Here is a 57,671-nt window from a genome sequence, read left to right as displayed (position 1 = left end):
TATGATCGTCAATGGCAGCAAAGTCGCGGAAATTGCCGATACCCTTTCGGTGAGTCCGAAGACGGTTAACAGTTACCGCTACCGGATTTTCGACAAGCTCGGCATCCACAGTGACGTGGAATTGACTTTACTGGCGGTAAAGCATCAGATACTGGATCCTGAGGCCGCCTTGTAAATTTCCGTATCCGATTGGCGGGGCTGTGCTCCACGTTAGCGCCCAGCGGCGTTAGCGTGGTAGCAATCGATGCGGCGGATCCGCCATCTTCAGTTGATTTTTGATGTTCGACAGCAAGCGTTTTCTGCAAACCGTTACCCGAAAACCTGGCGTCTACCAGATGTTTGATGCCGACGGCTGCATTCTTTATGTAGGTAAGGCAAAAAATCTTCGCAACCGTCTGTCAAGCTATTTTCGCGCCTCAGGTCTTACCGCCAAGACAATGGCGCTTGTTCAGCGCATCGATAGCATCGAGGTGACGGTTACCCGCAGTGAAACCGAGGCCCTGGTGCTGGAGCAGAGCCTGATTAAATCCCAGCGCCCGCCTTACAATGTCATGCTGAAAGATGACAAAGGCTATCCCTATATATTTCTCTCCAGCCGTGACACCTTTCCGCGCATCGCCTTTCACCGCGGGGCGAAGAGAAAAAAAGGGCAGTATTTCGGACCGTTTCCCAATGCATCGTCAGTGCGCGACAGCTTGAACTTTCTACAGAAAACCTTCCGTATCCGCTCCTGCGAGGACAGTGTTTTTCGCAACCGCTCGCGCCCTTGTTTGCAGTACCAAATCCAGCGCTGTACAGCGCCCTGTGTCGGCTTGGTCAGTGAAGAGGAATACCGTCGGGACGTCCGCCATGCGGAGATGTTCCTGGCCGGTAAAAGCGACAAAATTCTCCGCGAATTGGCGGATGAGATGGATGCTGCCGCCAGGGCATTGGAGTTCGAAAAAGCGGCGCGCCTGCGGGATCAAATCTCAGCTCTGCGTCGTCTGCAGGCAGACCAGGTCGCAGAACGGTCCCACGGCGATGTGGATGTTCTGGGTGTGGCGAGTCAGGGCGGCTCCTGTTGCGTACATATTTTATTTGTCCGCCAGGGCCGCATACTGGGAAGCCGCAGTTATTTTCCCGAGGAGCGCCTGGGCCTGTCGAACTCCGAGTTGTTGTCCGCCTTTATCCCTCAGTTCTATCTTGGCAGTCAGCGCGAGGTGCCTCGGGAAATTCTCGTCCCGGAGCCCCTGGAGGATGAGGGGGTATTGCAAGAAGCGCTGAAGTCGCAAAGCGGTCGGGATGTAAGTATTGTGTATCGCCTGCGCGGCAGTCGGGCCACCTGGGTCGCCATGGCCGGCCAGGCGGCGGAGCAGAATTTGAGTAGCCGTACAGCGGCACAGCAGAAATTGCAAAGTCGATTTGAGGCGTTGCAAGACGCCTTGGGCCTCGAACAGTTGCCGGAACGGCTGGAGTGCTTCGACATCAGCCACTCCAGCGGCGAAGCCACCGTTGCATCCTGTGTGGTTTTTGATACTGGGGGAGCGGTGAAGTCAGATTACCGCCGATTCAACATTGAAAATATCCGCCCAGGGGACGATTACGCGGCCATGGGGCAAGCCCTGAAGAGGCGCTACACGCGTTTGTCGAGTGGAGAGGGTAAGTTCCCCAATATTCTTTTGATCGACGGCGGCAAGGGCCAAGTGCGGCAGGCGGTGGAAGTATTGAATCAGCTAGGTATTGTCGGTGTACAGATTGTCGGTGTCGCTAAGGGAACGACCCGCAAGGCCGGTTTTGAAACGCTGCATGTGGTTTCCAGCAATAAGGAAATGGTATTGTCCGCCGATTCGCCGGCACTCCATTTGATCCAGCAGGTGCGTGATGAAGCACACCGCTTTGCCATCACTGGTCATCGTCAACGCCGCGACAAGAAACGCAGGGAGTCACCGCTAGAAGGAATTTCCGGCGTCGGCCCAGCGCGGCGCCGGGCTCTTTTACGCCACTTTGGCGGCTTACAAGAAATCCGCCGTGCCTCAGTCGATGAAATCGCTGGCGTGGAGGGAATCAGCTGCAAACTGGCCCAAGAAATTTACTCCGCCTTGCATAATGAGTAGGGGGGAATTACTCGCCCCAGTGAGCGGGAGTAGGGCTATAATGTTCGAATTCGCGACGGTGCTTGCCGGGTCCAGCACCGACGCAATTCAACAGTCAAAGTGGAGGCCGCTGCTCCATAATAGGTCAAATCGCGCTGCCTATCGCACATCTAGTTTAAAGTCAAACTCCTCGCGCCTTCTTCCGGCCGCCTGGAGCCTTACCGCGACTATTGAATTTAGCGTGATCAGGCTCTAAGTTACGCCTCAGTTTTTAGGAGCCTGTTTACAGGTGAAATAAAGGACCAGCAGTTAGCATGACACTCGCCAATCAACTGACACTCCTTCGCGTCGCGCTTATACCTGTATTTGTGCTGGTCTTCTATCTGCCGTATAAGTGGAGCTACCTCGCGTCCGCCATCATTTTTGCCGCTGCCGCGGCCACCGACTGGCTTGATGGTTACCTGGCGCGCAAAATGAATCAGAGCACCCCGTTTGGTGCTTTCCTCGATCCGGTTGCCGATAAGCTGATGGTTGCCACCGCCTTGGTTTTATTGGTTGGGTTGCACAAGAGTCCGTGGTTCACCATTGCCGCCGCTGTCATTATTGGCCGGGAAATTGCCGTGTCTGGTCTAAGAGAGTGGATGGCGGAGCTGGGTAAGCGCAGTAGTGTGGCCGTTTCCTATATCGGGAAGGTAAAGACAACCGCGCAGATTGCGGCGATTATCGTTCTGCTTGCCTTTGATGTGCGTGAATACCCCCTGATGGAAATCCTGGGGTATGTGCTCCTCTATGTGGCCGCCGCACTTACTCTGTGGAGCATGATGCTCTATTTGCGTGCGGCCTGGCCTGCGCTGACAAGTGAAGGGAGTGGCGACCAATCCTGATTTCCGGTTCGCCAAATGCATTGCGACAGTGTGCCGCGCGTATCGTCCAGAGGCCAAGCGGTGAATTCGTGGGGCGTGGCTTGCTACTGAATGCCCTCGATTCTCACTGGATACATTTTGCCGCCGCACTCGCCAACAGCGCAGTGGAATAGGTTTTCCCCTCTATCAAAGTCTTCCCGTAATTGGCGGATCAGCGCCCTCGCCGAGATGTCGTCTCTGGCATCGATGGGTTTGCGGCTCTCCGTGCCGCATTCCAGGCATGCCCAGGTGATTGTCGCCATAGCGCGATGCTCCCTTTACTGCATCCGGCCTGTACTTTAGACCGCTATTTTCAGTATAGGAGGTCGTAGTTCCGCCATTTCACGGTGCGTGGAAAGTTGGTGGTTTGGGCGTGCCGGTCTAGGGATTGAATTGGGTACAATACACGCTTCTGAAAGGATTTTTGGTGCCCGGGGCCGGACTTGAACCGGCACGGCCGTGAGGCCGGGAGATTTTAAGTCTCCTGTGTCTACCGATTCCACCACCCGGGCGGGCAGCTGGGTGAGGTAGTGTGTATCTATTGCCTCACCATTTACAGACTCCACAGGGGTAAGCCTGCAAAAAGAAAATGGAGGCTAGGGTCGGAATCGAACCGGCGTACACGGAGTTGCAGTCCGCTGCATAACCACTCTGCCACCTAGCCATTGTGTCAAAATTCGAGCTATTCCTCTGCCGGTTTGATACGACCGGCGCATTATTTGCGCTCCGGATGCGAATTGCACTTCGCAGCGCACTTCGGTACCGGCGACCGGGAAGGCCCCTCCCGGAGCGGAAAACGCTGCGGATTTTATCGGATTGAAACCAAAAATCCTAGCATTTTCTTATACTTACGCGCCGCTGGCGGGTAAGAAGGCGCTATTCTAGGGGCTGGTTTGGATTAGTCAAGCAGAGCTTGAGTAATTCGGCTTTTCCATAGGCTGATATTCCGCCGGATACAGCCCCACAGCTTGAGGAAGCCGTGGAGCGGGGTGGTGAGTGGTGATTTTTTATGCAGGGCGTCTACTTAATAACGATTTGTTTTAGATGGCGGGCAGCTATTTCCAATTGTTCTAAATTTCTTTAAGACAGTGCTGGCAATTTATCAGCCTTGATCGATACTTGAATTTAACTGGCTAGCACGATTCCCCCCAAGCGTGCGCGGTAATGCCGGTAGGGCGCTCTGCTAGGTACTCGCCCGCTGTGTAGTAAGGATGAAATCCTCCAAGTTTCACTCCTAATGGTCTTGGCCCTGACGCTCTCCCCCCCCCCGTCGTCAGGGCTTTTTTTTGTCTGTCTGCTGGCTTAGGAATTGCGCTCGCCCAAATTTTCAATGTTCAGGGCTTCAACGGGATGTCCGGCAACTTCCTCGGCCAGTTTCTGTAGTCGTTGGAGTGTCACTTTGCCTCGTTTTTCCGCCAAGCGCCGGGCGATGTCGTCAATACAGGCCTTGCCATCAGTCGCTGCACGAATTTCCTGATCAAGCTGGCGCATAACACCGACGGCGCGCGCGGTGATCGGGCCGGAGGAACGCTTGACCAGCAGGCTGGGTGCTTGTTGGCCCCACTTGGCCAGTTTGTCCATAGCCTCATCGTAACGGCGCTGGCCGATACCGTTGGTTCGGCGCAGGATTTCCACCGCGTAGAATTCCGCTAAACCTTCGACAATCCAGTCGCTTTGGTCATCTCCGGCGCTGATCCCCGTCGCCACGTGCACCAGTTCATGAATGGTGCTGCTGGTGCGGTTGCCGCTGATCAAGGGTCTGTCGGCGTGCATAAACAGTGAGCGGGTGCCAGACAGGCCGCCGCGCCACATTGGGTTGCCTGCACTGACGATCAACAAGCGATCCGGGAACTGGGGAAATACCTCTTTCAAGGCCGGCAGGGTCCAATTGAGGAACGCCAGGGTATCCTGACGGCGAACCTTTTGCTCCTTAGGGGCGGCCACTTTTGTATAGACACCGGCGATGGTGTCCTGGCGGCTGCCGATCTCACCGATAATCATCCACCCCTTGGGGCGCACAAAGCGGCGCCCTGGGTCTTTTAGCTGGTAGTGATGTGTGCTGATTTTTTCGTAGGGAAGTTCCGATGACCACCCTTCGGGCAGCACCAGCTGTAGCTCCGCCTTGGACTGCCCGCCACCGGTGACCGCCATTGAGGGGATCAGCTTATCGGAGCGGAGTATGGCCCACTGGTCGGTCATCAGGGAGTCGTAGCTGCCGCTGCCTTTGCGGTTGTCGACCGTAAATTTGTAGCTCAGTTTGGCTCTGGTGCCCTGTGGGCGCCAGATGGCTCTGTTCTTTTGCAGTTCCAGTGGGGATTCGCTTTCAAGGGCTGAATAGCGGCCTGAGGAAATATTGAGAGACAGTTCACGGGGCAGCTTATCTCCGTCGAGGTGGATGTCCACTGCAGCCATACCGGAATCGGGGTTGAATTCTGCACGATAGAGAATGCTGTAGCTATCAGCAATTGCCCCTGTGGGCAGTAAAAATAGAAGGTAGACAACTAATCGCAATGACATAGATACGCCTATCTGGAAACCTGAGTCAGATTTGACAACGGGCAAGCGTAACGGTGCCCTGGACAAGGGTTCAAGCTCAGTGGAAGGGGATTTCGATGCCCGATGGGCGCTGTGTATGAGCGGTATAAGCGTAAGCGTGCGCCATAAGAAGCTGATAGGGCGAAGCTCGGGGAAAACGTAGGGAAGGCTATTGGCTGATATGAAGTTGGTCGGTGAGAGAGGATTCGAACCTCCGACCCCTTCCTCCCGAAGGAAGTGCGCTACCAGGCTGCGCTACTCACCGACATTTGAAGTGCTTCATCAGTGAAGCGGGGCGCATTATAGCAGCGATTTCCCCGCTGTAAACCATTGATTTACTTTTTAATTTGCCGAATCAGACCCTCCTGGGCCGTAGAGGCGACCAAAACGCCCTCGCGAGTGAAAATTTGGCCTCGGCAAAAGCCCCGCGCACCACTTGCTGACGGGCTGTCGGTCACATAGAGAAGCCAGTTATCAGCCCGAAACTTCCGGTGGAACCACATGGCGTGATCGAGGCTGGCCGGCATCAGATGCGGATCGAATAGGGACATAGGGTGGGGCTGCAGACTAGTGCCGAGCAGGGCGATATCAGAGGCGTAGCTGAGCGCGCAGCGGTGTTCCAACGGATCGTCGGACATTTCGCCCTCGACTCGAAACCAGAACATGCAGCGCGCCTCTCGAGCCTCCGAGTTGAAGTAACTGTGGGGGTCCACGGGCCGAAAATCGACCATATACCGGCGCTGGTCATGTTGGACAGTGGGAAGGCCAGCTTCTGCGGCCAATTGCTGTGTGTTCTTAAGCCGCTCAGGTTCAGGAATGTCGCCACTGGGCATGGCTGCCTGGTGATCGAAGCCGGGCTCCTCAATTTGGAAGGAGGCGGACATATTAAAGATGGCGCGGCCCCTTTGCTTGGCCACCACGCGCCGGGTAGTAAAGCTGCCGCCATCCCGAATAGGGTCGACATCATAGATGACCGGTAATTCACTACTTCCAGGACGCAAGAAGTAAGCGTGCAGCGAGTGGGGCAGTCGCTCCTTTACAGTGCGGCTCGCCGCCATTAAGGCTTGCCCCAGCACCTGTCCCCCGAAGAGGATCTTGCGATAGTTTTCCACGTGATGACGGCTGCGGAACAGGTTGTGGTCCAGCTCTTCGACATCGAGTAATTTGCTCAGCTTGTCCAGCATGGTGGTACTGCCTTTTTTTGAAATGTTGCTAGTCAGCATGAGGAAGCGCGCAGGCTTGCCCTTTGGCTGGGGATAATAGCAATAGTTGGTGCTTTGGCCATTGCGGAATTGATCAAGGGGCATGTCCTTGTGGGCTTTCAAGCGGCCCAGTTGCCAGATGTGGGATGTCCGCACGCCCGCTCAGGGCAGCCTTGACCGGGCTTACCTCCAAATGAATCTCTCACAGGAGCGGCGGCGTTAAACCGACACTATTTTTGGGCTCTGCTTTCCCAAGCTGCGCGAATTGCCTATCATTCATGAATGAATAGTCAATTTCAGTCTCCAAGTTTAGGTATGCGGACAGGTAAGGTCGGAAGTATGGACAAGGCAAAAGAGAAAGTGCAGCGTTTTCGCGCCCGCGAGCAGCGCATTCTGGATGCAGCGCTGGAACTCCTGTTGGAGCACGGTGAAGAGAAGGTCACCGTGGAGCAGATCGCCGAACGCGTGGATATCGGCAAGGGTACGATCTACAAGCATTTCATTTCAAAAACAGAGATTTACATGCGTTTGTTAATGGACTATGAGAAGTCCTTGACCGAGCGCCTCAAGACCGCGCTGGCGGCGGCGGAACAGGGTGATATCACAGCGCCCGCCCGGGCATACTTCGAATCGCGTATGGCTGACCCTTCCAAGGACCGCCTGTTCCAGCGTCTCGAGGAGAAAATTATTGCATTGAATCTGGCGCCGGAGATGATCGAAGAATTGCACGCGATTCGCAATTCCAATGCCTCTGCTCTGAACCGGGTCTTCGAGCGGCGTATGGAGCAGGGTGTGCTGAAAAAAGTCCCAGCCTACTACTACTATTCCACCTACTGGGCGCTGGTGCAGGGTGCGGTTGAGTTGTACCACTCTAAATCCTTTGCCAATGTCATCGAGGATCGAGAAGGGTTGATGGAGTTCATCATGGATGTCGGCGTGCATATCGGCGATATCTCCGGCCGCCGTCCCGCTGGCGAGGCGGCAGATAATTTGAACCGGTGAGGGCCTGTCTTGGCTGAGAGTCTGTTTGAAACGCTGCAGCGCATGCAACGGGAGTTTTCCGGCCATCCTCCGGTACACAAGTGGAATCCGGACTTTTGCGGCGATATGGATTTGGTCATTCGACGCGATGGGCGCTGGATCCATGAGGGGGTCGAGATTCGGCGTCAGCCCCTAGTCAAGTTGTTCGCCAGCGTTCTCAAGCGGGAAGGTGATGACTACTTTTTGGTCACTCCGGTAGAGAAGCTACGTATTCGTGTTGAAGATGTGCCCTTTATTGCCACACAGGTGGCAAAGGGGGTGGAAGCCGGGCGCGAGTGTCTGCTTTTTACTTCAAATACCGGGGACATAGTACCGCTGGAATCCGGTCGCGGCTGGCAACTGAAACCCTACGGTGATCCCCCCTTGCAGATTCCCTACATAGAGGTGCGTCAAGGCCTAGAGGCGCGGATTTCCCGTCAAGTTTATTATCAGCTGGTGGATTGGGCCGAGGACAGGGCGGGCGAGAACTGCCGTCAGCTGTGGTTACACAGTGATGGTGAACAATTTCTGCTCGGTAGTTACTAGGGAACTTCTGATTCATTCACTTTCTGGTGGCAGAGATTCTTCGCGGGCAGATGAGAAGCTCTGGTGAGAGGATGGATATTTCGAAACCGTCGGATACAGGGATGTATCCGACGGAGCTACAGGGAAGTACTCGTGCGTTTTCGAAATATCCGTCCTATTGGCTGAGCGCCCCAAAACCTACCATAGTATTCACGCGGATTAATCAGAGGTTCCCTAGGTAACCTATGACGAATGCAGGTGGGGGAGTGGGCTTTGGGGTGGTCACTTCATCACCTGAGTTTCTTGTTTGGCGCCAAAGCAACCTTTCCGTCATGAAACGACATCGTCAGAGACTCCCCCGGTTTCTCACTTTGTCGCGACAAATCACTATTGGGTGAACTGGCCCGCGGGTGAGCGCTGCGCATGAATCAGTGGCTCTCTTGGGGTAGGCCGCACTTGGTCAGCGCGCGGGATATACTCTATCACTTTACCAACTGCCGCCCGGCATCCGCTGGTAATTTTCCCTTTTGATTCGACAAGTACCCCTGGACGCGATGTCATTTCGGTTTACTGTAATAATAACTGGAAAATTGATTGCCGCGACTACCTGCAAATTTGTCCGATATTTGTACTTCTGAAACCTTATTGCAATAAAAATGTCATTTGTTTATTGAGATGAAAATATATTACAGGTTTTTTGAAAAAAAACTCCAAGAGTAACATTTTCGCAACATTCCCTTCCTAAACTCCCCCGCGTCCGAATCGCTCTGGCGAATAAAACAAGTCACAGTTTCAGGGCAGCCTGAAGATCGGAACCCAAATTCAGGACGCACAGCTGAGTTAGAAAAACAGGTTTTCAGCTGCCAAAAATTGCAACACTTCCTGTAGGGGGAAATATGAAGCGAGTAAACAATAAACTTCTGCTGGCAGCCGCAATTTCCGCGTTGTTGGCTGGTTGTGATAGTGGTGGTATCGATATTAATCCTACTACTGTCGACAATTCCGTTGACAACTCCACAAGTGGTGGCGGTAGCAGCGACAGCTCAGACAATCCCTGTGCATCTTATGAAAAGAGCGGTCAAGTCAAACAGGGAAGCTTTGATGGCACACACTGCACATACTCTGCTAGCTTCGTAGATTCCGGTAACCCGTTGACTGTCGACCTGTATATTCCGGCTCTGGACAATAGTGGTGTGCATATTTTCGAAGGAAGCCTGTTCGTCGGTAACAACTATGATGACGATGCTACTATGGCTGCGGCTGGTATCACTGAAGGTGGCGATGGCGCCAAACTCACCATCGAGGCGGGTTCGACCATCGCTTTCCCCGACAGTTCCAAATTTATCGTAATCAATCGCGGATCTCAGATCTTCGCAGTCGGTACCGCTACGGACCCGATCACTTTTACTTCCACATCTGATGCCATAGACGGAACTGTTGCCTTTGATGATGTGCAGCAGTGGGGCGGTATGGTGATCAATGGCTTCGGTATTACCAATAAATGCGCCTATGATGGCAACCTGAAAACTTCCGAGTGTCACGTGCTGGCAGAAGGTGCCGCCGGCAAGGATCAATCCAACTACGGCGGTGACAATAATGAAGACAATTCCGGCCAGCTCGAATATGTCCGTGTTAAGCACACCGGTGCCGAAGTAGCCAATGGTGACGAGCTGAACGGTATCACTTTCAGCGCCGTGGGTAGTGGAACTATCGTCAAAAACCTGCAGGTTTATTCCACTTATGACGACGGCATTGAAATGTTCGGTGGTGCGGTAAGTTTTGACAACTATGTGGCTCTGTATGTACGTGACGACGCCATCGATATCGACGAAGGCTGGCAGGGCTCTATCACCAATGCGCTGGTGATTCAGGCTGAAGCCGACGGCAACCACTGTATCGAGGCGGATGGCATTGGCAGCTACAGTGACAGTAATGACTACTCAGCTCTGATTGCCGCCGGCTTGAACAGTCGCCCGACAATCAACGGACTAACCTGCATTATTTCCGCCCAGGCTGGTGGTACACACGATCCGGGTGCCGGCTGGCGTTTCCGCGAAGGTATCTTCCCGAAAATTACCAATTCCATGGTGGTGGCCTCTTTCACCGCTGATGAGAATGGGGCGGAAGGCAGCAATTACTGTCTGCGTGTAGAGAGTACCGAAACGCTGGCCGAAGCCGAGTCGGGCTCAGAAGTGCAGATCGAGTCCAATATCTTCGCCTGTGAAGATAAGACCAAAGGCGGTCCTGTCGGTGCAGACTCTCTGGAAGACTGGGCTGTTGCCAACAACAACGTCTTCGCCGATGTAACTGGCGCTGTGGATGCAACAGCTATGAACAGCACGGAGCTGCAACTGCTTGAGGGCACACCGGCTGTTTACTCTATCGATACCGCCAATATGCGTGTCAACGATGCCGCTGTTGCGATTTCCCCAATTTCCCGCGCTTACTTTGGCGCTCTGAGCCAGGGTGGTACCGATTGGACTCAAGGCTGGACATATGGCTTGCATGAAGGCAGCCGCGCGCAGGCACTGTGGTTCGAGCAATAAGAAATATAAGTTGTAGAAATGGTTGGGGACTCGCTCCCTGATCCCACGGGGCGCCACTTTCTCAGCGGGAGTCGGCGCCCCGTTTGATTCTACCGCAGTGTTAACAGGAACGATTAAGAGGCCTGTGTAATGGTTAAAATCGATAAATATCAGAGAGCGCCGTTGGTACTGGCTATCGCCACGGCCTCAGCAGTTGCCCCCAACACATGGGCGCAGGTGGAAATGGACAATGTGCTGAGCCCGCAAGCCCAGCAGATCGAAGAAGTGATGGTGCAGGGGCGTCTGCGTGACTCGGCTGAATTGCTGATCAATGAACGCCTGGAAGAAGAAGTCGTGACGGATATTCTCGGTTCCGAGATGATCGGTCGTGTGGGCGATTCCACAGTGGCCGCAGCGCTGCGCAGGGTATCCGGCTTGTCTTTGGTGAACGACAAATTTGTCTATGTGCGCGGCCTAGGAGAGCGCTACTCCAGTACGACACTGAATGGCGCTGCCGTGCCATCGCCGGATCTCACACGCAACGTGATTCCCCTGGATATATTTCCCACTTCTGTCGTGGACTCCCTGGCGGTGCAGAAGTCCTATTCCGCCGATCAGGCCGCGAGTTTTGGTGGCGGTAACGTGGATATCCGTACCAAGGGCATCCCGGATGCTTTGACCTATTCCCTTGAACTGGGTACCGGGTTCAATACGGAAACGGAAGGCGATGTACTGACCTATGATGGCGGTGACGACGATGTATTCGGGACGGATGATGGAACCCGGGCACTGCCGTCAGAACTGGCAACAGCTTTGCAGCGCTTTAAGGGGAGTCTGGGCGTCAGCGAAATCCGCACCACGCTCGAATCTGAAGGTAACGAGTACGGCTCGCCTCAAGAGGCCATTGCTGCCGCACAGGCGCTGAACCGTGAACTGGCCCTGAGTCTAAATCGCGATATCGCGATCGAGGAAGAGTCTAGTAGCCCCGATAGCGATGTAAAAGCCAGTGTTGGTAATCGGTTTTACATCGGGGACAGCTGGGAGCTGGGTTTCCTGGCCGGCGGCTCCTACAAGAGCAGGTGGAGAGAGGAAGAGCGTATCAAGCGCAGCTACGGTTTTCCGGAAGAACGTATAGACACTCAGAACAAGTCTACATACTCGGTGGACCTCAGCGGCAACTTAAACCTTGGGTTGCGTTACGCGGATGAGCATGAGGTTTCCACAACCAGTCTCTACCTGCGCAATACTGACGACGAGACCGCGATTCGCGATTACTTCAACGAAAACCGTGAAGTTTCCGATGGGCGGGGCTTCCGCGAGTACACCATTAAGTATGAAGAGCGCGATTTGCTTTTACATCAAGCGAAGGGGCGCCACTCATTGGGCCCTGAAACCAAGGCACTGTTCGGCTCTTACCTGGACTGGGTGCCCGAGGAGTTGGTGCTGGAATGGTTTTATTCGGACGCCACGGCCGAGACAAGTATCCCCAATGAGGTTAGCGTAAGCGCTGATACCATTACCAAGGAAAATGGCGAAGCGATAAGTTCAACCGTCAGTGTCGGTGTAAACAGCTCAGGGTTCCGCTTTACAGAATTGGAAGATGAAGTAACGAGCTACGGTTGGTCCGCGATGGTGCCTATGGAATTCTCCAGCTCGACTCTTGAGTTGAGTGGTGGTTTTTCTCGCACTGAGAAAGGGCGGACTTACAAGGAAACCGAGTTCCGTCTCGGAGCGTTGAGCGTAGCGGATCCGGATTCTTTGAGCGGATCCCTGGATCAGGTTTTCAGTGACAAGCAAATTACTGATCCAAATAACAACTATGTTTTCGACCGGGCTGGCACAAATAATCAGAGCTATATTGCCGCTACCACCACCGACGCTGCTTTCGGTAAAGTGGACTGGACGCTTAATGAAACCTGGCGTATTGCCGCCGGAGCCCGTTGGGAAGACTACAGTCAAGTCGCTCTAGACTGGAACCCCTACGGCTACAGCATCGACGACCCACAGATTACTATGGACGTTGAGGCGCTGAAAAATGCCACCTTTACCGAAGACGCAGTTTATCCTTCGCTCTCTTTGACTTATATGGGTTCCTTGTGGGCGGAAACCTTCCAGCTGCGTTTCGCTGCCAGTAAGACCGCGGTGCGGCCGGACTTGCGCGAAATCACTGATGCGATTTATATCGATCCGATTACCGATGAGCAGGTGAAGGGTAATCCGAATGTTCGGCCATCTGAAATCAATAACTACGATGTACGTGCAGAGTGGTTCTTTGATAACGGCGACAACCTCACAGTATCCGTTTATTACAAGGATATTGCGGACCCGATCGAATTTTTCGAATTGGCTTCCAGTGATACCAACGTGGCCCGCGAAATAATTAATGCTGAGTCCGGAGAAATCACGGGTGTCGAAATTGAGGGCCTGAAGACGCTGGAATTCCTCGGCGGAATCATGGATAGCTTCTTCGTGCAGGGCAATATCACCTTGCAGGATTCTGAACTGGTCGCCGGCTCTGAAGCGGATGCGCCTACCAATCCGGTAAGAGAGATGACGGGCGCCTCGGAGTATGTTGTCAATATGCTGGTGGGCTTCGATTCTCCGGACGGCGCCCATGCGGCCACCCTGGGCTACAATGTCTTCGGTGAACGGCTGTACCTGGCCGGCCGTAACGGTGCTCCGGATGCGTTCGAGCAGCCATTCCACTCTCTTGACCTGACGTATTCCTGGTACCCCACCCAGGAAATCACTGTCAAGGCCAAGATTCAGAACCTGTTGGATGAAGCCGTAGAAATCGAGCGCAGCGACGTGATTGTCTTCGAGGAGAAACCGGGGCAATCGTTTATGCTGAGTGCCCAGTATAAGTTCTAAGCAGCCAAATTTAGCAACGACTAAATCCAATAACAAGGAGAAGTTCACAGGGAATAAACCGGTTGCGGATAGCAACCGTTGGATATGCGCAATGGAAGGCACATTAAAACCGGATGCTGTTTGGGCATTCGGTTTTTTTATGCTCCGTTTGTGCGTAACATAAACAAAAAAAGCGCCCATTGGGCGCTTTTTGAATAGGTCGCTTACATATTTGGGTAGTTGGGGCCGCCGCCTCCCTCAGGAGCCACCCAAACGATGTTCTGGGTTGGATCTTTAATGTCACAAGTTTTGCAGTGCACACAGTTCTGGGCATTGATCTGAAAGCGCTGTTTACCCGCTTCCTCGACGACCTCGTAAACTCCGGCGGGGCAGTAGCGCTGGGCCGGCTCGTCATAGATGGGTAAATTGTGATTCAAGGGAATTTCGTCATCCTTTAACGTCAGGTGACAAGGCTGATCTTCCTCGTGGTTGGTATTGGAAATAAATACCGATGACAGCTTGTCGAAGCTGAGTACCCCATCGGGCTTCGGATAGTCGATTTTCTTACAATCCGCAGCCGGTTTTAGTTGGGCGTGATCCGCCTTGGAGTCACTCAGCGTCCAAGGCAGTTTGCCCTGGAAAATGTTGATATCGATAAAGGCGTAGGCGGAGCCGAGGATATTGCCCCACTTGTGCTGTGCCGGACCGAAATTGCGCTGTTTGTAGAGCTCCTTCCAGGCCCAGCTGTCGCGGTACCTGTCGGTGTATTCATTCAGCTCGTCGTTGGTGCGCCCCGCTTTAAGTGCTTCGACAATCACTTCGGCAGCGATCATACCGGATTTCATCGCGGTATGGTTGCCTTTGATCTTGGCGAAGTTGAGGGTACCGGCGTTGTCACCGATCAGCAGGCCGCCGGGAAATGTCATTTTGGGCTGAGACTGGAGGCCGCCTTTAGTGATAGCGCGGGCACCATAGGCAACGCGCTGACCGCCTTCCAGGTACTGTTTGATCACGGGGTGATGTTTGTAGCGCTGGAATTCGTCGAAGGGGCTGACATGGGGATTGCTATAGGCTAGGTCAGTGATCAAGCCCACCACCACTTGGTTGTCCTCCAGGTGATAGAGGAAGCCCCCGCCGTGGGAGTTACTTTCATCCAGCGGCCAACCGGCGGTGTGCACAACCAGGCCGGGCTTGTGCTTGTCGTCGGCAACCTTCCAGATTTCCTTGATACCGATGCCGTAGTGCTGTGGGTCTTTACCATCAGCGAGTTTGAAGCGCTCGATCAATTGTTTGCCAAGGTGGCCGCGACAGCCCTCGGCGAAGAGCGTGTATTTGGCATGCAACTCCATGCCGGGCATGTAGGAATCCTTGTGAGAGCCGTCGGCGGCTACGCCCATATCACCAGTGGCGATGCCTTTCACAGAGCCGTCTTCGTTGTAGAGCACTTCTGCGGCGGCGAAGCCGGGGAAAATTTCCACACCCAGGGCCTCGGCTTGTTCCGCCAGCCAGCGGCACAGGTTGCCGAGGCTGATGATATAGTTGCCCTCGTTGTGCATGGTGTTGGGTACAAAGAAGCTGGGTACCCGCATCGCCTTGTCGGCGCTGCGCATAACGTAGATGTCGTCACCTTTTACCTCGGTATTGAGGGGGGCGCCGCGCTCTTTCCAGTCCGGGAATAGTTCGTTAAGGGCTGTGGGCTCAAAGACTGCCCCGGAGAGGATATGGGCACCGACTTCGGAACCTTTCTCCACTACACACACGGAGATATCTTCATTGAGCTGGCGCAGTTTGCAGGCCGCCGCCAAGCCGGAGGGGCCGGCACCGACTATCACTACGTCGTATTCCATTGATTCGCGTTCCACGGCGCTCTCCTCTGTTTATTCTATGGGTTCTGGGAGCCCACTTGGGCTACTTCAGGTGCGGGGGCATGCCGCAAGGCTTCCCGGCCCCTCCAACAGCGGGTATTCACAAAGGCAATAAGTTATCGGTGTGAATCCTGGCTATCATTGGCCGCGAAGTATATAGCGATTCAAACAGCCCTACCAATTGCAGGACTATTCAATTAGTGTGGCAAATACGCCGCATTTCAATGGCTTAGGTGGCTGAATTGCCCCTTTTTATACACAGAAATAGATTTGCTGAATGACGGTGAGGCTCTCTATTTGGCTATTGATTTTGAGGTATAGAAGGGCCACCATACACGCCGTTCAAACAGTTGTTTGACCGCTAGACCCTATCCGTTCGCGATTGTGAACAATCAGTCGCGGCTCCCAAAAGGCTTATTGAAGACGGGATTTCCATGAAAGTTCTAGTAGCTGTGAAACGCGTTGTGGACTACAACGTCAAGGTCCGCCCGAAGGCGGATGGCTCTGACGTCGACACCGCCAACGTAAAAATGTCTATCAACCCCTTCTGCGAAATTGCTGTAGAAGAGGCGGTCCGCTTGAAAGAGAAGGGCGTTGTCAGCGAGATAGTCGCCGTTTCCATGGGCCCCAAACAGTGTCAGGAGCAAATTCGCACTGCCTTGGCACTGGGTGCCGACCGGGGCATCCTGGTAGAGACCGACGCTGAATTGCAGCCGCTGGCAGTGGCCAAGTGCCTGAAGGCCATCGTAGAGAAAGAGGAGCCGCAGCTGGTGATTCTGGGTAAGCAGTCGATTGACGGTGACAACAATCAGACTGGCCAAATGCTCGGGGCCCTTACCGGCATGGGGCAGGGCACTTTTGCCTCTGAGGTCACCGTTGAGGGTGAGAAGGTTAAAGTAACCCGTGAAATCGATGGCGGCCTACAGACGCTGGAATTGAAGCTGCCGGCCATTGTCACCACCGACCTGCGTTTGAATGAGCCGCGTTATGCCTCTCTGCCCAATATCATGAAGGCGAAGAAGAAGCCGCTTGATACCACGACTCCGGATGAGCTCGGGGTGGATATCGCTCCGCGCACCAAGACACTTAAGGTTGAGCCGCCTGCTGAGCGTAAGGCTGGTGTCAAAGTGGAGAGCGTGGACGAACTGGTAGATAAACTGAAAAACGAGGCGAAGGTAATCTGATGAGCATTCTGGTTATTGCGGAACACGACAACGCCGAGATCAAGGGCGCTACGCTCAATACCATCGCCGCGGCCAAGGCGATTGGTGACGATATCCACCTTTTGGTTGCAGGTGCGAACTGCGCTGCCGCCAGCGAAGCCGCCGCCAAAATCGAGGGTGTGAGCAAAGTGTTGGTTGCGGACAATGCCGCCTACGAGCATCAACTGGCGGAAAACGTGGCCAAACTGGTTGCAGATCTGGGCAAAGACTACAGCCATATCCTGGCGCCAGCTACCACCACTGGTAAGAATATGCTACCGCGCGCAGCGGCCCTGCTGGACGTGCAGCCTATTTCCGACATCATCGCCGTGGAGGCCGCTGATACCTTTAAGCGCCCGATCTACGCCGGAAATGTGATCGCAACTGTACAAAGCTCAGACACCATCAAGGTGGTCACTGTGCGTGCAACTGCATTTGATCCGGTGGCGGCTGAAGGCGGTAGTGCGGCGGTCGAAAGCGTCACTATCGTTGAGGATGCCGGTGTTTCCACCTTCGTTGGTGAAGAGCTTGCTGCCTCCGACCGTCCGGAGCTGACTTCCGCCCGCGTGATCGTCTCCGGCGGCCGGGGTATGCAGAGCGGTGAGAACTTCGAAATGCTCTACAAACTGGCAGACAAGCTCGGAGCCGCAGTGGGCGCTTCCCGCGCTGCGGTGGATGCCGGTTTTGTGCCCAATGATATGCAGGTGGGGCAGACGGGTAAGATTGTCGCGCCGGACCTCTATATCGCCGTGGGTATTTCCGGTGCTATCCAGCACTTGGCGGGCATGAAGGACTCCAAAGTGATTGTGGCGATCAACAAGGATGAGGAGGCGCCGATTTTCTCGGTTGCCGACTACGGCCTGGTTGATGATCTTTTCAAAGTGATACCTGAGTTTGAAACAAAGTTGTAATCATCGATTAATATACTGAACTGCAGCTGGAAGGGCGGCATTGAGCCGCCCTTTCTTTTGGTTCAGGTCGTGTACGGCCCGAGCACCTGTGGCGCCTAAATTTTCTTTCGATCCAATAATTGCCGTAGGAAGAGGCGTGAAGCGAAGTGCGGCTAGGAATGTGTGATTTCTATGCAGTATCATCCAAAGCTTCCAGAACGTTGCCTTTCGTTAAATGACGAAAGAGAATAGGCGTCAATAATCAATAAATTCAGTCAATCGTTGCGCTGATATACAGGTTTGTTCATGTCCGCAGTAAAGCGAGCCGTTGGGGTCATCGGTGCCAGATTTGCGTCGCGAGAGCAGCGCAAACCCTTGCCGCGTAGCGCCGTTGTTTCCGTAGCTGTGATCGCCGGCTGGCTGTTGGTCAATTTGATGGCCTATGGCTCGCTGCTGATGCCCGCTGAACAGGCGGAGTCACTGCTGGTCGAGCGCAGTAGCCGTACCGCGCGAATCCAGCGGGCAGCCTCAATCCCAGATACTCCGTTCTTCGGCGTGGCCTCTGTAGAGAAGGCGCCACAGCTGGACTTGGACCTGTCGAACATCCCTATCACTCAGCTCAATCTAGTGCTGTCTGGCGTACTGGACAGCAGTGTAAAGGAAAGGGCCAGCGCCCTGGTGGCGGAAAAGGGCAAGCCGGCGCAACGTGTTTATATTGGCGACAGACTTCCGGGTGGCGCGGAACTCTATTCTGTGGCTGTTGACCATATTGTTCTGCGCCGTAACGGCAAAATGGAAAAGCTGACTTATCCAGACGAGGATGGTCGCCCCAGCGTCCCGTTGCGCAATTATTCTAATTATATTCGCCAAGCGGCTGAAATTAGCGCGGCCACCGGGGCCAATCGCTCGGAGAAGCAGCAATCTATCCGCGAACGCTTGGAAGAGTTGCGCGCCCAAGCGCGGAAGCACCGTGCTGAACGCAGAAATTAATTGAATTTTTTTGCCAAGACCATTTTAAAAAAATCAGAAGAGCCAGATACATAATGAAGAGGATGTTCTGTCAGCGGCTGCTTGCTGTCGGCCTGGGATTGTTGATATCTATCGCAGTACTGGCTCAGCCTCCGGAAAGAGTTACCCTATCTCTGGACAATGCCGACATTCGCGACCTGATCAACTGGGCCGCCGATTTCACCGGCAAAAATATCATTGTGCACCCGAATGTGAAGGGCAAAGTCACCGTGGTCGCCGGCGACCCGATGACTCATGAGGAGGCCTTTGAGGTCTTTATGTCCGTGCTGCAGGTCAATGGCTTCAGCCTGGTGGAGCAGGGTAGTACATGGAAGGTGGTACCAGACGCGCTGGCCAAGCAGCAGGCCATTCCGGTGACAGACGACGGGGTGCGTGTTCCAGGGGAGTCTCTGGTGGTGCGTACCGTGCGTGTCGAGAATATTTCCGCAGCACAACTGATCGCCATGCTGCGCCCCCTCATCCCCCAGACTGGCCACTTGGCGGCCTATGCCGACACAAATACACTGATCATTGCCGATCGGGCTGCGAACATCGACCAGATAGTGCGTCTGGTAAAACAGTTGGATCGCGCGGGAGCCATCGACATAGAACTGGTGCCTCTGCAGTTTGCTTCTGCCAAGGAAATAAAGCAGGTGTTGACTGAACTGCTGCAATCCGGAGGCAAGGCCGGCAACGAAGTGCAGCCTCTGCGTATTGCTGTTGATGAGCGCTCCAACAGTGTGCTGCTGACCGGCGACCCCGTCACCCGCCAGCAGCTTAAGAACGTGATTCACCGTCTCGACCAACCGCTGACGGGCGAAGGTAATACTGCGGTCGTTTACGTGCAATATGCCAACGCCGCGGATCTGAAACCGATCCTCGAAGGAATGAGCGGAAGTATCCAGAAGACTGAGAAGGATCAGCAGGCCGCGGATGTCGAGGTCAGTATTCAGGTCAACGAATCCCTCAACTCACTGGTACTTACCGCGCCGCCGTCCCTGCTGCAAACCATGAAAGAGGTTATTGCCAAGCTGGATGTGCGCCGTGCCCAAGTGCTGATCGAAGCGATTATTGTCGAAGTGTCTGAGGGCACCACAAGTGAGCTCGGTATTAAATGGATCGCCGGTGCCGACGACGACGTTTTTGCGGGCTTTAATAATGATGCCTCTGATGTGCCTTTAGAAGATGACGACGGCAACGAAATTCTGCCCTTTAACCCATTTTCTCTCAGTCCCGCTTCGCTCATCGGCAGCGGTTTGAACCTGGGTTATATCAGCGGCACCGATATCCGTGTGGCAATTAATGCGCTCGCAACGGAAAACAACGCGAATATTCTGTCTACCCCTACGATTATGGCGCTCGACAATGAGGAAGCGGAAATCCTAGTGGGTCAGAATGTGCCATTTATTACCGGCGAACAGCTGCTTTCCGGGAGTACCAGCGATCCATTCACCACCATCCAGCGCCAGGATGTGGGCACTACCTTGAAAGTAACGCCCAGGGTCAATAACAACAACTCCGTTACGCTGGAGATAGAACAGACAGTAGAGAATGTCCTGCCTGTAACGGCTGAAGCGGCCACCGGGGCTTCCGACATCATCACCAGCAAGCGGGAAATTAGGACCAAGGTTTTAATCGATGACGGCGCCATACTGGTGCTCGGCGGCCTGATTGAAGATACAGTTACTGAGACCAAGTCCAAGGTGCCGCTGCTGGGAGATATTCCCGGGATCGGACGTCTTTTCAGAACGAGCAACAAAGACGTAACCAAAACCAACCTGATGGTGTTTTTGCGCCCCAGAATCCTCAGTACCCAAGTGGCGGGATATGAAGAGACCCGCAGGCGTTATCTCGACCTTCAGCAAAAACAGATGAATTTGAAAGACAGGACCAGCTTGATTTGGGACTGGCATAGGGGTGACGTGCTGCCGGATCTGTTGCCACCCAGTGGCAGTTATGACGATGGCGATCAGGAGGCGCCGGTCGAAGTGCTGGAGGCGGAAGTCGGGAAATGACGTCGGAAGCTGTAGACACAATAAGTGCGGTGCGGCGTCTCCCCTATGCCTTCGCCAAGCGCCATCGGGTGTTGCTGGGTGACAGCAACGGCTGCCCGAGTTGCCGTTATGTTGAGCCGTTGGACCCCACGGTGCTGGCGGAGGTACAGCGCCTGTGCGGATGTGCGGTGGACTTGGAAGCTGTGGAAGAGGAAGCCTTTCAGGCCGAACTTCAGCGCCAGTACGAGAACCGCGAAGGTGGCAATCTGTCCGAGGTGGAAGGGCTTGGTGAAGAGCTGGATCTGGCCGCGGTGGTGGACTCCCTGCCGGAGGCGGAAGATCTGCTGGAGCAGGAAGACGACGCCCCTATCGTCAAGCTGATCAACGCAATCTTTGCCGAGTCCCTCAAACAGGGGGCCTCGGATATTCATATCGAGACGTTTGAGAAGCGCCTGGTGGTCCGCTTCCGGGTGGACGGCGTCCTGCGCGAGGTGCTACAGCCGCGGCGGGCTCTGGCGCCGCTACTGGTATCCCGTATCAAAGTAATGGCGAAACTGGATATCGCGGAGAAGCGTGTTCCCCAGGACGGTCGCATCTCTTTGTTGATGGCGGGGCGTGAAGTGGATGTGCGGGTTTCCACCATGCCGTCTTCCGCCGGTGAGCGTGTGGTGATGCGCCTTCTCGACAAGCAGGCGGGCCGTATGGACCTGACCAAGCTGGGTATGTCTGACCGGGACCTCAAGGTCATGACGGACTTATTGTCACGTCCCCACGGAATTCTGCTGGTCACCGGACCGACCGGCTCTGGTAAAACCACCACGCTCTATGCCGGCCTCGGTTCGATCAATAACCGGGAAAAAAACATCCTGACTGTCGAGGACCCGGTGGAATACAACCTGGAGGGGGTGGGGCAGACCCAGGTCAACACCAAGGCGGATATGACCTTTGCCCGCGGTCTGCGCGCTATTCTGCGTCAGGACCCGGATGTCGTTATGGTGGGGGAGATTCGTGATCTCGAAACCATGCAGATTGCGATCCAGGCAAGTCTCACCGGGCACTTGGTGCTATCCACATTGCATACCAACACTGCCCTGGGGGCGGTGACACGTCTGGTGGATATGGGGATCGAGCCTTTCCTGCTGTCGTCCAGCCTGATTGGTGTTCTGGCCCAGCGCTTGGTGCGGGTCCTGTGCCCGGAGTGCAAACAGCCCCACGCGCCAGACAGTAACGAGCGCCAGTTGTTGGGGTTAGATCCTTCCGTGGATGCCGCCATATACCGCCCCAATGGCTGCGAGCAATGTAACCACAGCGGCTATGTCGGGCGCGTGGGCATCTACGAGCTGGTGCCGGTCAATGAAGTCATGCGCCAACTCATTCACGATCGCGCCTCTGAAAGCAAGTTGGTGGCCGAGGCGCGCAAGGTGGCACCGAGCATTCGCGAGGACGGTGTGGCCAAGGTGCTCGCGGGTATCACTTCACTGGAGGAGGTGTTGCGTGTTACACAAGAATCGTAAAAAAAGCACACCGTTTTGCCAGCCTGAATCTCGTTTGTCCGGGCCTGGAGGTACCTGACGGTGGGGGCCTTTGAATACACAGCCCTGACGGATTCCGGGCGCAAGAGCCGTGGGACCCTGGAGGCAGACAGCGCGCGCGCCGCGCGTCAACAGTTGCGTGCCAAGGGGTTGGTACCGCTGGAGGTGGCCCCGGCCACTGAAACGGGCAACGGCAGTGCCCGACTTTTCTCCGGTAGCCCAGGGCTCAGTATTAAGCACCTGGCGCTCCTCACACGCCAAATAGCAACGCTGTTGCGCGCCGGTATTCCACTCGAAGAGGCGCTCGGTGCCATTGCCAATCAGACCCGAAATCAGAAAATTCGCCGCATCGTTTTGGCTGTGCGGGGCAAAGTACTGGAAGGACACAGTTTCGCTCAGTCTTTGAGCAGTTTTCCGCGTGCCTTTCCCAAGCTGTACCGCGCCACCGTGGAAGCGGGAGAGCACTCAGGACACCTGGACGCCGTCTTGGAACGCCTCGGAGACTACACGGAAAACCAGCAGAAATTCCGCCAGAAGGTGCAGCTGGCGCTGATCTATCCTGCGGTACTGGTGGTGATCTGTATTTTGGTTGTGACAGGCCTGATGGTCTATGTGGTGCCGGATGTAATAGAGGTTTTCACTGGTACCGGCCAAGTCCTGCCCCTACCAACGCGGATACTGGTTGCATTTAGCGACTTTATTTCCGCCTGGGGCTGGTTGGTGCCGCCAGCTGTAGCGGCCTTGGTTGTCGCGATTGCAGTGTTGCTGCGCCGTCCGGCGGTGCGGTATCGCTTTCATCACAAGTTACTCGAGCTGCCAATGATCGGCTGGCTGGTACGCGGCAGCCAGAGCGCCCGCTATGTGGGAACCCTGGCCATATTGACCGGCAGCAGCGTACCCCTGGTGCAGGCAATGGGTATCGCCAGTGGCGTTATGAGCAACGATTTTCTCAAGGAGCGCCTGCAGATTGCCCAAAAGAACGTGCGGGAAGGCGGAAGCCTGCGCAAGGCTTTGGAGGATGTGGAATATTTTCCCCCCATGATGATCTATATGATCGCCAGCGGTGAATCCTCTGGCACATTGGACGAAATGCTTGGCCGCGCCGCTGAATCCCAGGAGCAGGACCTCCAGGGGGCGGTGACGGCTTTTGTCAGCCTATTTGAACCGGCCATGTTACTGCTGATGGCCGGTATCGTTTTGTTTATCGTCATGGCTATCATGATGCCCATTATGAGTATGAATCAACTGGTGGTTTAGATGCCTGTATCGAGGCGAGGAAAAAGGAAGATGAAAACTTTGCGAAAAAGCGGCGGCTTTACGTTGATCGAAATCATGGTGGTAATCGTGATTCTTGGCGTGTTGGGAGCTCTTGTGGTCCCGAATGTCTTGGGCCGCACGGGTGAGGCGCGCGTAAAAGCGGCACAGGTGGATCTCCGCGCGATCGAAACTGCGCTGGACATGTACCGCATGGACAATTTCGTCTACCCGAGCTCCGAGCAGGGTTTACAGGCGCTGGTGAGCAAGCCGTCCGGTTTTCCCGAGGCGAAAAACTGGACGGAACCCTACCTCAAAAAGGCGCCCAAGGATCCCTGGGGCAATGAATATCAGTACATCAGTCCGGGCAGCGATGGCCCCTACGACCTCTTCAGTCTCGGCGCTGACGGCAAGCCCGGTGGCGAAGGTGAAGCGGCCGACATTTTTGCCGCTGAACTCTGAGTCCGATGGGGATGACACACCGGCTTCAGTCCGTCCGGGGCGGTCGGGTTCGCAGGCAGGCAGTGTCTCGGGCCGCTGGTTCCTGGCACCCGGCCCGGCAAAAGGGCTTTACCCTGATCGAAGTGCTGGTGGTGATTGTCATCATCGCCACCCTGGCGGGCATGGCAGGGTTGTCCCTCGGCAATTCCGGTGCCCGCGCCTGGCGCTCTGAAGTTCAACGTCTCGCGGCGCTGCTGCAATTGGTGGCGGACAGGGCGTTGATCGACCGGGCCCATTACGGTGTGGTGATCGAGCCCGATGGCTACGCCGTAGTGCGTTTTAACTCCGCGCAACTGCAGTGGGAGACGCTGGAAGATAGCGGGACGAAATCAGCAGCGCGTTTTGTTGCGCATCAGCTGCCGGACAATATGCGCCTGGAAGTGCTGGAAGAAGCGCAGATGCCCGTTGCGGCCCCGGCTGAGTTCGCGGCCGAGGAAAAGAGCAAAAAAAAGCAGCCATCCCCCCATTTTGTCGCTCTATCAAGCGGAGAAATTCTGCCGGTGGAGCTGGCTTTCTATCTGTTGGAGGACAAGGATATCAGTCGGGGCGCGTTTATCTCCTACAACAGCCTGGACGGGATAAAGCTCGAGTGGCAAAGCGATGAATAAACAAAGGTTCGCGGCTTGTGGCTTGTCAGCACCGCCCGCTCAGCCCCGTGCTTTTAATTCGCACTGCTGTCCTTGTGCGCGCAGACGCTATACCGGTAACCCCAGAGTGTCTCCTGGCACTGCCTCTCGCTCCCGGAAGCAGGGCGGTTTCACCCTGGTCGAGGTGCTTGTGGCGCTGGTGATCTTCGGTGTAATTGCAGTCAGTGTTCTCAAGACAATGCAGGATAGCGTGCGTCAGCAAATGGCGATGGAAGAGCGACTGGCGGCCAATTGGGTGGCTCAGCAAGTATTGGCCGAGTTGCGAGTGAGGAGCCCCTGGCCGCCGCTGGGCGATAAGTCTGAACTGGTGCCTGTCGGTGAGCGCGAATGGCAAGTTACTGTACGCGTAGAATCCACCACCGAAGCGCGTATGCGCCATATAGCCATTGAGGTGGCGACGCCGGAGGCGGAAAACCCCACGCTCACCCTCGACGCCTGGGCGGCGAAGGAGGAATGACATGGGGCAGCGCGGCTTCACTCTGATCGAGATTCTTGTCGTGTTGGTGCTGGTATCCATTATCAGCATCGGCTCATACGCATTGCTGGACACCTTTAACGGCACAGATCGGGTGTTGGAATTGCGCGCTGAAGAACTCAGGCGCTTTTCCATGACCATGTACCGCATTGATGATGATCTGCGCCAGTTGACCGCGCGCCCCGTGAAAAACGCCTACAACGGCTACGAGCCGGCGCTGCGTGGGGATACGGACGAACTGGAATTCACCCGCCTCGGTGCCGCCAACCTGACAGGGGAGCCCCGCGGTGAGCTGCAGCGGCTGAGCTACAGCATCGGCTTCGCCGAAGGTGATGACGACGGGTTCGAGGAGGAGCCTGCGGCAGTGTTGCTGCGCAGCCGCTGGCAAGTACTCGACCGCGCACCGGACTCCGAGCCCTTGACTGAACCGCTGCTCGCCGGTGTCGAAAGCCTGAGTCTCCGCTACTACGATGCAAACACTGAAACCTGGCTGGACCAATGGCCGCCTATCACCTCGGCTTCTTCCACGGGGAATGTACAAACAAGCCTGCCGCGGGCCATAGAGTTTGTGCTCGTCACCCGCTCCGGCGGAGAAATGCGCCGCCTCTTCTCTCTGCCGCAAGTGACTCCCACGGGAAGTACTGGCAGCACTGGAACTAGCGGTGATGACGGTGAGGATGACGACAGTTCGGAGCGCGCGGATGATTGAGTCCTTCCAGCGTCAGCGGGGCGTCGCCCTGATCACTGTATTGTTAGTGATGGTGATTGCCATCGCGGCAGTTACTCACGCCATCACCCGCAACCGCGTCGCAGTGACCCGAACTGGGGCACTGCTTGCCAACACCCAGCTGGCTGAATTTGTGACAGGTGCAGAAGTCTGGGCGCGGGTGGCTTTGGAGAAAGACTATGAAGTTGACCGGGAGGCGAGTGAGTCCGCGGACACCGCGCATGAGGCCTGGGCGCAGAAGGCTCTGGCTTTTAATCCGGACAACGGAAGAATTCGCATTAATATCAAAGACTTACACTCTTGTTTTAATGTTAATAATCTTGTTAACAACGTGTCCAGTGCGGACCGTGAGGCGTTTGAGCGGCTGGTACGCAATATCAGTGGCAATACGGAGCTGGCCAAGTCAATTATGGACTGGGTCGATGCGGGCGATACGCCATTGCTTTCCGGCACTGAGGATGACGGCTATTTGGGCCGTGAACTGGCCCACAGAACCCCGGACACCCTGATCACGGACGTTTCTGAGCTGGTAGCCGTGCAGGGAATGGAAATGGAAGACTGGCAGAAGCTGCAGCCTTTTCTCTGTGCTCTGCCGGAGTCGGGCACTGCAATCAACATTAATTTTGCCCCGGCAGAGTTGATCGAAGCACTGGATCCACAGGCTAAGACGGCAGACATTCTTGGTTTCCGGGAGTCGGGTGGCGTTTTTCACGAGCGCTCTCAGCTGGCCAGCTATGGCATCACCAATAGCAATGGGTTCGTATTCCACAGCCAATATTTCCTGGCACGCATCGCGGTTCAGCTGGGAGCCGATGGGGATTACCAACAGTATTGGGAAAGTACACTGCAGCTGGACGAAGCCAGCGGTGAGGCCAGGGTGGTGCAAAGACAGCGCCGTGAGTTTTCGGGAGTCGCAATGCGGGAACTCCTGAATTACAAAACGGCTGAAGCGAATTAACAGTATTGAAGCCCTATGATTGCGATCAACAAATTTCATCCGGTAAAAAGTGCGCCGGCATCCGCGCCCGCACGACAACTGATGTTGCTGCGCCTTTCCTGCCCGGATAGCGGCGACCGCAGGTTGCAACTGCAATGCTGGAGTCGCGATGGGTGGCGCGCAGTGGCATTGGACGATGACTTTGTACGCGCTTTCTGTCCGGATGGTGATTTGGCCAGCGAGGAAAATGCGCTACAGCTCAGTTTTCCCGAGGGTGCGCGGGCCTTGCTGCTGGTGCCAGGCAATTGGGTGTGGACCGGTTTGGAGACAATTCCCAAGGCTGCACGCCGCCAGAGTAGGGCGATCGGCTACATGGTCGAAGAGCGTTTGGCGGAAGACGTAGAGGAGCTGCACTTTGTCTGCCAGGCCCGCCGGGGCGACACTTGCAGTGTTTACGCTGCGGCCACAGAAAAAATGGAAGCCTTGCACAGCCAGTTGCAACGGCTGGGATGGCCGGTAGCAGCGGTATTGCCGGAATATCAACTACTCGATCTGCTCGAGGGCGATATCGTGCTCTGGCTGGATGGGGCGCAGGCGCATATTTGGCACAAGAAGGGATATGGCCTCTCCGTGCGGCGCCAGTACCTTCAGCCGCTGCTAGGGAGCTTGCGTGGAGATGAAGAGGGAGCACCGCGCATCCAACTGCTTGGGGCTGGCGATGGGGATGGCATGATCCTCGCGGAGTTGGAATCCCTGTTCGGCGACCAGCTGGAGCTGATCGAAGGCCCTGCCGAAGAGGTAATGCTCGCTCGTTGTAAGTTGGGACCTTTGGTCAACTTGATGACCGGTGAGTTTGAACTGGCGGGCGGTGAAGAAGAGCGTAACTGGTGGCATCGTCCGGTCAAAGTTGCCGCAGCCTGCTTTGTGGCACAGTTGCTACTTTTCGCTGCTGCAGGCGGCTATTTCCAGTGGCGTGCCAGCAATGCCGAGCAGCAAGCTCGAGCGTTGTTCACCGAATTGTTCCCGCAAGACAGGCCCGGTGTGGATATCCGCCGGCAAATCGAGGGCTACCTGAAAAGGGCGAGTGCTAGTGGTGGCGGCTTTGGTAGCCAGATGCAATTGCTAAGCCGGGTTTGGGAGCAGCAAAAAGGGCGTGACCTGAAATTGCAGTCGCTCCGCTTTGACGGTAATCGGGGGGAAATGGTGCTGCAGCTGCAGGCAGCCAACCTCACGGATCTGGATACCCTGGTCAGCCGTCTTTCCGAGGGAGAATTCCGCGCCGATCTGCTGGGAGCCAACGAGCTGGAAAAAGGGGTTTCGGGAAGAATCAGGCTGCGCTGACAAGGCGTAGAGAAACTACAGTGTGGCGGTGAGCCCTCGTGTGGTCCCGGAGGAGCTGTTGGAATGACACGAAATATGTTGGTGATTCAAGCACAATGAAAGAACAAATCGAACAGTGGCAGCAAAAGTGGCTGGCTCTGCCTCCCAGCGACCAGAGAGCCTTGGGGGTATTGATCCTGTTCCTCGGTAGTATGTTGCTCATCTACGGACTCTTTTTACCGGCCAAACACTTTTTCGATGGCGCCCTGGCGCGCGCAGAGGAATCCCGGCAATTGGTAGCCTGGATTGAATCCCAGCGCCCGGTACTGGAACAGTTGGAGCCGGGAGCGGCGGGTCAGGCATCGGGCACTTTATTGCAGCGGGTTACCGCTGCGGCGAAGCAACACAAAATCACCATTAAACGCTTTGAACCCGAGGGGGATACCCGTATTCGGCTCTGGATCGAGGAGGCGCGCTATCAGGATATACAACCCTGGCTGAATAATCTGATACAGCAGCGTTTCACTATTCGTACGCTCAACATGGATGCCTTGCAGGAAGAGGGTATGGTTTCGGCACGGCTGACTCTGGAAGGGTGAGCAGCCAGTACCACCTACAGCGGTCAGTCGACTTAATCGGAGTTTCCTCTAATCATTGGTTCGATAGATTGTTGTCTATATAGACGGCTATCTCCTGTTTTTTCGATGTTTATCGTCGATAAGACGCTGAATCTTTCGATATATTAAAAGGGTTGGGAGGCTCCTAGATCGTCATGTATCGCCACCAGCCACGTAAATGGCGCCAAAATCCCTATACTTTGATAAGAGTGCTGTAATGGGTGGCGATATGCTGTTCAAAGATATAAACACCAACCATTTGGTTGAGGTGGCGGATGTCGTCACCCTGGTTAACCCCTATGAGCTGACCGTTGTCGGGCGCTATCTCTGGGGCGAGGAAATGCAAGATCCGGAGGTGTTCGATAAAACGCTGTTGCGTTTCTTATCGGGAGAGGTCTTGCCCCGGTGCTGGTACGACAGCCGCTACCGGGATAACGAGCTGCGGCGCCTGAAGTGTGGCACCAAAGTCAATGATGGCGACCACTACCAAGGCGCCTGACTGGCGGACTTGAAGAGGGGCGCCCACGGGCTTAGTCTCTTACCACTGGCCGCCAACCGCTGTACAATGCGCGCCAATTTTTTGGGGGGTAGCCGCATGTCGTTTGAGCAGTTCGAATTGTATTCCCTCTGGGTGGGAGTTGGCGGACTCATTCTTTTTATGATCTTCATCGTCTGGAACCTGGCGAAGGAGTCCAAGGCGGGACGTTTCGGCACTTTCATTCTGTTTATTGCCCTGGGGCTGGGGCTGCTCGGGTTTCTGATTAAGACGGTCCTGGTCGAACTTATGGGCATAGGCTAACCGCCAAGCAGAGAAGATTTCCATGCCGATATTCGATCGCCCCGAACTCAAGGTTCAGAAGGACCGCCGCGTCTGCCGAGTGACCGACACCCGTATGGTCAAATACAGCCGGCGCGGCATGCTGTTTTCTCTCGCAGCCCTGGCAGTCGCCGCGGCCGTCGGCGATATGCGTATAGAAGCGCCGAAACTACTGCTGGTGTTGGCAATCGGTTTCTTGCTGCTGACACTCCTGCGCGGTTATTACGTCTTCCGTTTCAACTACCTTTATTCCTCCGGTCCCCATCGCTGGCGCCGCCACTATTTTATCGCCTCCACGCTGGGGGCTGCCTGGTGGGGGGGCATTCTTTTTTGCCATGTATGGCTGTTGGGTTTTGTGCCGGAAACGCACTTTCTCTGGCTGTATTCGGTAATCTTTTGCTCCAGTGTTACCTCTGTATTCTCGCCTTATCACCGCTTCCTGACTTGGTTTATCTCCCTATCCCTGGTACCCGCGGCGCTAGTGGCCAGTCTGTCTGGTGAGATTATCGGCACTATCTACGGTGCCCTTACCATCGCCTTTGTATGGTTGACCGCCCATCAGGCGCGCCGGCGATCAGAAAACTACTGGGACCGCCTTGCGGCAATGCAGGAATTACAGCAGCGCGCTAGCCACTTGGCGGCGGAGCGGAAGCAATCACTGGCGGCGGCGGACCTGACCAATGAGTTTATTGCCAATGTGGGGCAGGAATTTCGCAGCCAGCTGTCGGATTCCCTTGGCGCGCTGGCACTGCTCGAGGCTGAGCCCCTCTCCGAACGGCAGAAGGCTTGGGTAAAGCTTGCCAAAACAGCGAGCAGTCAACAGCTCAAACTGGTAGATAATGTGGGTCTCTACACGCGGGTAGCACGCAAGAACATCCGCTTGCGCCACGGCCCCTTTAATCTCGTCAGAACGATCGAGAAGTCTTTTAAGTTCGCCGCACGCGTCGCCCACCGTCAGCGCCTGGAGTTTAACTTCCAGATCGATGACAACCTACCGGTGATGGTTACTGGTGACAACCGCAAGACTGCCCAGCTGATTCGTAATCTGGTGGATTCCGCCACCGTGATGGCACAAGTAGGGGAACTCTGGGGGCAGGTCAGCTTCACACCGATCAGCAATGCCGAGGGGCAGTTGACCATCAGTCTCAGCGACGATGGCCAGGGCGAGACGCTGCCGGATGAGAAGGCACTGTTCGGAACCTTTTCTAGCTTGGATAGCACCGAAGTCATTACGGGGCTCGGCCTGTCAATCGCCAAGGGGCTGGCAGAGGCGATGGGCGGTCATTTGCAATTGTATTCGACCCCCGAGGGCAATCGCTATCAAGTGGTGATCAAATTCGCGATGGAGCCGAACCAGCGCGTGTACCTGACGCCGGATCGGCGCCTGCAAGACAGTGAAGTGCTGCTGTTACATCAGAAAGGCCTGTTTGTCGCCGGTTTGGCGCAGATGATGCGTTCCTTCGGTATGGATGTCGGCACCGTCAAGTGGACACCGGATACCGCAGACAAGGTGGAGGAGGCGTTCCGCATGGCTCTGGAACGCAAACAGCTGGTGATATTGGCGCCGGCTATGGGAGATTCCCAACTGCTGGAGGCTGTGGGCGGATTTCTGCAGCGGGCGGACCCCGAACTTGAGGAGTGTAAACTGATATGCCTTGGGGCCTATGGGCATAAGTCGCAGTTTACATCGCTGTTACATTTCGTGTCTGGCGCTCTATACCTCGGGCGGCCGGTAACGCGCAAAGAGTTGCACGATGCGCTGATTAAACGTCTCTTCGGTGCGCCAAAAAAAGCCAGCCGACGTATCGTTTCCAGCGGCGGCGGTCAACCGCGCCAGTATTCGTTGTTGCTGATCGAAGAGTCGCGCCAGCACCAGGGGGTGACTGAGGAGATGCTGCAGGCACTTGGCTACCGCGTGGATGTGGCTGCCTCGACCGAGGATGCCCTCGGGCAATTGACGGAAAGCGATTACGACCTGCTATTGGTGGATTGCCAGCAGAATACTGAGCGCAGTGCCGAGATTATCGAGAGTCTGCGCCACTGGGAGGCCGAGCACAAGCCGGAAGATCGGCTGCCTATTATCGCTTTGACTAGTACAACGGAAGAGCAGTTCGAGGGTCGTTGCCTCGCGGCGGGTATGGACGATTTTCTGACCAAGCCATTGAGCAAGGATCTGCTGCGGGAAACTCTGGATCGCTGGCTGGGTAACGCCTGAGCGCTCCGCTTCCGCGACACCGCGCAAGCGTCCACAATGACTTGTCGAATACGCGGGCGGTCGGGTTGGCAACATGCAGCAAGCCCCGGGCCACCCCTGGAAAGCTGGGAGCCGGCGCAGAGCGCCGGCTTTTGGGGATGGGGATCAGAAGTTATATTTCAGTCCCAGTTTTACTCGCCAGGTGGATTCCTCAGCCTGAAAACGGGTGTAGTTTTTCGTATTCAGACCGCCAAAAGGCTCGTAGTAAACATACTGGCCGTCTTCGTTGACGTCGTAGTCAAACAGAATCTGTTGCGGGTACTGAATGTCGTACACCTTGCCCCAGTCATCGTTCAACAGGTTGGCGAAGTTATCGATGGTCAGGTAAACCACGCCGCGATGTTCCGGTAGCAAGCCTGGTACTTCCTGAGTGATAGCCAAGTCCATAGTGGTGACCCAGGGCATGTTGTCGGAATACTTGTCCACGAAGCCGCCAGCTGCGCCTGAAACGCCCGCCGCCTTTGCAATTTCCATGATCTCCGCGTAGCTCAGGCCGTTCTCAAAATCCATGGCGGGATCGTCGGCACCGGAGGGAATGTAGGCGAGGTAGACATCGGAATCGTCGAAGTTTGTTTGATCTCCGAGGTCGCCATCGCGGTACGCGCCCAGAGTCCAAGAGAACGGGCGACCGGAGCGGCGCTCCAGGAACAGATTGAAGTTGGTGGCGTAACCGGGAACGAACTCCTTGCGATAGCCCAGATTCAGCACAAAGCGGTGTTCAATTTCGTAGTAGGCGGTATCCTCAAGTGGGACGTTGCGGTTCTCAACAACTTCGTACTGGAAATTGGATTCCGCAGTCGAGCTGGTGCCAGGATTGACTTCTGTGATGTCTTGATGGACATAAGACAGGTTGAGTGACAGTCCGTTTTCAAACGTTTTGTCCAGGCTGGTAGACCAGATGATACTGCGACCGCCATCGTCCACATTGGTTAACTCGAGATCGTAGTTGTCCTCGTACTCGGTACCCGCATAGACGTTGTCCCAGATAATACGACCGCCGTCCACAGTCCTATCGCCATTGTCTACCCGGGACAGGTCGCGCCAGAAAACGGAGTCCTGACGGTCTACATAGGTTAGCTCTGTGGTCCAGTTAAACCCTTCTCCGACACCGGGAATATCAAAGGCGTAGTCCACGGCGAGTTGGTAGCGCCAATCTGACGGCAGCTCAAAATCCGGATCGATACTGTTTGTACTGCCGGCTCCGGGTGCTAGCGTATCCATTGCCACCTGGGGCACACTGGTAAAGTTTACCGCGCTTGGGTCCAGATCGGTGAGATAGACAGAGTCTTTGGTGGTGCCATCATTTGTGTAGGCATTGGCTACCCATACCAGCGGCATGCCGCCACTAAATCGGCCCATGCCACCGCGTAGGGTCAGATCGTCACGCAGATTCCAGTTGAAGCTGACTCTCGGTAGCCATATATCGCGCCCATCGAGATTTTCGTTATTGGCGTAGCCGTATGTTTCCTCAAAATGGCTGTTGCGGTTGGGAGCGTCGTCGACAGTGAGTGTCTCATAGCGCAGACCGGCCACCAGCTCGAAACCGGAGAATGGCTCCAGGGTGACATCGCCATAGAGCGAGTAGGTTTTGCCATTCACGTCATATGCGATATCGTCGACGTTATTGGTGTAGGCATTGCTGTACTGGAAGTCACCGATTACACGATTTTCAAAATCATCGATGCTGTCAAAGCTCCAGGTACCGGAGGCATGGCGACCGTAGACGTTATAGTTCCAGGTGTCTTCGATTTCCGCGCCGAAACGGTACTGGGCTTTTTCAGCCATGTAGGTGCCATGCACACCAAAGTTCCAAACCTCATTCGCCAGTATGTTGGCGTGGCGGTTTTCATCTGCACCAGCCACAATAGTACCATTGTCGGTCCGCACATTGATTTCACCCCAACTGGAGTTAGTCAGCGAGGCCTGCTCGTACTCCTTGTAGGACAGGTTCACCTCGGTACTGAACACGTCGCTCCAATCGGAGAACAAGTGCGCCGTATAGTAGGTGGTGTCCTGGGCCATGGTCCAGAGATTGGATGAGAGGTTAAGGGTGCCGTCGCTGTCAGTGTAATTTTGCGCTGAGCGGGTTTCCTGATCGCTATACGTAAAATCCGCGCGATGGTTTTCCGAGATGTTCCAGTCAAGTTTGACCAGAATTTTCTCGTCGCTGTCGGGGTCGGGAGCGGAGCCCACGGAGTCGCTGAGACCGTAGACATCTTGCATGATGTTTAGTACTCGAGACAGCTCCTCAACGCTTACGTCATGGTTTTCGAGGGTGTTGAGATTGTAGTTAAACTCGATTTCCTCTTCCCACTTCTCGTAGGAAGTGAAGAAGAAAAGTTTATCCTGAATCAGCGGTCCACTGAACGTGGCGCCGTAGGTTTCCTCTTCGTTATCGATGTCGTACTCGGTGCCATCGGACAGTTTGTCGTCTTCTGCGGTCCCTGACCAGGGCACGGACTCAAGGTAGGCGCTGCCATGGAATTCGTTGGTGCCGGACTTGGTTACCGCATTAATATTACCGCCGGTAAAATTCCCTTTGCGCGCATCAAAGGGTGCGTAGGAAAGGGAGATTTGTTCTACGGCATCCAGGGAAATTGGCGGGCGGTTAGTTGGATAGCCATTCGATTGCAGGCCGAAAGTATCGTTGATGCCCACGCTGTCGATGGTCAGTGAGTTGTATTTGGGGTTGGTGCCGGCAATGCTCAATTCGTTACCATCCGGGCTGACGACGGCCAGGGGGTTCGAGCGAATTACATCTTTTAGGTCGCGGTTAAAAGTTGCGGCGTTGGCGATCTGATCTTCGCCGAATACGCTGGTGGAGCCGCGGTTGCTGAAAATCTGTGCTTCCGCGGTAACTACGACTTCTTCGACGCCGTTTGTGTCAAGCTCAGAATCTGCCAGATCAATCGGCAATGTCAGTGGCTTGCCAAGACTTAGGTAGATCCCGTCCAGTACTTCTTCGCCTTCGTCGGATTGCACACGGATAGTATAGGGGCCACCAACCCGAAGTCCCTTTAGGTTAAAACGGCCCGAATCGCTGCTCAAAATTTCACTGCGGCTGTTAGAAGGAGTGTGAACGACGGTAATCTTGGCATTGTCTACCGGTTTACCATCCATCCCGGTGACGATGCCGCGAATGGTTGCTGATGTCTCCTGCGCAAATGCCACAGGCGCAGTGCCCATAGCGGAAACCACCGCGGCGGATAACAGCGCGCGGGGGAATATGCAGCGTTTCATGAAACTCTCCTGGTCTGATAGTGCCAACAAGGATGGTTGTGAGGAAGCCATCTATTGGCGGTTAACTTCTTTTGTTGTCGGCGCAGTGAATCAAGGTATGCATCTGAGCCAGCGCGTTTTTTAACAGTAAATATTTACGGAATAGTGAAGATTTTATTGCGCCTGTATCTCAAACCTTATGAAGGGGCGGTTTATTGTTAAATTCTTGTCATATCCAGGAGGTAAAGTGTTCGCGCATTTTTCTGGGAATTAATTCGGTGATCAAAATTAAGATGTTACTTCGCTTGGCTTTTCTTTTTGTCTTATGTGGTGTCAGTGCTGGTGCTTTTGCCTGGGGGGCAGACGGGCACCGGATAGTTGGTGAAATCGCATGGCATTATTTGCAGCCAGAGACCAAAACTAAAGTTAGCCGTTTGCTGAAAATCGCTGGGGAACCCAGCCTGGCCGAGGCATCCACTTGGGCGGACCGTATCCGTAGTGACCGGCGCTATGACTGGGCAGCCCCTATGCATTACATCAGCCTTCCGCGCCATTGGGATGGGTACCGGGAGGCGCGTGATTGTCCGCCGGCGGGATGCATTCTTAAAGCAATCGAAAATTTTGAGAAGAAACTGAGCGATCGCAATGTGATAGAGAGTGAGCGCGCAGAGGCTCTGATGTTTGTCGCGCATTTTATCGGTGATCTACATCAGCCGTTGCATACCGGCTTGGCGGCCGATCGGGGGGGCAATGATATAGAAGTTCGCTTTTTCGGTTTTCCAACCAATCTGCACTCGCTTTGGGACGTGTATTTGCCCGCTGGATTTGTGCAGGATTGGAAAAAATACGCCAGTGCACAGCTGGAAGTGATTGATGAACAACAGCAAAGCCGATGGTTGAGCGGCGATAAGACAGAGTGGGCCGCAGAATCCCAACGCTTGGTGCACAGTCACGCCTACACTACCGAGAAGGCACTCGGAGAGGACTACTATCTGCGCAATCGGGAAATCGTTGCGCTGCGACTGCGCCAGGGCGGCGTAAGGTTGGCTGCAGTTCTCAATCGGGCACTGGGTGAGTGAGTTTTTCTGCCGGGAAGCGCTGATTCATGCGCTTCCCGGTGGTAACGACATCATTCGAGACTAGGTAAGAATCCCAGGTATAGGACTGGCTTTCCCAGCCACTGAATACATTGGGGTTATCGTGCGCTCCGGAGAGGCCATCTCAATGCCTGAGCGCGACTTGATAAATGGCAGTTTTCAGCGGCCCCCTAGCTCTCAGGGTTTTGTAACGCGCGCTGGTCAATGCGTTTGCGGAACTCCTCTTCAGTTTCCTTGCGCTCTGAATAACGGTCGACAAAGTAATCCTTTTTGTCTTTCAGGAGCAGGGTAAATTTCATCAACTCCTCCATCACATCCACAATCCTATCGTAGAAGGATGATAGTTTCATTCTGTCGTTGTCATCGAACTCCAACCAGGCTTTCGGCACCGATGACTGGTTGGGTATGGTCACCATACGCATCCATCGTCCCAGTACGCGCATTTGATTGACGGCGTTGAAGGACTGCGAGCCGCCACAGACTTGCATCAGGGCAAGGGTTTTTCCCTGAGTTGGGCGCACACCACCCATCGACAGTGGGAGCCAATCAATTTGGGCCTTCATAACAGAGGTCATGGCGCCGTGTCGTTCTGGTGATGACCAAACCATGCCGTCGCACCACTGAGCGAGTTCACGTAGTTCCTGTACCTTCGGATGGCTTTGGTCGGCGCCGTCCGGTAGCGGAAGGCCGGCAGGGTTGAACATACGTGTCTCCGCGCCGAAAGCATCCAGCAGGCGGCGTGCCTCCTCTGCTGCGAGCCGGCTGAAGGATCGCGCACGAAGTGATCCGTAGAGCAGGAGTATCCTCGGCTTAGTTGCACTTATTTCCGCCTGCAACTTGTCCTGGTCAATGGGTTGCAAGCATTCTGGTCTGACATTGGGGAGATCGTTACTGTTCATGCCGGGGCTCCTCCAAACCAATGGCGCGTGCGGTTGGCGAAGGCCACCAGGGTGAGCATCACCGGCACTTCCACCAGCACACCGACGACAGTGGCCAGAGCTGCACCAGAGTTGAGGCCGAACAGGGATATGGCCACCGCCACTGCGAGTTCAAAAAAGTTAGAGGTGCCGATCATACAGGCCGGCGCGGCAACATTGTGTGGCAGACGTATCGCTCTGGCAGCGGCATAGGCGATAGCGAAAATGCCATAGGTCTGTATCAGCAACGGAATGGCGATCAGGACAATTGCCAAGGGCTGGGCCATGATGGTTTCCGCCTGGAAGCCAAACAGCAGAACTACGGTGGCCAGCAGGCCGGCAATGGATACCGGCTTGAGTCTGTGAATGAAATGATTCAAGCGCTCATGACTGGTGCCAGAATCCAGTTTCTTGCGTGTAATGACGCCGGCCACCAGGGGAATGACCACATAAAGCAGAACAGATAGCAACAGCGTGTCCCAGGGTACAGTGACATCACTGACGCCGAGCAGGAATCCGGCAATGGGAGCAAACGCAAAGATCATGATCAGGTCGTTTACTGAAACCTGAACCAGGGTGTAGTTGGCATCACCTTCGGTCAAATGGCTCCAGACAAACACCATTGCCGTGCAGGGGGCTACACCGAGCAGGATCATCCCAGCAATGTACTCGGTTGCGGTCTGAGGATCGACGAGATCGGCGAAGATTACCCGGAAAAACAGCCAGCCCAGAGCCGCCATTGTGAAAGGCTTAACCAGCCAGTTGATAAATAGCGTCAGGAACAGGCCCTTGGGCTTTTTGCCGACATCCTTGATGGCGAAAAAGTCTACCTGAACCATCATCGGGTAGATCATTACCCAAATGAACAGGGCGACAGGAATGTTGACATGGGCAACTTCCTGGGCGGCAAACCACTCAAACAAGCCTGGAAACAAATTGCCCAAAGTGACACCGGCAACAATGCACAGCCCCACCCACAAAGTCAGATAGCGCTCAAAAACTCCCATGGGATTAGTCCTCTTTGGCGATGGATTCCAGTGCGGCTTGCAGTTCAGATGGCGACATGCGTTCCGGCGCGAGTGCCAGCAACTTGCGAATGCGCCCTTCAATGGTGTCCATGACAGAGTTGAACGCGGATTCGAGCACTTCTTCGGGCGCGTCTAGTTTCGATGGGTCTGGTAGTCCCCAATGGACCTTGACTGTGTTGCCGAACCACACCGGACAGCTTTCGTTGGCGGCGTTGTCACAGACGGTAATGACTGCATCAGGTTCTACGTCCGAAAAATCGTCCCAGGACTGACTTTTCAGGCCAGCGGTGCTGATGCCGCGGGCTTCGAGGTACTTGAGGGACAAGGGATGTACCTGTCCCGCTGGCTGACTACCGGCGCTGTAGGCAGTGATGCGGCCCTGGGCCAAATGATTGGTAATCGCCTCGCTCAAAATGCTGCGGCAGCGATTGTGGGTACAAATAAAAAGTAATTTCACGGTTTTTGGCTCTTGTGCTCGTTAAGGTCATTGGGCTTTGAGGGGGAGGTGATTTCCCTGGAGAAACGTCAGCCGGTATCACAGCAGCGGTTGGGGCGATCGACCATTAGGCTGAGACTGCGCAGGTTGTCCCGGATAAATGTCCGATTGGCATCCAGGGTCTGGTTTAGGACAGATGTGACCCAAGAGGGCAGGGCCGGCTCCAAACGGTAAAAGATCCACTGGCCCTGACGTCTGTCCCGCAGCAGGCCGCAGCTTCGAAGCTGTGCCAGGTGGCGCGACACTTTGGGTTGACTGACCGCAAGCGCCTCGGTCAGCTCACATACACACAATTCGCCTTCGTGGGCGATTAGCAGCAGACAACGCAGGCGGGTTTCGTCGCCGAGGCATTTGTAAAACGTTAATGGATTCAAGTAGCTACCCTTGGCGCTCAAATATATACGTTTTTCATTATATATGGTTTGGCGAATATATAAAGGCACAGCAGGGTTGAAGGGAAAACACGGCGATGTCCTGGGATACAGGGGCGAGCATCATAGAGACCGAGTCGTACCCTGTTGAGTCAAGCATCCCATTGCTTGAGCCTACGGAACCAGCAACAGCACTCACGCGAAACAATCAGAAACCCTCCAAAGAGAGTATCCTGGGGGTACCCAAACAGAGTATTCGGAGGCTATCCAAAGAGAGTGTTTAGCGTCTACCTAAAAAGAGCGCTATCGCTGGGCTTGTCGGTAACCGCTACATATTCCAGTATATGGCGCCCGGGAAGTCTCGGGTCCGCCCCATAACGGAGGTTTTTCTGATGAGAGTGTGCCAGTTGGTGCTCTGTTTGCTTTTTGCGCTTACTGGTCTGCCAGCGGCTGCGGAGGATGTGAGAGTCGCAGTAGCGTCCAACTTCACCCCCGCGATGAAAGAGATCGCGGCGGAATTCGAAAAGTCCACAGGACACCGAGTCATACTTTCCTTTGGCTCTTCCGGTAAGTTCTATGCCCAAATCAAAAACGGTGCGCCTTTCCAGTTGTTCTTTTCCGCCGATACTGCCAAGCCCGAGGCTTTGGAGAGAGAGGGATTCACCGTGCCCGGCAGTCGCTTCACCTATGCAATCGGCGGCTTGGTCCTCTGGTCGGCCAGTCCGGATCTGCTGAGTGACGGTATCTCGGTATTGCGTGAAGGCACCTATAACAGATTGGCCCTGGCGAATTCAAAATTGGCGCCCTACGGTGTGGCTGCGGAAGAAGTGCTGCACAATCTCGGCTTGCAGAAAAGCACTCAGGCAAAATGGGTACGGGGAGAAAATATTGCACAGACCTATCAGTTTGTCGCCAGTGGTAATGCGGAGTTGGGATTTGTGGCACTCTCGCAAGTGATGCATAACGGGCGTATCGATACAGGGGCCACCTGGATTGTGCCAAGCCACTTATACCACCCGATCCGGCAGGATGCGGTGCTCTTGTCAGGCAGCAATAGCGCAGCTGCTGCTACATTTCTCCGCTTCGTTCGCGGAGACAAGGCCAGGGCCATTATCCGCTCCTACGGATACAGGCTTCCTGAGTCCCGCTAGGGAGGTTGCCGGGTATGGGTTTTTCTCAAGCGGACTGGTCGGCTATCTGGCTGACGTTGCGTCTCGCGGGTACTGTTACGTTGTTGTTACTGTTTATTGGTACGCCCATTGCGTGGTGGCTGGCGAAAACCCACTCGCGCTGGAAGGGGCCCGTTGGAGCAATAGTGGCCCTGCCGCTAGTTCTACCGCCCACGGTACTGGGCTTTTATCTGCTGCTGGCAATGGGGCCGAATGGCCCGGTGGGCCAGCTCACTCTGGCCCTGGGGCTGGGAACACTCCCGTTCACTTTCTGGGGCTTGGTACTGGCCTCTTTATTCTACTCCTTACCCTTTGTTGTTCAGCCAATACAGAATGCCGTGGAGGCACTCGGAGACCGCCCTCTCGAAGTGGCAGCGACATTGCGTGCGGGCCCCTGGGATCGCTTTTTTACTGTGGTATTGCCCCTGGCACGGCCGGGTTTTGTCACTGCAACCATTTTGGGTTTTGCCCACACCGTTGGTGAGTTCGGCATGATATTGATGATTGGAGGCAATATTCCAGAAGAGACCCGTGTGGTGTCTGTGCAGATTTATGATTATGTCGAAATGCTCGACTATGCCAAGGCCCACCGACTGGCCGGCGCCATGCTGGTATTTTCTTTCATCGTGCTGCTGGGCCTGTATTTGTTCCAACACCGGGCGCACCGTCCCGGCCTGCGGTATTGGGTTTGATGCCGGACACTATTCGCGCGCGCTTTCACATCGCATTTCCATCAGAGCGAGGACAATCCTTCTGCCTGGACGTGGACGCAATGCTGCCCGGCAGTGGGATCATTGCGATTTTCGGTCATTCGGGGTCCGGGAAGACTACCCTGTTGCGCTGCATCGCAGGGCTGCAAAAAATCGACAGGGGGCGGCTGATCGTCAACGGGGAAACCTGGCAGGACGAAAAGAATTTTCTTCCAACCCATAAGCGGCAGCTGGGGTATGTTTTTCAGGAAGCCAGTCTGTTTCCCCATTTGTGCGGCCGAGACAACCTGGAATACGCGCTAAAACGCTCCGGTGGTCATTGCCAACCGAAAATGGTTCAGCGGGTAATCGCTCTGATGGGTATAGAGCCTGTACTGGATCGCTATCCCGACCAAATGTCGGGAGGAGAGCGCCAGCGCGTGGCCATTGCGCGCGCACTATTGATCCGCCCACGTCTGCTGTTGATGGATGAGCCACTGGCGTCTCTGGATATGGCGCGCAAGCAGGAAATTTTGCCGTATCTGGAGCGATTGCGTGCGGAGTTTGCTATTCCCATCCTGTATGTCAGCCACTCAATGTATGAGGTGGCGCGCCTCGCGGATTATTTACTGGTACTGGACAAAGGCAGGGTGGCGGCGCAGGGCGCGGTGTCCGATGTCCTCTCACAGCTGAATTTGCCATTGGGATTCGGCGAGGAGGCGGGAGTGGTGCTTACGGGCAAGGTGCTGGAGCGGGATAGCCGTTGGCACCTGGTACGCATCGGCTTCTCCGGCGGAGAACTTTGGCTGCCCGACAACAGCGATCTGGGGAAAGAAGCGCTGCGCGTACGCATATTGGCTCGCGATGTGAGTCTGGCGCTGGAAGCGCGCGATGACACAAGTGTTCTCAATCGACTGCCGGTTGAAGTATGTGAAATCGGGGCGGGCAGTAATGAAGCGACAGCCTTGGTGCGCTTGAAATGCGGGGACAGTTACATTATTGCCAGCCTGACGCGAAAATCACTGGCGCGGTTGCGCATTGAGCCGGGAATGAAAGTCTGGGCCCAGATAAAATCCGCGGCCATCGTGCAATAAACCGGGAGTTCCTGCTTATGCAGCTCTAGCTGATTCGTGTGAGTACGGTAGTGGGGGCAAGGCGCTCAGACAATGAGAAGAATATTTCATAGCCTGAGCGTCTCACAGGGTGAATAGTATTTTTGAGAAATGAACCAGAGTGGGCTTATATGTCGAATTGGGCCCACACGGGAGCGTGGTCTGATGGGCGCTCCATGCTGCGGATATCATAATCCACACCGGCATCTACACATTTTTCCGCCAGTGGTTTGCTCGCCAGAATCAGATCGATGCGAAGGCCGCGCTTGGGATCCCGTTCAAAGCCACGGCTTCGATAGTCGAACCAGCTGAATACGTTATCGCTATCGGGATAACGTGCGCGGAAAGTATCCTCCAGTCCCCAATCCTGGATCTTTTGCAGCCATTCGCGTTCTTCCGGTAAAAAACTGCATTTGCCGTCGCGCAACCAGCGTTTACGATTCTGTTCGCCAATGCCGATATCCTGGTCGGTAGGGGAGACGTTCATATCGCCGATTACCAATACGGGCGCCTCTGGGCTGCAGGTGGTCTGCAGGTAGTCTTCCAGGTCTGCGTAGTATTTGCGTTTATTGGGAAACTTCACCGGGTGTTCGCGGTTTTCGCCCTGGGGGAAATAGCCGTTGATAACCGTCAGAGGTTTATCGCTGCCGATATCGAATTTTCCCATGACCATTCGCCGCTGTGCATTATCGTCATCTCCGGGAAAACCGTATTCGCGATCGATAAAGGGAAAGCGTGAAAGCAGGGCGACGCCATAGTGTGTCTTCTGACCGAAAAATATCAATTCGTAGCCCAGATTCCGAACCTCGTCCACCGGAAAATCCTCGTCTGTGACTTTGGTTTCCTGCAGACCGATGATGTCGGGCTGATGAGAATCAACCAACGCCTTCAGTTGGTGCAGGCGCGCGCGGATACTGTTGACATTAAAAGAGACAACTTTCATTTATTGTGTTCCCCAAACAAAGAAAAGGGCCGGGGCATGCCCGGCCTGAATCATTTTGCTGTGAGTCTGATTACCTTCCACCGGGCCCCTTGTGACTCTCGCCCGGGGACCTTTCAGAAGTTTGCCACTTGGGGTGGCGACTTGGCGATTTTGTCGTAGAGGCTGATAAAGTCAGCCATGATATAACCGGCCTCGTTCAGAATCGGGTCTTTTTCCAGTTTGATTTCCACAGGCCCGCCGATATTTGCCACTTCTTCTGATTCGCTTTCCTCATACTCTTCAAAGGTTTTATACGGCTCCAGGCCTTTGGCGGTGCGGCGGCGGTTTTCCATTGTGAGCAGGCGCTCGTTCAATTCTTTGCGTTCCATTTCGCGCGTCTTTTCGTTCAGGGATACATATTCCTGATCCGCGCGCTCGGTCTCGAACTGGAATTGTTCGCGCAGGAAAATAAAATCCGGGTCCGCCGCCGTGCGTTGCTGGTGTTTGCTGATCAGTGACGGCAGGAGCTCCTTGAGATTGAAATATTTGGCGTGGGGCACCGCGTGGATTCGGTCCCAGGGCAGGGCCGTGTCATAGGCACTCTCTCCGACAGTTTCCACATCGATCAGGCGCGGCATCTGTATATCCGGGGTTACCCCGGCGTGTTGCGTGCTGTCACCGGATACGCGGTAGAACTTGGATTGAGTGATCTTCAGCTGGCCTTCCTTCAAAGGCGCCATTGTCTGTACTGTACCCTTACCAAAGGACTGGTTGCCCACAACCAGCCCGCGATTGTAGTCCTGAATAGCGCCGGCAAAGATCTCCGATGCGGATGCGGACAGGCGGTTAATCAAAACCATCAGAGGGCCACGGTACATGGCACGCGAGCGGGAGCGGTTGTGGCGCGATATCTGTTCATTGGCATGGCGAATCTGCACTACCGGCCCCTGATCGATGAAGAGGTCGGTGAGCATCGTGGCTTCCTGCAGAGAGCCGCCACCGTTGTTGCGCAGGTCGAGGATGATGCCGTCTACTTTTTCCGCTTTCAGCTCCTCAAGCAACTTGGCGACATCGCGAGTGGTGCTTTTATAGTTGGGATCGCGCCGACGGTAGGCCTCGAAATCGATATAGAAGGTCGGCAGGTTGATGACGCCGATTTTGTACGTTTTTTCACCGTCGGAGAATTCAAAGGTCGCCTTTTTCGCGGCCTGATCCTCTAGTTTCACCTTGCTGCGCTTGATCAGGATGGTTCTGTGGGTGCCGTCCCCACCAGTGGGGATGGTTTCCAGGCGCACGTAGCTACCCGCTTCGCCGCGAATCAGGTCAACCACATCGTCCAGGCGCCAGCCGACGACATCGACCATTTCGCCTTCTTTGCCCTGGCCGACCGCGACAATCTTGTCATTGGGCTTGAGCTTGCCAGAGCGATCGGCCGGACCGCCGGCAACCAAGCGTGCCACCTTGGTGTATTCGTCCTCCATTTGCAACACTGCGCCGATCCCTTCCAGGGACAGCGACATACTCATATTGAAGTTTTCCAGTGAGCGCGGTGACAGGTAGTTGCTGTGCGGATCGTACAGACGGGTCAGAGAATTCATGTAGAGCTCAAAGACGTCATCGCTGCTTTGTTGGTGGATTCGTTTCAGCTGGCCTTTGTAGCGCCGTACCAGCAAGTCGCGGATTTCCTCATCTTTCTTGCCTGTCAGGCGCAGGTTGAGCACGCTGCTTTTAAGGCGTTTGCGCCACAGTTCATCAGCGGCGCTAATGGAGGCCGGCCAGTCGCTGTCTTCGCGGTCCAATTCGAGGTATTCGTCGCGGGTGAAGTCGAAGGCCGGCAGGCCTTTGTCCAGCTGGTTGAGAATATTGTTGAGCCGATCTGTCAGGCGCAGGCGGAAGCGATTGTAAATGTCAAAACCGGCCTTTACCTGGCCCGCGCGCAGTTGGTCATCGAGCTTGGTGCGCCACTGGCGGAATTCGCTGATATCCGAGGCGAGGAAGTAGCTTTTGGTGGGGTCCAAGGCCTCGATATATTCCTCCCAGAGCTTTTCGGACATATCGTCGCTGAGCTTCAGCTTGTTGTAGTGCAGCATTTCCAGCTTGCCGACGATTTCGCGAGCGGTACTGCCCTGGTCCTCTTCGGGTTGCAGGCTGTCCAGCTCGGCCAGCGTCGCAGCGGAGAACAGGGTCAGGGTGAGAAACAAGAAGCCGGAAAACAGAGCGGCGATCCGATTGGTCTGCATAGAGAGTCTCTTTATACGTCCTACTTCACGGGCTGTCAGCGTCCGGTGGAGCGCTGGCGACCTATAGCTTAGGACAAGTATATAGGCTGAAAGCTCCAAAAGGCATGAATTGCCTCTAATCCGAGGCAAATGGTGCCGCCAAAAGCCTTTTTGCGAGAAGAAATTGCGCCATATGCCGGGTTTTACGGGTGTTGTGCTCTGTTGGCCGCATTGTGTCGATATAGAAAGTCAGTGATAGGCGATTTTTTAACCTATTTTGCGAGCGCCCCCCTCACAACCGGCGGATTTTCCGATCGCCGCTAGCCGCTACAGGGGATAGGCTGTGCGGGTATCAGCAGGTCATCTGCAACTGCATTGGTCGGCGTAGTGCCGGTGAGGCGTGGAGCATATCGATCAGCGCATCGACATAGCGCTCGCCCAATACCGCGAGGTCACCGATTTGAGGCTGCAGGAGCCAGTCCTGCAGTACCCCGACAAGCGAGCCGTGCAGCAGCGGCGTGGCAACTTCTATAGCCAGGTCGGTAGGCAGTTGTCCCCGCTGCACCGCGGCAGTGATGAGAAAGCGCATACGCTCCACCCCTTGGGCGTGCCCCTCCATTAAACGCTGGTGTATCTCGCCACTTTCTGTGACCAGCTCACAGCGGTGAAAGACGATTTCCAGGATTAGTTGCCACTCGCGGTTGCGGGCCACTTCCTGGAACATCCGCAGCCACCGGCTGCGCAGTACTCCAAGTGGATCTTTCATTATTTCATCGCAGGCGCACTCACACAGCCGCTCATCGGGGAACTGCACCCGCTCGGTGAGCGCGGCGAAAAGATCCGCTTTGTTGCGGAAGTGGCCATAGATAGCGCCCCGGGTGACGCCAGCGAGCTGTGCGATCTCAGTAAGGGAAGGGCGGACAACACCGCGTTTGTGGAACACCTCAATAGCGGCGTCCAAAATCCGCTCCCGCGTTTCCAGGGCATCTTCTTTTCTGCGTTTGGCCATTGGTTTATTAGATTCCGTTGAGGTTGCGATATTCAGTTGGTCCCAGTAGACAGACGCCTGGTCGCAGTGAAATTGAACTGTGTCGATCCAGAGCAGTTAATAGCGACCAAAAGGTCGGATAGCATCGGGGCACCTGCACGGAACAGCATACTAGTTTATATTCATTCATGAATGAATAATTGATGTTTGTTCATGCATGAATATAAAATGCCGGTTCCCTATAAGGGCCTAACTTGTCTGTCCGTACAAACCTGTTCAATTCCATTGGCCGCGGGGACGGCCTACCCCCTGTTGAGGTAGTCATGCTGAAGAAGAAAGTACTAATCAGCCTGCTGTTGTCATGCGCACTGCTCAGTGCATGCGGCAAGGAGGCCGCCGCGCCGCCGATGATGGTGCCGCAGGTGACTGTAGTCACTCTCAAGGCAGAACCCGTAACACTGACCCGGGAGCTGCCGGGCCGTACATCGGCGTTCAAAGTGGCCGAGGTACGCCCTCAGGTCAGCGGTATCGTAAAAGCGCAGCTGTTCAGGGAAGGTGGCATGGTAGAGGCCGGCCAGGCCCTCTATCAGCTGGATGACGCCACTTATAAAGCGGATTACGACAGTGCCCGCGCCAATCTGCAAGGTGCCCTGGCGGCGTTGAACGAAGCGCGTCTGACCGCGGAGCGGACTGCGGAACTGGTAAAAAGCGGGGCTGTGAGCAAGCAGGATAACGACAGCGCCCAGGCCGCACTGCAGCGGGCGGAGGCGGATGTGGCGGCAGCCCGCGCAGCGGTTCAGCGCAGCAAAGTGCAGCTGGATTATGCGCGTATCAGTGCGCCTATTGGTGGCCGGATCGGTAAGTCTTCCATTACCCAGGGCGCGCTGGTCACCGCCAATCAGACCACGGCTCTTGCAACGGTGCAGCAACTGGATCCCATCTACGTGGATGTGACCCAGTCCACCGCCGAGTTGCTGGCACTGCGCAAGGCGCTAGAGGCGGGCACTGTGGAGAGTACGGAGCTGCCTGTAACCATCCTGCTGGAAGACGGCAGCCAGTATGAACATAAGGGCAAGCTGGAATTTGCCGAGGTTAGTGTGGAGCCATCCACGGGCAGTGTGCTTTTGCGGGTTATTGTCCCCAATCCGGACAATATATTGTTGCCGGGTATGTATGTGCGCGCCCTTTTGGGCAGCGGAGTGCGCCAACAGGCAATACTGGTGCCCCAGCAGGCTGTGGCCAGGGACCCGAAAGGCAATACGTCTGTGATGGTCGTCAGCGGAGAAGGTGTCGTGGCTCAGCGCTCAGTAGTAGTGAGCCGCACGATTGGCGACAAGTGGCTGGTGGAAGAGGGGCTGCAGGCCGGTGATAAGGTGGTTGTAGAGGGGCTGCAAAAAATTCGCCCGGGCGCACCGGTGCAGGCTGTCGAACAGGAGGCACCGCAAACTCCGGCAGCGGGTGATGCTGTCGCCGGTGATGCCAACACTGAATCACAAGTTCAAGCGCCGACCGCTCAAGAGTCGTAAGGGAGCCCGGCAATGGCTAGTTTCTTTATCAATCGCCCGATTTTCGCTTGGGTGCTGGCAATTATCACCATGCTCGGCGGTGGCCTGGCCATTACCCAGCTGCCGGTGGAGCGCTATCCGGATATCGCACCGCCAGCGGTCACCATCGGCGCCGTGTATCCCGGTGCTTCCGCTAAGGTGGTGGAGGACTCGGTTACCCAGATTATCGAAGAAAATATGAAGGGGCTGGACGGATTGCTCTATATGTCCGCCACCAGTCAGTCCAATGGTACCGCTTCGATCACTTTGACCTTTGAGAATGGTACTGACCCGGATACGGCCCAGGTACAGGTACAGAACAAGCTGCAACTGGCGACCCCTCTGCTGCCGGAAGAGGTGCAGCGTCAGGGGCTGAGTGTCAGTAAAGGTCGCACGGGCTTTTTGATGGTACTCGGCTTTGTGTCCGAAGACGGCAGCATGTCTAAAGCCGATATCGCCGACTATATCTCGTCGAACCTGGTGGATCCGATCAGCCGGGTACCCGGAGTCGGTAGTCTGCAGGTCTTCGGCTCCAAATACGCCATGCGCATTTGGCTGGATCCGCACAAACTCGAGACTTACCGCCTGACACCGGCGGATGTCGCTGCAGCAGTACAGGCGCAAAACCAACAGGTGGCAGTTGGCTCCCTGGGTGGTACCCCGGCCGTACCCGGTCAGCAGCTGAACGCGACCATCAACTCGCAGGGTCGTCTGCAAACACCGGAGGAGTTCCGCAATATTGTGATCCGGGCCAACGATGACGGCTCGGTGCTGCGCCTCGGAGACATCGCGCGGGTGGAAATCGGTGCGGAAAGCTATGAGACCCTGACCCGCTATAACCGCCAGCCGGCAACCGGCGTGGCGGTTACTCTGGCCACCGGCGCAAATGCACTGGAGACTGCCGAGAATGTCAAGGCGAAGCTGAAGGAGCTGGAGGAATTCTTTCCCACCGGATTGAAAGCGGTAGTGCCCTTCGACACAACGCCTTTCGTGCAGGTCTCTATCGAGGGGGTGGTCCATACCCTGGTCGAAGCGGTGGTTCTGGTATTCCTGGTGATGTATCTCTTCTTGCAGAATCTCCGCGCCACATTGATCCCGACTATCGCTGTGCCAGTCGTGCTGCTCGGCACATTCGGGGTACTTTTCTCGCTGGGTTACTCCATTAACATGTTGACCATGTTCGCCATGGTGCTGGCTATCGGTCTCTTGGTGGACGATGCCATCGTGGTGGTGGAAAACGTCGAGCGGGTGATGAGCGAGGAGGGGCTGTCGCCGAAGGAGGCGACCAAGAAGTCGATGCGGCAGATCTCCAGCGCCCTGGTGGGTATCGGTGTAGTGCTGTCCGCGGTGTTTGTCCCCATGGCGTTTATGAGCGGGGCCACGGGAGTTATTTACCGACAGTTCTCTGCGACTATCGTTTCCGCAATGGCGCTGTCTGTGCTGGTGGCCTTGATTCTCACGCCCGCGCTTTGCGCCACTATTTTGAAGCCGCTGAAAAAGGGCGAGGCTCACGGCCACAAAGGATTCTTTGGTTGGTTTAACCGCAATTTCGAGCGCGGCACTGACCGCTACCAGCGGGGTGTGCGCGGACTGCTTGCGCGCGGTGGCCGCTTTATGGCCATCTTCGCCGGGCTGTTGGCCGTGATGGTCGTGCTCTTTTTAAGGCTGCCGACATCCTTCCTTCCGGAAGAAGATCAGGGCGTGCTTTTCTCCATGGTGCAAACCCCAGTTGGGGCCACCCAGGAACGCACCATGGAGTCCATCTATAAGATTGAAGATCACTTCCTGAACAATGAGCCCGACAATGTGGTGTCCGTGTTCTCTGTGCAGGGGTTCAGTTTCGCCGGTTCCGGCCAGAACAATGGCATTGCATTTATCAAGCTGGCGGATTGGGATGAGCGCAAGGCGCCGGAGCAGGGGGCCAGCGCGATCGCCATGCGCGGCATGGGGGCGCTGATGCAAATTAAGGATGCCATCGCCTATGCCTTCTCGCCACCGGCACTTCCCGAGTTGGGCACATCCAATGGTTTCAATTTCTACCTGAAGGACAATGCCAACCTGGGACATGTGGCACTGACCAACGCGCGCAATCAGTTTCTCGGTATGGCTGGCGAAAGTCCTCTACTGGCGAATGTGCGTCCCAATGGGCAGGAGGATACCCCGCAGTTCCGGGTGAATATCGATACTGCCAAGGCAGCGGCCCTCGGTCTCTCGATCGCGGATATCAACTCAACCCTGAGCGCCGCCTGGGGGGGAGCCTATATCGACGACTTCATCGATCGCGGCCGGGTGAAGAAGGTCTATCTGCAGGCTGATGCGCCTTTCCGCATGGTGCCCGAGGATTTCCGCTTGTGGTCGGTGCGCAATAACCAGGGAGAAATGGTGCCACTTTCCTCCTTTGCCAGCTTTAGCTGGGAGTATGGCTCACCGCGTCTGGAGCGCTACAACGGCGTGCCGGCGATGCAAATCAACGGTGAAGCGGCGCCCGGTGTCAGTTCTGGCGAAGCCATGGCTGAAGTGGAGCGCTTGGTGAAGCAGCTGCCGGATGGAATCGGCATGGAGTGGAGCGGTCTCTCCTATCAGGAACGGGCTGCCGGTGCGCAGACACCACTGCTCTACACCTTATCACTGCTGATCGTGTTCCTCTGTCTCGCAGCGCTTTACGAAAGCTGGACCGTGCCCACCGCCGTTCTGTTGGTGGCTCCTCTTGGGATCCTTGGCGCAGTGTTGGCGAATACCTTCCGCGGAATGGAGCGGGATGTCTACTTCCAGGTGGCGATGCTGACAACCGTGGGATTGACCAGCAAAAACGCGATTCTGATCGTGGAGTTTGCCAAGCAGAACCTGGAAAGTGGCATGGAGTTGATTCAGGCGACGATGCGCGCAGTGCGTGACCGGCTGCGCCCCATCCTGATGACATCCCTTGCTTTTGGCCTCGGCGTATTGCCATTAGCGGTGGCTACTGGTGCCGGCTCGGGTGCGCAACGTGCTATCGGCACTGGCGTCCTGGGCGGAATGATTGTCGGTACACTGCTGGGGATCTTCTTTATCCCGCTGTTCTTTGTGGTAGTGCAGCGACTGTTCGGCAGCAAAACGGCCGCAATGGAAAGCTCTGAGGTTGAATCAGAGAAGCAGCGCCGAGAGGCCGCTGAAGCTGTTTGAGCCTTGTATTAGCGAAGATATCGCCTGTCTCAGTCAGGCTGCCATAAAACAACGGCCGGTGGCTGCGATCGATGGAGGATGTTTTCGATCGCGGCCACCGGCCGTTTGTTTTAGGCGGCTGAAGACAAGGGGCTCGCCTTGGTCTGTGCCTCCTTAAACCAACTCAGCGATTTTTTCGCGGGCAGTTTTGACACTGTTTTCCTTGGCGTCCTGACTTACCGATAAGCCTTCAGCGTGGACAACCTCGACGTCGGTGATGCCGAGAAACCCGAGGAACTGGCGCACGTAGGCAGTTTGGGAATGATCTTCTCCGTGGAAACCACCGCGTGTGATAAACACCACCGCGCGTTTGCCTTTGATCAGTCCTTGGGGACCTTCGGGCGTATAACGGAAAGTCACGCCCGCGCGGGCAACATGGTCGAAGTAGGCGCGCAATGTGGATGGCACACTGAAGTTATACATCGGAATGCCCAGTACCAGCACATCCGCTGAGGTGATCTCTGCAATGAGTTGATCGGAATAGTTCACCACGGCCTTTTGCTCCGCAGTGCGCTCTTCTTCCGGAGTGATAAATGACTGGAAGCGCGCCAGATCGAGATGTGGGACTGGCTCAGCGCCGAGGTCGCGGGTGATTACCTGGCCCTGAGGGTTCTGTGCCTGCCATTGGCGGGCGAATTCATCTGCCAATTGAGACGATACACCGTCATTCTGAAATAGGCTGGTTTGGATCTTAAGTAGCTTTTGCTCTCGGTGTGTCATTTCGGTATTTCCTCACTGTATTCCGAATGTGAGGCCATTTAAACATTGATTAATTCGATAAAAAAATATAAAAAACTGCTAAAACTCATCGAACGGATAGATTTAATGGCCGACAAGAAGCAGATGGAGACCCCTTTGACACCGCGTATCAGTCTGGAACAGTGGCGTTGTCTGGTAGCGGTTGTCGAGGAGGGCGGCTACGCCCAGGCGGCGGCGCGCTTGCATAAGAGCCAGTCATCGGTGAGCTATTCCGTGCAAAAGCTGGAATCTGTGCTGGATATCAAGGCTTTTGTCATAGAGGGACGCCGTGCGGTTCTTACCAGGGCGGGAGAGATGCTCTACCGCCGTGCTCGCCAGCTACTGGAAGATGCCGCGGGCTTGGAGGTAGCGGCACGCAAAGCGTCAGCGGGCTGGGAAGCGGAGATTGCCATTGCCGTGGAAGTCTTGTTTCCCACCTGGTTATTGCTTGGCTGCCTGGATGACTTTGGCCGCGAGAGTCCGCAAACCAGGGTCGAGCTCTACGAAACGGTGATTGGTGGCGCGCCGGAGGCCCTGGAACAGGGCAGAGTGGATCTCGCGATCACACCACATGTGCCCAGAGGCTTTGTCGGTGAAATGCTTCCCCGGCCGGCGCAGGTGATTCCAGTGGCACATCCCGATCACCCCCTGCATCAGCTGGGACGCGAGGTCACACTGCGCGACCTGCGCCAGCACCGGCATTTGGTGGTTCGGGACACAGGTTCTCAGCGCACCAGCAAAACCACTACCGTTGAAGTGACACGGCGCTGGACGCTGACCAATATGGCGACTTCTATCGGTGCCGCTTGCCGCGGTTATGGATTTGCCTGGCTGCCGAAGGAAAAGATCCTCGCGGAACTCGAGAGCGGTTTGCTAAAACCCCTGCCCATACGGGGTGGTAGTGCGCGCAGTATTCCCTTGTATTTGATCTTTGCCGATAGGGATGCCCCCGGACCGGGCGCTCTACGCCTAGCCGAGATAATCCGTGCGAAACTACAGGAACCCGGCGTTGGCACCTAGGGAACCCCTGATTCATTCGCGTGAACACTATGGTAGGTTCTGGGGCGCTCAGGCACTAGGATGGCCATTTCGAAAACGCACGAGTACTTCCCTGTAGCTCCGTCGGATACATCCCTGTATCCAACGGTTTCGAAATGGCCAGCCTATCACCTGAGCTTCTCCATCTGGCTCCAAAGAGTTTTTAGCGTCAGGAAGTGAATTAATCAGAGGTTCTCTAGGGGAACTTCGATTAACTCGCTTCTGAGGGTAAAGGTAAAAAAAGCCAGGCGAGAAGTTCGGGTGATGGAGGAAATGTTGAAAACGCCGGATACCTTGAGGTAATCCGGCGGAGTTGCAGGGATGGTCTCGACTGTTTTCGCAATGCATTTCTCATCGCCCGGCGCACGGAAACCAATATAGATCGGGAGCCGGCTTTAAGCTCCGGAAGCTGATGTATTGGCCCCACCCCGGGAGGTGGCTTCAAATTGTTGGTGCCAGAAGTTGAAGAAATCCTCGGTAACTTTCTGTTCGATCTCGTGCGCCTCTTCTCGCGGACAGAAGACGGTAACTGTCAGCACATCGTGCCCCAGTTCATTGGTAGTGATGCGCACTTCAGCATCGGGACCGGATAGTTCAACGCCCATGCGGTGCTCAATGAGTTTGCAGTAGCGCTCAGCCACTTCCCGAAAAGGTTCGCAGTGCTCGCGTATGCGCGTGCTGATGTACTCTTTAGCCGCCATGGGGTTCACGCCATTACTCTCGCGCACCAGGGCGAAAGAATGTTCTATATAGCGGCGCATAAAGTTCAGGTTTTTTACCGGCTGTGTAAAGAAGGCGCTGTTGGGAATAAATAAGGTCGCCCCTGTGTATCCATTGCCGAGTCCGTGGGGATCTATTTCTAACAGGGTGGTACTGAGCCAGTCACTGTCGATTACTTCACCGAATTTATCGCCGATTTTAATCCAATCCCCCACATTGAATGCGCGCATACTCCGCTGAAAAACGCCGCCGACGAAGCACTGAACGAATTCCCGCAAGGCAAGGACAATCGCTACGGAAAATGCGGCGATAGACAGGGCAAACTCACGCAGTTCGGTGATCCATATGGCGATCAGGCCAATGACCAGCAGCAGATTGCTGTAATTGTGTACCGTGCTGATACGGCGGCGCTTATCTGCCTTGGCCCAGTTGCTGCGCGCTATAGCAGCGGCGAGCAACCAGCGCAGCAACAAAATAGTAACGATAGTCGCCAGGGTAAGGACAAATTTGTGCGTCAAAAGCGCTTCCAGCATTTCCGGTCCTGCTCGATAAAAACTCATATTGCTGGCGGCTTGAATCTGCGCCCCGCCGGTGTCTTGAATGCGGCGCACAGTCTTCCCGCGACCTCACTTGGTAGAAATACACGCCTCTCCTCGCCGGCCACACTGTAGCGCTTCGTGCCCTGTTAAGTAAATAGACGGTTGAGCCCCGCGCGTGTGCCATTGCGCGAATCAAAGACAGGGGGCAAGCCGGCGTTGCCCGTATTGTGGAAAAAGGTCAGGCTGAGGTTACTGCACTGCCGCGACCTGTTGGTGATCTGCAAACTCCAGGTAGTAGGACATATATTTGTGCATTGCCTGAACGGCTGCCGGGCTGCCATACATGAGCTTCTCAAAGTCACTGTTGTAGGCGATGGTGGCCGCCATCGCCAAGTGATAATCCGAGTACCCCAGGCTTCGCAATGATTTCGCTGCCACCCGTGCCATTTCCTCGGCATCAGCGCCTGGAGTACCGTCGCTGGTCAGCGCGTCCTGGAAGGCGAGCTCGAAGAGGTGGTAGTGAGGCTCTTCCGCGCTGAACAGCTCAACCGCCTGATAGATTCTCTCTGCTGTCGTCATGGGTGTGCTTCCCCGGGGTAGAAGCGGCGCATACTAAAGGAAGGGGAGGTCAGTCCAAACAGGTTTTCCGAACAAGATCATGAATTAAGCGACAATATTTTGCTAAGAGCGCATCGTGTCTCAGGCTTGAGGCAGCGCCGTAGCAGGATGAAAGGCACAAGTGATGGAATAGCGATTGTAAAACCGCCGGCTACCGGGGGCTATCCGGGCCCTCCTAACACCGGCCCCTGCCGCCGCAGTAGCTTCTATTCTTTGAGATAAATCCATCATCATTGAGTACGGTCTGATGAAACGCGTTGCCATCAACGGTCTGGGCCGCATTGGCAGGTTACTGTTGCGCCGCTATCTACAGGTGGAATACAAGCACTTTACCCTGGTAGCCGCCAACGAACCGATGCCTGCGGACAATCTGCGCTATCTGCTCGCCTACGACTCGGTACACGGCCGACTGGATGCACCGGTCTCCGTTGAGAATGGAAAGCTGACTGTGGGTAAACTCAGTGTGCCGCTGTTTAGCGAAACGCAACCGCAGAAGTTGCCCTGGGGCTCCGAGCAGGTGGACCTGGTGATCGAATGCAGCGGCCACTTTACCAAGCGCGCGGCCGCGGCCAAGCATATCGAGGCCGGGGCAGGGCGGGTTCTGATCAGCGCACCTTCGGCTGACGCAGACGTGATCTTGGTAATGGGGGTCAACGAGACCGACTATGTGCCGGAGCGTCACTATGTGATATCGAATGCTTCCTGCACCACTAACTCTCTGGCACCGGTACTGAAGGTGCTGGATGACGAATTTGGTATTGAGCAGGCCTCAGCCACCACTATCCACGCCTATACGGCCAGCCAGAGCGTAGTAGATCAGGCTGCGGGGAAGAAGATCCGTGGGCGCGCCGCGGCGCTCAACATAATCCCTACGAGTACCGGTGCCGACGCCGCCACAATTCGGGTTCTGCCGCAGTTGCAGGGCCGGCTAAATGCACTCGCGGTGCGGGTGCCGGTTGCGGACGGCTCCCTGAGTGATATATCAGCGCAACTTAAACGCAGCCCCGGCGTGGAGGAAGTTAACGCTGCTTTCAGCGCCGCCGCACACGGTCCGCTGCAGGGCATTCTGGCATACAGCGAGGAAGAATTGGTTTCCAGCGATATCATCGGAGATGCGCATTCCTGCATACTGCACGCCTTATCCACGCGCGCACAGGGAAACCTCGTGAAGGTCCAGGTGTGGTATGACAACGAATTCGGTTATGCCTGTCGCTGTCTTGACCTGCTGGAGCGGGTGTTACTGAATGGCTGATCCCGGCGGTTCTCGGCCTCCGCACGCAGAGCCGTTCCGAGTGCGGTGAAATAGTTGCTGAATGCGTTGTTGATACGCCTGCGGTGTCCGGCATTTGGGTATAGCCCCATTTGCGCCTCCTCGCTCACTTTGGTGCCGGATACAAGAAAGTTATTGCTGATCGTTGCATCTTGGACAAAGGCTTCAAATGCTCGGGCGCAGATCTCTGCGGGCCTGCTGTAATACAGGCGGCCTGTTTCCCGGTCGATCCGGCAGGATGCACGGAACAGCTCACTGGGCTTTTCCCCGCTTTCATCCAACATGATGGACTTGAAGCAATCGAACAACCGGTCGTTGAGGGGGTGGGGAACCGGCGTGGCGTCTCTCAGCCACGCCTCGGAGGCAAATACACTGCCATCTGTATCGCTGAATGCCTTATCGCCTAGATAATGATCTAATGCGTGGAACCACTCGTGGGCAATAGCGCCGGGGCCGGCATTTTTCGCCAGCGAGAAGCATCGGCTTGCCGGTTCATAAAAAGCCGATACACCGGGCCGTCCTCCAATACCGTATTGGAAGGACAGGGTACCGCGCAGTGAAATGACTATTTCCGGGCCGCGCAGTATCGCCATAAGATCGGAGAGCGCATCGTAAAACAGGCTGGCCGCGACATCGCGCTCTTCCCTCGTTACCCAGCGGCCGATACCGATGGACCTAAAGCCAAACCGCTTCCGGATATCCGAAAAAGATACAGGGCCCGATTCTCTTCGAGTGGGACCGCGCCGATAAAATTTTCGCGACAGCAGCATGGATTGATTCACTCCGTTTTCCACAACGGATAAAGTTCTCTCGATGTTTCTTTCCGCGGCCGTATCTATGCAGCTGCCAGTGTGACGGATACTGCTCCCTGTAAAAGGGCGGGGTAAAGCGGCTGTCGGCCAGTATCAATACGCCGCGATCCGAGTCGGTGCGGATTACCCGATCCGCGGCTTGAGGCACTCTCATCATTCCCGGCTAGCGGTAGTCGGGGAAAGGAAACGCCAACCTGCGCGTACCTGTTTACGGTGTTGCTGACAGCATTTGGGACCTGTGAAGATCTCTGCATGATCTCCGTATTGCCGCTGAACTTCCAGCCTGTACTCTGCTACCGGCCGCCGCAAGATAGTTTCGGAACCCGCGGTCTGTGCTTCCCCTATCGGGGTTTCGACCTCGTTCACAGTTATTGCCACTCCACATGCAGGACTCTGTGGGGAATCTGATGCTGGGCAAAGAAGGTCAGCCAACGCAACTGATTCGGTTGCAGACGATCGCCCGGCCCTTTGACTTCCAGCAGGCGATAGCCACCGGATTCAGGAAACAGAATCAGGTCCGGCAGGCCGTTTCGGTGATGGGTAATATCCGCGAGGAAGCGCCGAAACAACTGGTACCAATGCGGTACGGGAATGTGTGTCAGTGCCAGTTGCAACAGCTTATCCGATAGGGCCTGCCAGATCACCAGCGGATTGGTGATGCCCCGCTTTTCGCGGTAGCAGCGCCATACACGCTGCGTCAGAGTTTCTGTGTTGAGCTCCGCGAGGCGTCGATCGAACGCCCACTGCCGCGAGGGATAAAAGTCAGCTGTACGAAAGTCCCCCGGTTCCGCCTGAAACGGGTTATAAAATGCTCCGGGTATCGGTTTGAAGACAATATCCCAGCAATAAAGCCCCAATACACTGCTAAGCAAGTTGTTTTCAACATAGTAACAGCAGCCCCCGTCCGACTTTTCCAGGTGCTTCATGACCAGCAGTTCCACCCGCTCCAGGGATTTCGGCAGCCTGATGGTTTGCGCTGGTGGCCGGTATTGGGTGGGAGGGGGCCAGTCGTTTTCGAACACTGTATTTTTGGCTGTGCGGTGGCCGAAGCGCTCGGCAAATATCCGCTCGGCCTCGTTGCAGGGCGTGGCCAGAATTTCCCGGCACAGGGCGAGCCCGTTTTCGATATCTCCTCGCTTGACGGCGATACGCGCTCTGCGCTCTTTCGCAGGCGGATGGGTGCAAAGGCGGTACAGGCGTTCGGCATCCTCCAGCGCTTCCAGCCGTTCGAGCTGTCGGGCCAAGCTTAAACGCAGGCGATCCAGGCGGCGCTGAAGGGCGGCGTCCCCGTCA

At 55.5% G+C, this 57,671-nt stretch carries 49 protein-coding genes and 3 tRNA genes (2 of these 52 running past the window's edge); 31 read left to right on the top strand and 21 right to left on the bottom strand.

Annotation, left to right across the window (positions count from 1 at the left end; translation table 11 throughout):
• The 3 genes from uvrY to pgsA form a co-directional block, all read left to right on the top strand.
• Nucleotides 1–175, top strand: partial view of a UvrY/SirA/GacA family response regulator transcription factor gene (gene uvrY, locus BM155_RS03495; RefSeq protein WP_067153390.1) — the 3' portion only. Its footprint begins 479 nt before the window's first position; the window shows 175 of its 654 coding nt (coding positions 480–654); its start codon lies off the left edge, out of view; the stop codon is at nt 173–175.
• Between the two features lie 103 nt (nt 176–278).
• Nucleotides 279–2,093: an excinuclease ABC subunit UvrC gene (gene uvrC / locus BM155_RS03490; protein ID WP_074901109.1), complete on the top strand. Its 1,815-nt coding sequence runs from the start codon at nt 279–281 to the stop codon at nt 2,091–2,093.
• 293 nt (nt 2,094–2,386) lie between these two features.
• Nucleotides 2,387–2,956: a CDP-diacylglycerol--glycerol-3-phosphate 3-phosphatidyltransferase gene (pgsA, locus tag BM155_RS03485; protein ID WP_067153386.1), complete on the top strand. Its 570-nt coding sequence runs from the start codon at nt 2,387–2,389 to the stop codon at nt 2,954–2,956.
• A gap of 83 nt (nt 2,957–3,039) precedes the next feature.
• On the opposite strand, the gene BM155_RS03480 is transcribed toward pgsA, so the two are convergent.
• The 6 genes from BM155_RS03480 to BM155_RS03455 all read right to left on the bottom strand — a co-directional run bounded on the left by BM155_RS03480 (nt 3,040) and on the right by BM155_RS03455 (nt 6,693).
• Nucleotides 3,040–3,237, bottom strand: a complete 198-nt coding sequence (locus tag BM155_RS03480) for a hypothetical protein (RefSeq protein ID WP_067153384.1) — start codon at nt 3,235–3,237, stop codon at nt 3,040–3,042.
• A gap of 162 nt (nt 3,238–3,399) precedes the next feature.
• Nucleotides 3,400–3,486 (bottom strand) — tRNA-Leu (locus BM155_RS03475).
• 78 nt (nt 3,487–3,564) lie between these two features.
• Nucleotides 3,565–3,638: transfer RNA gene (locus BM155_RS03470), tRNA-Cys, on the bottom strand.
• Between the two features lie 638 nt (nt 3,639–4,276).
• Nucleotides 4,277–5,491 (bottom strand): hypothetical protein, encoded by a 1,215-nt coding sequence (locus BM155_RS03465; protein ID WP_074901107.1) that lies wholly within the window; start codon nt 5,489–5,491, stop codon nt 4,277–4,279.
• Between the two features lie 206 nt (nt 5,492–5,697).
• Nucleotides 5,698–5,774 (bottom strand) — tRNA-Pro (locus BM155_RS03460).
• 70 nt (nt 5,775–5,844) lie between these two features.
• Entirely contained in the window at nt 5,845–6,693 is an 849-nt protein-coding gene (locus BM155_RS03455) for an acyl-CoA thioesterase (RefSeq protein ID WP_067157718.1), read from the bottom strand.
• 357 nt (nt 6,694–7,050) lie between these two features.
• Here BM155_RS03455 and BM155_RS03450 point away from each other — a divergent pair, with 357 nt between their 5' ends.
• The 4 genes from BM155_RS03450 (at nt 7,051) to BM155_RS03435 (ending at nt 13,652) form a co-directional block, all read left to right on the top strand.
• Nucleotides 7,051–7,713 (top strand): TetR/AcrR family transcriptional regulator, encoded by a 663-nt coding sequence (locus BM155_RS03450; protein ID WP_067153380.1) that lies wholly within the window; start codon nt 7,051–7,053, stop codon nt 7,711–7,713.
• 9 nt (nt 7,714–7,722) lie between these two features.
• Nucleotides 7,723–8,277: a DUF1285 domain-containing protein gene (locus tag BM155_RS03445; RefSeq protein ID WP_197462963.1), complete on the top strand. Its 555-nt coding sequence runs from the start codon at nt 7,723–7,725 to the stop codon at nt 8,275–8,277.
• Between the two features lie 875 nt (nt 8,278–9,152).
• Nucleotides 9,153–10,802, top strand: coding sequence for a beta-helix domain-containing protein (locus BM155_RS03440; RefSeq protein ID WP_074901105.1), 1,650 nt, complete (start codon nt 9,153–9,155; stop codon nt 10,800–10,802).
• Between the two features lie 129 nt (nt 10,803–10,931).
• Nucleotides 10,932–13,652: a TonB-dependent receptor domain-containing protein gene (locus tag BM155_RS03435; RefSeq protein WP_074901103.1), complete on the top strand. Its 2,721-nt coding sequence runs from the start codon at nt 10,932–10,934 to the stop codon at nt 13,650–13,652.
• Between the two features lie 203 nt (nt 13,653–13,855).
• On the opposite strand, the gene BM155_RS03430 is transcribed toward BM155_RS03435, so the two are convergent.
• Entirely contained in the window at nt 13,856–15,478 is a 1,623-nt protein-coding gene (locus BM155_RS03430) for an electron transfer flavoprotein-ubiquinone oxidoreductase (RefSeq protein ID WP_217641422.1), read from the bottom strand.
• Between the two features lie 452 nt (nt 15,479–15,930).
• On the opposite strand from BM155_RS03430, the gene BM155_RS03425 reads away from it, so the two are divergent.
• The 16 genes from BM155_RS03425 (at nt 15,931) to BM155_RS03350 (ending at nt 31,632) form a co-directional block, all read left to right on the top strand.
• Nucleotides 15,931–16,680, top strand: a complete 750-nt coding sequence (locus tag BM155_RS03425; RefSeq protein WP_067153372.1) for an electron transfer flavoprotein subunit beta/FixA family protein — start codon at nt 15,931–15,933, stop codon at nt 16,678–16,680.
• Nucleotides 16,680–17,609: an electron transfer flavoprotein subunit alpha/FixB family protein gene (locus tag BM155_RS03420; protein ID WP_074901099.1), complete on the top strand. Its 930-nt coding sequence runs from the start codon at nt 16,680–16,682 to the stop codon at nt 17,607–17,609. The genes BM155_RS03425 and BM155_RS03420 overlap by 1 nt, the downstream gene beginning before the upstream one ends.
• Before the next feature lie 285 nt (nt 17,610–17,894).
• Nucleotides 17,895–18,578, top strand: a complete 684-nt coding sequence (locus tag BM155_RS03415) for a type II secretion system protein N (protein ID WP_067153368.1) — start codon at nt 17,895–17,897, stop codon at nt 18,576–18,578.
• Nucleotides 18,579–18,631: 53 nt separating this feature from the next.
• Nucleotides 18,632–20,611, top strand: a complete 1,980-nt coding sequence (gspD, locus tag BM155_RS03410) for a type II secretion system secretin GspD (protein WP_082817448.1) — start codon at nt 18,632–18,634, stop codon at nt 20,609–20,611.
• Nucleotides 20,608–22,104 carry a type II secretion system ATPase GspE gene (gene gspE / locus BM155_RS03405; protein WP_074901098.1) on the top strand — a complete coding sequence of 499 codons (1,497 nt, stop codon included), beginning with the start codon at nt 20,608–20,610 and terminating at the stop codon, nt 22,102–22,104. The genes gspD and gspE overlap by 4 nt, the downstream gene beginning before the upstream one ends.
• A 60-nt stretch (nt 22,105–22,164) precedes the next feature.
• Nucleotides 22,165–23,379: a type II secretion system inner membrane protein GspF gene (gene gspF / locus BM155_RS03400; protein ID WP_067153364.1), complete on the top strand. Its 1,215-nt coding sequence runs from the start codon at nt 22,165–22,167 to the stop codon at nt 23,377–23,379.
• Nucleotides 23,380–23,409: 30 nt separating this feature from the next.
• The gene (gene gspG / locus BM155_RS03395) at nt 23,410–23,838 is read left to right on the top strand and encodes a type II secretion system major pseudopilin GspG (protein WP_067153362.1); all 429 of its coding nucleotides are present in this window, start codon (nt 23,410–23,412) and stop codon (nt 23,836–23,838) included.
• Between the two features lie 62 nt (nt 23,839–23,900).
• Entirely contained in the window at nt 23,901–24,485 is a 585-nt protein-coding gene (gspH, locus tag BM155_RS03390; RefSeq protein WP_067153360.1) for a type II secretion system minor pseudopilin GspH, read from the top strand.
• 106 nt (nt 24,486–24,591) lie between these two features.
• On the top strand, nt 24,592–24,981 hold the full coding sequence (gspI, locus tag BM155_RS03385) for a type II secretion system minor pseudopilin GspI (protein ID WP_067153359.1): 390 nt from the start codon (nt 24,592–24,594) through the stop codon (nt 24,979–24,981).
• 1 nt (nt 24,982) lies between these two features.
• Nucleotides 24,983–25,708, top strand: a complete 726-nt coding sequence (gene gspJ / locus BM155_RS03380) for a type II secretion system minor pseudopilin GspJ (RefSeq protein WP_074901096.1) — start codon at nt 24,983–24,985, stop codon at nt 25,706–25,708.
• Entirely contained in the window at nt 25,701–26,684 is a 984-nt protein-coding gene (gene gspK, locus BM155_RS03375) for a type II secretion system minor pseudopilin GspK (RefSeq protein ID WP_074901095.1), read from the top strand. The genes gspJ and gspK overlap by 8 nt, the downstream gene beginning before the upstream one ends.
• Nucleotides 26,685–26,699: 15 nt before the next feature.
• Nucleotides 26,700–28,004, top strand: coding sequence for a type II secretion system protein GspL (gene gspL, locus BM155_RS03370; RefSeq protein WP_067153355.1), 1,305 nt, complete (start codon nt 26,700–26,702; stop codon nt 28,002–28,004).
• 95 nt (nt 28,005–28,099) lie between these two features.
• Nucleotides 28,100–28,582 carry a type II secretion system protein M gene (locus BM155_RS03365; RefSeq protein WP_067153353.1) on the top strand — a complete coding sequence of 161 codons (483 nt, stop codon included), beginning with the start codon at nt 28,100–28,102 and terminating at the stop codon, nt 28,580–28,582.
• A gap of 235 nt (nt 28,583–28,817) precedes the next feature.
• A complete protein-coding gene (locus BM155_RS03360) occupies nt 28,818–29,099 on the top strand; it encodes an acetyltransferase (protein ID WP_254773102.1) in 282 nt (93 codons plus the stop codon).
• 96 nt (nt 29,100–29,195) lie between these two features.
• A complete protein-coding gene (locus BM155_RS03355; RefSeq protein ID WP_082817608.1) occupies nt 29,196–29,399 on the top strand; it encodes a DUF2788 domain-containing protein in 204 nt (67 codons plus the stop codon).
• Nucleotides 29,400–29,421: 22 nt separating this feature from the next.
• Nucleotides 29,422–31,632, top strand: coding sequence for a response regulator (locus tag BM155_RS03350; protein WP_067153349.1), 2,211 nt, complete (start codon nt 29,422–29,424; stop codon nt 31,630–31,632).
• A 144-nt stretch (nt 31,633–31,776) separates the two neighbouring features.
• On the opposite strand, the gene BM155_RS03345 is transcribed toward BM155_RS03350, so the two are convergent.
• Nucleotides 31,777–34,911: a TonB-dependent receptor gene (locus tag BM155_RS03345; RefSeq protein WP_067153347.1), complete on the bottom strand. Its 3,135-nt coding sequence runs from the start codon at nt 34,909–34,911 to the stop codon at nt 31,777–31,779.
• A gap of 272 nt (nt 34,912–35,183) precedes the next feature.
• On the opposite strand from BM155_RS03345, the gene BM155_RS03340 reads away from it, so the two are divergent.
• Nucleotides 35,184–35,969, top strand: a complete 786-nt coding sequence (locus BM155_RS03340; RefSeq protein WP_254773116.1) for a S1/P1 nuclease — start codon at nt 35,184–35,186, stop codon at nt 35,967–35,969.
• Between the two features lie 188 nt (nt 35,970–36,157).
• Here the strand turns inward: BM155_RS03340 and arsH are convergent, their stop codons facing one another.
• The 4 genes from arsH to BM155_RS03320 form a co-directional block, all read right to left on the bottom strand.
• On the bottom strand, nt 36,158–36,886 hold the full coding sequence (gene arsH, locus BM155_RS03335; RefSeq protein WP_074901091.1) for an arsenical resistance protein ArsH: 729 nt from the start codon (nt 36,884–36,886) through the stop codon (nt 36,158–36,160).
• Complete coding sequence (arsB, locus tag BM155_RS03330) at nt 36,883–37,911, bottom strand: ACR3 family arsenite efflux transporter (protein WP_067153340.1); 1,029 nt, start codon at nt 37,909–37,911, stop codon at nt 36,883–36,885. The genes arsH and arsB overlap by 4 nt, the downstream gene beginning before the upstream one ends.
• 4 nt (nt 37,912–37,915) lie before the next feature.
• Nucleotides 37,916–38,389 (bottom strand): arsenate reductase ArsC, encoded by a 474-nt coding sequence (locus BM155_RS03325; RefSeq protein ID WP_074901089.1) that lies wholly within the window; start codon nt 38,387–38,389, stop codon nt 37,916–37,918.
• 68 nt (nt 38,390–38,457) lie between these two features.
• Nucleotides 38,458–38,802 carry a metalloregulator ArsR/SmtB family transcription factor gene (locus BM155_RS03320; protein WP_067157706.1) on the bottom strand — a complete coding sequence of 115 codons (345 nt, stop codon included), beginning with the start codon at nt 38,800–38,802 and terminating at the stop codon, nt 38,458–38,460.
• A gap of 389 nt (nt 38,803–39,191) precedes the next feature.
• Between BM155_RS03320 and modA the strand changes: the two genes are divergently transcribed.
• Genes modA through modC form a run of 3 tightly spaced genes read left to right on the top strand, consistent with a single transcriptional unit; the run spans nt 39,192 to nt 41,751 of the window.
• Entirely contained in the window at nt 39,192–39,950 is a 759-nt protein-coding gene (gene modA / locus BM155_RS03315; RefSeq protein ID WP_067153336.1) for a molybdate ABC transporter substrate-binding protein, read from the top strand.
• Between the two features lie 14 nt (nt 39,951–39,964).
• The gene (gene modB / locus BM155_RS03310) at nt 39,965–40,660 is read left to right on the top strand and encodes a molybdate ABC transporter permease subunit (RefSeq protein WP_067153335.1); all 696 of its coding nucleotides are present in this window, start codon (nt 39,965–39,967) and stop codon (nt 40,658–40,660) included.
• Complete coding sequence (gene modC, locus BM155_RS03305; protein ID WP_074901086.1) at nt 40,660–41,751, top strand: molybdenum ABC transporter ATP-binding protein; 1,092 nt, start codon at nt 40,660–40,662, stop codon at nt 41,749–41,751. Before modB ends, modC begins: the two co-directional genes overlap by 1 nt.
• A 145-nt stretch (nt 41,752–41,896) precedes the next feature.
• Here the strand turns inward: modC and xthA are convergent, their stop codons facing one another.
• The 3 genes from xthA to BM155_RS03290 form a co-directional block, all read right to left on the bottom strand.
• Nucleotides 41,897–42,712, bottom strand: coding sequence for an exodeoxyribonuclease III (xthA, locus tag BM155_RS03300; protein ID WP_074901084.1), 816 nt, complete (start codon nt 42,710–42,712; stop codon nt 41,897–41,899).
• A 113-nt stretch (nt 42,713–42,825) separates the two neighbouring features.
• The gene (locus tag BM155_RS03295) at nt 42,826–44,931 is read right to left on the bottom strand and encodes a carboxy terminal-processing peptidase (RefSeq protein WP_067153329.1); all 2,106 of its coding nucleotides are present in this window, start codon (nt 44,929–44,931) and stop codon (nt 42,826–42,828) included.
• Between the two features lie 331 nt (nt 44,932–45,262).
• Nucleotides 45,263–45,919, bottom strand: coding sequence for a TetR family transcriptional regulator (locus tag BM155_RS03290; protein ID WP_074901083.1), 657 nt, complete (start codon nt 45,917–45,919; stop codon nt 45,263–45,265).
• A gap of 302 nt (nt 45,920–46,221) precedes the next feature.
• Here BM155_RS03290 and BM155_RS03285 point away from each other — a divergent pair, with 302 nt between their 5' ends.
• Both BM155_RS03285 and BM155_RS03280 read left to right on the top strand, forming a co-directional pair.
• A complete protein-coding gene (locus tag BM155_RS03285) occupies nt 46,222–47,424 on the top strand; it encodes an efflux RND transporter periplasmic adaptor subunit (RefSeq protein WP_074901081.1) in 1,203 nt (400 codons plus the stop codon).
• 12 nt (nt 47,425–47,436) lie between these two features.
• Entirely contained in the window at nt 47,437–50,604 is a 3,168-nt protein-coding gene (locus tag BM155_RS03280; RefSeq protein WP_074901079.1) for an efflux RND transporter permease subunit, read from the top strand.
• 153 nt (nt 50,605–50,757) lie between these two features.
• Here BM155_RS03280 and BM155_RS03275 read toward each other — a convergent pair whose 3' ends face one another.
• Entirely contained in the window at nt 50,758–51,363 is a 606-nt protein-coding gene (locus BM155_RS03275; protein ID WP_067153322.1) for an FMN-dependent NADH-azoreductase, read from the bottom strand.
• A gap of 105 nt (nt 51,364–51,468) precedes the next feature.
• Here BM155_RS03275 and BM155_RS03270 point away from each other — a divergent pair, with 105 nt between their 5' ends.
• Entirely contained in the window at nt 51,469–52,401 is a 933-nt protein-coding gene (locus tag BM155_RS03270; protein ID WP_254773100.1) for a LysR family transcriptional regulator, read from the top strand.
• 413 nt (nt 52,402–52,814) lie between these two features.
• Here the strand turns inward: BM155_RS03270 and BM155_RS03265 are convergent, their stop codons facing one another.
• On the bottom strand, nt 52,815–53,750 hold the full coding sequence (locus BM155_RS03265; protein WP_254773098.1) for a mechanosensitive ion channel family protein: 936 nt from the start codon (nt 53,748–53,750) through the stop codon (nt 52,815–52,817).
• A 177-nt stretch (nt 53,751–53,927) separates the two neighbouring features.
• A complete protein-coding gene (locus BM155_RS03260; RefSeq protein ID WP_067153320.1) occupies nt 53,928–54,257 on the bottom strand; it encodes a hypothetical protein in 330 nt (109 codons plus the stop codon).
• A 286-nt stretch (nt 54,258–54,543) separates the two neighbouring features.
• On the opposite strand from BM155_RS03260, the gene gap reads away from it, so the two are divergent.
• Nucleotides 54,544–55,548 carry a type I glyceraldehyde-3-phosphate dehydrogenase gene (gap, locus tag BM155_RS03255; protein WP_074901077.1) on the top strand — a complete coding sequence of 335 codons (1,005 nt, stop codon included), beginning with the start codon at nt 54,544–54,546 and terminating at the stop codon, nt 55,546–55,548.
• Here the strand turns inward: gap and BM155_RS03250 are convergent.
• The 3 genes from BM155_RS03250 to BM155_RS03240 form a co-directional block, all read right to left on the bottom strand.
• Entirely contained in the window at nt 55,497–56,348 is an 852-nt protein-coding gene (locus tag BM155_RS03250; protein WP_254773096.1) for a CLCA_X family protein, read from the bottom strand. The genes gap and BM155_RS03250 overlap by 52 nt on opposite strands.
• Nucleotides 56,242–56,532 (bottom strand): helicase C-terminal domain-containing protein, encoded by a 291-nt coding sequence (locus tag BM155_RS03245; RefSeq protein WP_231902519.1) that lies wholly within the window; start codon nt 56,530–56,532, stop codon nt 56,242–56,244. Before BM155_RS03245 ends, BM155_RS03250 begins: the two co-directional genes overlap by 107 nt.
• A 214-nt stretch (nt 56,533–56,746) precedes the next feature.
• Nucleotides 56,747–57,671 carry the 3' portion of a VRR-NUC domain-containing protein gene (locus BM155_RS03240; protein WP_074901073.1) on the bottom strand. Its footprint extends 740 nt past the window's final position, so only the last 925 of its 1,665 coding nucleotides appear in the window; the start codon falls outside the window, past its right edge; its stop codon occupies nt 56,747–56,749.

Origin of the sequence: Microbulbifer thermotolerans, from assembly GCF_900112305.1 — a bacterium.
In the GTDB taxonomy this organism is placed as follows: Bacteria; Pseudomonadota; Gammaproteobacteria; order Pseudomonadales; family Cellvibrionaceae; genus Microbulbifer; species Microbulbifer thermotolerans.
Note: the sequence above shows the minus strand (reverse complement) of the source record. Positions and strands in the feature narration are given on the sequence as shown.

Bases quoted from the DNA above. Each gene is read 5' to 3' on its own strand.
- BM155_RS03465 (WP_074901107.1), bottom strand. From the start codon at position 5,491: ATGTCATTGCGATTAGTTGTCTACCTTCTATTTTTACTGCCCACAGGG.
- modA (WP_067153336.1), top strand. From the start codon at position 39,192: ATGAGAGTGTGCCAGTTGGTGCTCTGTTTGCTTTTTGCGCTTACTGGT.
- BM155_RS03280 (WP_074901079.1), top strand. From the start codon at position 47,437: ATGGCTAGTTTCTTTATCAATCGCCCGATTTTCGCTTGGGTGCTGGCA.
- gspD (WP_082817448.1), top strand. From the start codon at position 18,632: ATGAAGAGGATGTTCTGTCAGCGGCTGCTTGCTGTCGGCCTGGGATTG.
- gap (WP_074901077.1), top strand. From the start codon at position 54,544: ATGAAACGCGTTGCCATCAACGGTCTGGGCCGCATTGGCAGGTTACTG.
- gspK (WP_074901095.1), top strand. From the start codon at position 25,701: ATGATTGAGTCCTTCCAGCGTCAGCGGGGCGTCGCCCTGATCACTGTA.
- BM155_RS03295 (WP_067153329.1), bottom strand. From the start codon at position 44,931: ATGCAGACCAATCGGATCGCCGCTCTGTTTTCCGGCTTCTTGTTTCTC.
- gspE (WP_074901098.1), top strand. From the start codon at position 20,608: ATGACGTCGGAAGCTGTAGACACAATAAGTGCGGTGCGGCGTCTCCCC.
- arsH (WP_074901091.1), bottom strand. From the start codon at position 36,886: ATGAACAGTAACGATCTCCCCAATGTCAGACCAGAATGCTTGCAACCC.
- BM155_RS03285 (WP_074901081.1), top strand. From the start codon at position 46,222: ATGCTGAAGAAGAAAGTACTAATCAGCCTGCTGTTGTCATGCGCACTG.
- BM155_RS03415 (WP_067153368.1), top strand. From the start codon at position 17,895: ATGTCCGCAGTAAAGCGAGCCGTTGGGGTCATCGGTGCCAGATTTGCG.
- BM155_RS03340 (WP_254773116.1), top strand. From the start codon at position 35,184: ATGTTACTTCGCTTGGCTTTTCTTTTTGTCTTATGTGGTGTCAGTGCT.
- BM155_RS03290 (WP_074901083.1), bottom strand. From the start codon at position 45,919: ATGGCCAAACGCAGAAAAGAAGATGCCCTGGAAACGCGGGAGCGGATT.
- BM155_RS03275 (WP_067153322.1), bottom strand. From the start codon at position 51,363: ATGACACACCGAGAGCAAAAGCTACTTAAGATCCAAACCAGCCTATTT.
- modC (WP_074901086.1), top strand. From the start codon at position 40,660: ATGCCGGACACTATTCGCGCGCGCTTTCACATCGCATTTCCATCAGAG.
- BM155_RS03480 (WP_067153384.1), bottom strand. From the start codon at position 3,237: ATGGCGACAATCACCTGGGCATGCCTGGAATGCGGCACGGAGAGCCGC.
- gspG (WP_067153362.1), top strand. From the start codon at position 23,410: ATGAAAACTTTGCGAAAAAGCGGCGGCTTTACGTTGATCGAAATCATG.
- xthA (WP_074901084.1), bottom strand. From the start codon at position 42,712: ATGAAAGTTGTCTCTTTTAATGTCAACAGTATCCGCGCGCGCCTGCAC.
- BM155_RS03355 (WP_082817608.1), top strand. From the start codon at position 29,196: ATGTCGTTTGAGCAGTTCGAATTGTATTCCCTCTGGGTGGGAGTTGGC.
- BM155_RS03450 (WP_067153380.1), top strand. From the start codon at position 7,051: ATGGACAAGGCAAAAGAGAAAGTGCAGCGTTTTCGCGCCCGCGAGCAG.
- gspL (WP_067153355.1), top strand. From the start codon at position 26,700: ATGATTGCGATCAACAAATTTCATCCGGTAAAAAGTGCGCCGGCATCC.
- arsB (WP_067153340.1), bottom strand. From the start codon at position 37,911: ATGGGAGTTTTTGAGCGCTATCTGACTTTGTGGGTGGGGCTGTGCATT.
- pgsA (WP_067153386.1), top strand. From the start codon at position 2,387: ATGACACTCGCCAATCAACTGACACTCCTTCGCGTCGCGCTTATACCT.
- uvrC (WP_074901109.1), top strand. From the start codon at position 279: ATGTTCGACAGCAAGCGTTTTCTGCAAACCGTTACCCGAAAACCTGGC.
- BM155_RS03270 (WP_254773100.1), top strand. From the start codon at position 51,469: ATGGCCGACAAGAAGCAGATGGAGACCCCTTTGACACCGCGTATCAGT.
- BM155_RS03345 (WP_067153347.1), bottom strand. From the start codon at position 34,911: ATGAAACGCTGCATATTCCCCCGCGCGCTGTTATCCGCCGCGGTGGTT.
- BM155_RS03425 (WP_067153372.1), top strand. From the start codon at position 15,931: ATGAAAGTTCTAGTAGCTGTGAAACGCGTTGTGGACTACAACGTCAAG.
- BM155_RS03420 (WP_074901099.1), top strand. From the start codon at position 16,680: ATGAGCATTCTGGTTATTGCGGAACACGACAACGCCGAGATCAAGGGC.
- BM155_RS03260 (WP_067153320.1), bottom strand. From the start codon at position 54,257: ATGACGACAGCAGAGAGAATCTATCAGGCGGTTGAGCTGTTCAGCGCG.
- BM155_RS03440 (WP_074901105.1), top strand. From the start codon at position 9,153: ATGAAGCGAGTAAACAATAAACTTCTGCTGGCAGCCGCAATTTCCGCG.
- BM155_RS03455 (WP_067157718.1), bottom strand. From the start codon at position 6,693: ATGCTGGACAAGCTGAGCAAATTACTCGATGTCGAAGAGCTGGACCAC.
- BM155_RS03365 (WP_067153353.1), top strand. From the start codon at position 28,100: ATGAAAGAACAAATCGAACAGTGGCAGCAAAAGTGGCTGGCTCTGCCT.
- BM155_RS03435 (WP_074901103.1), top strand. From the start codon at position 10,932: ATGGTTAAAATCGATAAATATCAGAGAGCGCCGTTGGTACTGGCTATC.
- BM155_RS03360 (WP_254773102.1), top strand. From the start codon at position 28,818: ATGGGTGGCGATATGCTGTTCAAAGATATAAACACCAACCATTTGGTT.
- BM155_RS03430 (WP_217641422.1), bottom strand. From the start codon at position 15,478: ATGGAATACGACGTAGTGATAGTCGGTGCCGGCCCCTCCGGCTTGGCG.
- modB (WP_067153335.1), top strand. From the start codon at position 39,965: ATGGGTTTTTCTCAAGCGGACTGGTCGGCTATCTGGCTGACGTTGCGT.
- gspJ (WP_074901096.1), top strand. From the start codon at position 24,983: ATGGGGCAGCGCGGCTTCACTCTGATCGAGATTCTTGTCGTGTTGGTG.
- BM155_RS03245 (WP_231902519.1), bottom strand. From the start codon at position 56,532: ATGAGAGTGCCTCAAGCCGCGGATCGGGTAATCCGCACCGACTCGGAT.
- BM155_RS03350 (WP_067153349.1), top strand. From the start codon at position 29,422: ATGCCGATATTCGATCGCCCCGAACTCAAGGTTCAGAAGGACCGCCGC.